The sequence below is a fragment of the Stenotrophomonas chelatiphaga genome, assembly GCF_001431535.1.
In the GTDB taxonomy this organism is placed as follows: Bacteria; Pseudomonadota; Gammaproteobacteria; order Xanthomonadales; family Xanthomonadaceae; genus Stenotrophomonas; species Stenotrophomonas chelatiphaga.
In genome coordinates, this window is record NZ_LDJK01000005.1 from 1 (window position 1) to 57,671 (window position 57,671).

At 67.2% G+C, this 57,671-nt stretch carries 45 protein-coding genes (1 of these 45 running past the window's edge); 19 read left to right on the forward strand and 26 right to left on the reverse strand.

What is annotated here, in order from left to right; all coding sequences use genetic code 11:
* The 7 genes from ABB28_RS17870 to aspS form a co-directional block, all read right to left on the reverse strand.
* On the reverse strand, positions 1-157 hold a 157-nt coding region (locus ABB28_RS17870; protein ID WP_152983344.1), incomplete at its 3' end, for a KUP/HAK/KT family potassium transporter.
* 40 nt (positions 158-197) lie between these two features.
* Positions 198-791 (reverse strand): Holliday junction branch migration protein RuvA, encoded by a 594-nt coding sequence (gene ruvA / locus ABB28_RS01160; RefSeq protein ID WP_042613465.1) that lies wholly within the window; start codon positions 789-791, stop codon positions 198-200.
* 13 nt (positions 792-804) lie between these two features.
* A complete protein-coding gene (ruvC, locus tag ABB28_RS01165; protein ID WP_057506871.1) occupies positions 805-1,326 on the reverse strand; it encodes a crossover junction endodeoxyribonuclease RuvC in 522 nt (173 codons plus the stop codon).
* Positions 1,327-1,334: 8 nt separating this feature from the next.
* Complete coding sequence (locus tag ABB28_RS01170) at positions 1,335-2,060, reverse strand: YebC/PmpR family DNA-binding transcriptional regulator (protein ID WP_057506872.1); 726 nt, start codon at positions 2,058-2,060, stop codon at positions 1,335-1,337.
* Positions 2,061-2,154: 94 nt separating this feature from the next.
* The gene (locus ABB28_RS01175; RefSeq protein ID WP_057507019.1) at positions 2,155-2,787 is read right to left on the reverse strand and encodes an esterase/lipase family protein; all 633 of its coding nucleotides are present in this window, start codon (positions 2,785-2,787) and stop codon (positions 2,155-2,157) included.
* Between the two features lie 90 nt (positions 2,788-2,877).
* Entirely contained in the window at positions 2,878-3,411 is a 534-nt protein-coding gene (locus ABB28_RS01180; RefSeq protein WP_057506873.1) for a GNAT family N-acetyltransferase, read from the reverse strand.
* Positions 3,412-3,492: 81 nt separating this feature from the next.
* Positions 3,493-5,244 (reverse strand): aspartate--tRNA ligase, encoded by a 1,752-nt coding sequence (gene aspS / locus ABB28_RS01185; RefSeq protein ID WP_057506874.1) that lies wholly within the window; start codon positions 5,242-5,244, stop codon positions 3,493-3,495.
* Between the two features lie 159 nt (positions 5,245-5,403).
* Between aspS and ABB28_RS01190 the strand changes: the two genes are divergently transcribed.
* The gene (locus ABB28_RS01190) at positions 5,404-6,159 is read left to right on the forward strand and encodes a DUF3011 domain-containing protein (RefSeq protein ID WP_057506875.1); all 756 of its coding nucleotides are present in this window, start codon (positions 5,404-5,406) and stop codon (positions 6,157-6,159) included.
* Positions 6,160-6,293: 134 nt separating this feature from the next.
* On the opposite strand, the gene ABB28_RS01195 is transcribed toward ABB28_RS01190, so the two are convergent.
* Both ABB28_RS01195 and ABB28_RS01200 read right to left on the reverse strand, forming a co-directional pair.
* Entirely contained in the window at positions 6,294-6,965 is a 672-nt protein-coding gene (locus tag ABB28_RS01195) for a hypothetical protein (RefSeq protein ID WP_057506876.1), read from the reverse strand.
* Between the two features lie 46 nt (positions 6,966-7,011).
* Positions 7,012-7,248 carry an FmdB family zinc ribbon protein gene (locus ABB28_RS01200; RefSeq protein WP_057506877.1) on the reverse strand — a complete coding sequence of 79 codons (237 nt, stop codon included), beginning with the start codon at positions 7,246-7,248 and terminating at the stop codon, positions 7,012-7,014.
* Positions 7,249-7,365: 117 nt separating this feature from the next.
* Here ABB28_RS01200 and ABB28_RS01205 point away from each other — a divergent pair, with 117 nt between their 5' ends.
* Together ABB28_RS01205 and ggpS are read left to right on the forward strand one after the other, a co-directional pair.
* Positions 7,366-8,607 carry an MFS transporter gene (locus tag ABB28_RS01205; protein ID WP_057506878.1) on the forward strand — a complete coding sequence of 414 codons (1,242 nt, stop codon included), beginning with the start codon at positions 7,366-7,368 and terminating at the stop codon, positions 8,605-8,607.
* A gap of 68 nt (positions 8,608-8,675) precedes the next feature.
* Positions 8,676-10,922, forward strand: a complete 2,247-nt coding sequence (ggpS, locus tag ABB28_RS01210; protein ID WP_057507020.1) for a glucosylglycerol-phosphate synthase — start codon at positions 8,676-8,678, stop codon at positions 10,920-10,922.
* Positions 10,923-10,999: 77 nt separating this feature from the next.
* Here ggpS and bla read toward each other — a convergent pair whose 3' ends face one another.
* The gene (gene bla / locus ABB28_RS01215; RefSeq protein WP_057506879.1) at positions 11,000-11,896 is read right to left on the reverse strand and encodes a class A beta-lactamase; all 897 of its coding nucleotides are present in this window, start codon (positions 11,894-11,896) and stop codon (positions 11,000-11,002) included.
* A 178-nt stretch (positions 11,897-12,074) separates the two neighbouring features.
* On the opposite strand from bla, the gene ABB28_RS01220 reads away from it, so the two are divergent.
* Positions 12,075-12,938, forward strand: a complete 864-nt coding sequence (locus tag ABB28_RS01220; RefSeq protein WP_057506880.1) for a LysR family transcriptional regulator — start codon at positions 12,075-12,077, stop codon at positions 12,936-12,938.
* Between the two features lie 45 nt (positions 12,939-12,983).
* Here ABB28_RS01220 and ABB28_RS01225 read toward each other — a convergent pair whose 3' ends face one another.
* On the reverse strand, positions 12,984-14,849 hold the full coding sequence (locus ABB28_RS01225; RefSeq protein WP_057506881.1) for an ABC-F family ATP-binding cassette domain-containing protein: 1,866 nt from the start codon (positions 14,847-14,849) through the stop codon (positions 12,984-12,986).
* A 326-nt stretch (positions 14,850-15,175) separates the two neighbouring features.
* On the opposite strand from ABB28_RS01225, the gene ABB28_RS01230 reads away from it, so the two are divergent.
* From ABB28_RS01230 to ABB28_RS01245, 4 genes are all read left to right on the forward strand, one after another.
* Positions 15,176-17,557, forward strand: coding sequence for a TonB-dependent receptor plug domain-containing protein (locus tag ABB28_RS01230; RefSeq protein WP_057506882.1), 2,382 nt, complete (start codon positions 15,176-15,178; stop codon positions 17,555-17,557).
* A gap of 126 nt (positions 17,558-17,683) precedes the next feature.
* On the forward strand, positions 17,684-19,387 hold the full coding sequence (gene ybaL / locus ABB28_RS01235; protein WP_057506883.1) for a YbaL family putative K(+) efflux transporter: 1,704 nt from the start codon (positions 17,684-17,686) through the stop codon (positions 19,385-19,387).
* Positions 19,388-19,820: 433 nt separating this feature from the next.
* Entirely contained in the window at positions 19,821-21,713 is a 1,893-nt protein-coding gene (locus ABB28_RS01240; RefSeq protein WP_057506884.1) for a M28 family metallopeptidase, read from the forward strand.
* Between the two features lie 9 nt (positions 21,714-21,722).
* Positions 21,723-24,377, forward strand: a complete 2,655-nt coding sequence (locus tag ABB28_RS01245; RefSeq protein ID WP_057506885.1) for a M13 family metallopeptidase — start codon at positions 21,723-21,725, stop codon at positions 24,375-24,377.
* A 40-nt stretch (positions 24,378-24,417) separates the two neighbouring features.
* Here the strand turns inward: ABB28_RS01245 and clpB are convergent, their stop codons facing one another.
* A complete protein-coding gene (clpB, locus tag ABB28_RS01250) occupies positions 24,418-27,003 on the reverse strand; it encodes an ATP-dependent chaperone ClpB (RefSeq protein WP_057506886.1) in 2,586 nt (861 codons plus the stop codon).
* Between the two features lie 185 nt (positions 27,004-27,188).
* Between clpB and ABB28_RS01255 the strand changes: the two genes are divergently transcribed.
* Positions 27,189-27,899, forward strand: coding sequence for a glutathione S-transferase (locus ABB28_RS01255; protein ID WP_057506887.1), 711 nt, complete (start codon positions 27,189-27,191; stop codon positions 27,897-27,899).
* Positions 27,900-27,924: 25 nt separating this feature from the next.
* On the opposite strand, the gene ABB28_RS01260 is transcribed toward ABB28_RS01255, so the two are convergent.
* From ABB28_RS01260 to ABB28_RS01275, 4 genes are all read right to left on the reverse strand, one after another.
* Positions 27,925-29,523: a SulP family inorganic anion transporter gene (locus ABB28_RS01260; protein ID WP_057506888.1), complete on the reverse strand. Its 1,599-nt coding sequence runs from the start codon at positions 29,521-29,523 to the stop codon at positions 27,925-27,927.
* 152 nt (positions 29,524-29,675) lie between these two features.
* Entirely contained in the window at positions 29,676-31,394 is a 1,719-nt protein-coding gene (locus tag ABB28_RS01265) for a thiamine pyrophosphate-dependent enzyme (RefSeq protein ID WP_057506889.1), read from the reverse strand.
* A 66-nt stretch (positions 31,395-31,460) separates the two neighbouring features.
* Positions 31,461-32,330 carry an XAC2610-related protein gene (locus ABB28_RS01270; protein ID WP_057506890.1) on the reverse strand — a complete coding sequence of 290 codons (870 nt, stop codon included), beginning with the start codon at positions 32,328-32,330 and terminating at the stop codon, positions 31,461-31,463.
* Positions 32,331-32,335: 5 nt separating this feature from the next.
* On the reverse strand, positions 32,336-32,812 hold the full coding sequence (locus ABB28_RS01275; RefSeq protein ID WP_057506891.1) for a DUF3574 domain-containing protein: 477 nt from the start codon (positions 32,810-32,812) through the stop codon (positions 32,336-32,338).
* Between the two features lie 249 nt (positions 32,813-33,061).
* Between ABB28_RS01275 and ABB28_RS01280 the strand changes: the two genes are divergently transcribed.
* From ABB28_RS01280 to otsA, 4 genes are all read left to right on the forward strand, one after another.
* Positions 33,062-35,491, forward strand: a complete 2,430-nt coding sequence (locus ABB28_RS01280; RefSeq protein WP_057506892.1) for a TonB-dependent receptor plug domain-containing protein — start codon at positions 33,062-33,064, stop codon at positions 35,489-35,491.
* Between the two features lie 345 nt (positions 35,492-35,836).
* Positions 35,837-36,595: a trehalose-phosphatase gene (gene otsB, locus ABB28_RS01285; protein ID WP_057506893.1), complete on the forward strand. Its 759-nt coding sequence runs from the start codon at positions 35,837-35,839 to the stop codon at positions 36,593-36,595.
* A gap of 36 nt (positions 36,596-36,631) precedes the next feature.
* Positions 36,632-38,413 (forward strand): glycoside hydrolase family 15 protein, encoded by a 1,782-nt coding sequence (locus tag ABB28_RS01290; RefSeq protein WP_057506894.1) that lies wholly within the window; start codon positions 36,632-36,634, stop codon positions 38,411-38,413.
* Positions 38,410-39,774: an alpha,alpha-trehalose-phosphate synthase (UDP-forming) gene (gene otsA / locus ABB28_RS01295; RefSeq protein WP_057506895.1), complete on the forward strand. Its 1,365-nt coding sequence runs from the start codon at positions 38,410-38,412 to the stop codon at positions 39,772-39,774. The genes ABB28_RS01290 and otsA overlap by 4 nt, the downstream gene beginning before the upstream one ends.
* Positions 39,775-39,855: 81 nt before the next feature.
* Here the strand turns inward: otsA and pgeF are convergent, their stop codons facing one another.
* A complete protein-coding gene (gene pgeF / locus ABB28_RS01300; protein ID WP_057506896.1) occupies positions 39,856-40,623 on the reverse strand; it encodes a peptidoglycan editing factor PgeF in 768 nt (255 codons plus the stop codon).
* Positions 40,623-41,618: a 23S rRNA pseudouridine(1911/1915/1917) synthase RluD gene (gene rluD, locus ABB28_RS01305; protein WP_057506897.1), complete on the reverse strand. Its 996-nt coding sequence runs from the start codon at positions 41,616-41,618 to the stop codon at positions 40,623-40,625. The genes pgeF and rluD overlap by 1 nt, the downstream gene beginning before the upstream one ends.
* A gap of 114 nt (positions 41,619-41,732) precedes the next feature.
* On the opposite strand from rluD, the gene ABB28_RS01310 reads away from it, so the two are divergent.
* Positions 41,733-42,617, forward strand: coding sequence for an outer membrane protein assembly factor BamD (locus ABB28_RS01310; RefSeq protein ID WP_057506898.1), 885 nt, complete (start codon positions 41,733-41,735; stop codon positions 42,615-42,617).
* 80 nt (positions 42,618-42,697) lie between these two features.
* On the opposite strand, the gene ABB28_RS01315 is transcribed toward ABB28_RS01310, so the two are convergent.
* From ABB28_RS01315 to sucC, 5 genes are all read right to left on the reverse strand, one after another.
* Positions 42,698-43,444 (reverse strand): hypothetical protein, encoded by a 747-nt coding sequence (locus ABB28_RS01315; RefSeq protein WP_057506899.1) that lies wholly within the window; start codon positions 43,442-43,444, stop codon positions 42,698-42,700.
* 473 nt (positions 43,445-43,917) lie between these two features.
* Positions 43,918-44,871, reverse strand: coding sequence for a hypothetical protein (locus ABB28_RS01320; protein WP_057506900.1), 954 nt, complete (start codon positions 44,869-44,871; stop codon positions 43,918-43,920).
* Between the two features lie 184 nt (positions 44,872-45,055).
* A complete protein-coding gene (locus ABB28_RS01325; RefSeq protein ID WP_057506901.1) occupies positions 45,056-46,690 on the reverse strand; it encodes an NAD+ synthase in 1,635 nt (544 codons plus the stop codon).
* 124 nt (positions 46,691-46,814) lie between these two features.
* The gene (gene sucD, locus ABB28_RS01330) at positions 46,815-47,690 is read right to left on the reverse strand and encodes a succinate--CoA ligase subunit alpha (RefSeq protein ID WP_057506902.1); all 876 of its coding nucleotides are present in this window, start codon (positions 47,688-47,690) and stop codon (positions 46,815-46,817) included.
* A gap of 21 nt (positions 47,691-47,711) precedes the next feature.
* Positions 47,712-48,881, reverse strand: coding sequence for an ADP-forming succinate--CoA ligase subunit beta (gene sucC / locus ABB28_RS01335; RefSeq protein WP_057506903.1), 1,170 nt, complete (start codon positions 48,879-48,881; stop codon positions 47,712-47,714).
* Positions 48,882-49,177: 296 nt separating this feature from the next.
* On the opposite strand from sucC, the gene ABB28_RS01340 reads away from it, so the two are divergent.
* The gene (locus ABB28_RS01340) at positions 49,178-50,794 is read left to right on the forward strand and encodes a sensor histidine kinase (RefSeq protein ID WP_083491858.1); all 1,617 of its coding nucleotides are present in this window, start codon (positions 49,178-49,180) and stop codon (positions 50,792-50,794) included.
* Positions 50,795-50,854: 60 nt separating this feature from the next.
* Positions 50,855-52,234, forward strand: a complete 1,380-nt coding sequence (locus ABB28_RS01345; protein ID WP_057506905.1) for a sigma-54-dependent transcriptional regulator — start codon at positions 50,855-50,857, stop codon at positions 52,232-52,234.
* 181 nt (positions 52,235-52,415) lie between these two features.
* Here the strand turns inward: ABB28_RS01345 and ABB28_RS01350 are convergent, their stop codons facing one another.
* Both ABB28_RS01350 and ABB28_RS01355 read right to left on the reverse strand, forming a co-directional pair.
* Complete coding sequence (locus tag ABB28_RS01350) at positions 52,416-53,561, reverse strand: PilT/PilU family type 4a pilus ATPase (RefSeq protein WP_080335115.1); 1,146 nt, start codon at positions 53,559-53,561, stop codon at positions 52,416-52,418.
* 87 nt (positions 53,562-53,648) lie between these two features.
* Positions 53,649-54,686 carry a type IV pilus twitching motility protein PilT gene (locus ABB28_RS01355; RefSeq protein WP_042613426.1) on the reverse strand — a complete coding sequence of 346 codons (1,038 nt, stop codon included), beginning with the start codon at positions 54,684-54,686 and terminating at the stop codon, positions 53,649-53,651.
* 87 nt (positions 54,687-54,773) lie between these two features.
* On the opposite strand from ABB28_RS01355, the gene ABB28_RS01360 reads away from it, so the two are divergent.
* Both ABB28_RS01360 and proC read left to right on the forward strand, forming a co-directional pair.
* A complete protein-coding gene (locus ABB28_RS01360; RefSeq protein ID WP_057506906.1) occupies positions 54,774-55,451 on the forward strand; it encodes a YggS family pyridoxal phosphate-dependent enzyme in 678 nt (225 codons plus the stop codon).
* Positions 55,452-55,469: 18 nt separating this feature from the next.
* Entirely contained in the window at positions 55,470-56,291 is an 822-nt protein-coding gene (proC, locus tag ABB28_RS01365) for a pyrroline-5-carboxylate reductase (protein ID WP_057506907.1), read from the forward strand.
* Positions 56,292-56,356: 65 nt separating this feature from the next.
* On the opposite strand, the gene ABB28_RS01370 is transcribed toward proC, so the two are convergent.
* A complete protein-coding gene (locus ABB28_RS01370; RefSeq protein ID WP_057506908.1) occupies positions 56,357-57,262 on the reverse strand; it encodes a LysR family transcriptional regulator in 906 nt (301 codons plus the stop codon).
* A 94-nt stretch (positions 57,263-57,356) separates the two neighbouring features.
* Between ABB28_RS01370 and ABB28_RS01375 the strand changes: the two genes are divergently transcribed.
* Positions 57,357-57,671: the 5' portion of a short chain dehydrogenase gene (locus ABB28_RS01375; protein ID WP_057506909.1), read on the forward strand. It continues 288 nt past the right edge of the window; only the first 315 of its 603 coding nucleotides appear in the window; the start codon lies at positions 57,357-57,359; its stop codon lies beyond the right edge, outside the window.

The window sequence follows — 57,671 nt, forward strand, 5'->3', positions numbered from 1 at the left end:
GCCCGTAATGGCCCGAGAACGCTTCCTTCAGGGTGTACAGCGGGCTGGTGCCGATGTCACCGAACACCACGCCGATCGCACCGACCACCAGGGCCATGCTGCTCCCGGTGGGTGCATGGCCGTGGCTGCCATCTTGCGGGTTGCTGGGGGTGGACATGGCGGGGCCAGGTGGGGGTATCGAAAGGTAAGGGGCGGCTTCAGCGCAGGGCCGACTGCAGCGCCTTGCGGATGACCATGGCGACGTCGTCGCCCTCGGCATTGGCGTCGCGTGCCATGCGCGCCGCTTCGGCCGGCTTGTAACCCAGCTGCTGCAGCGCCACGGTGGCTTCGGACACCGGATCGGCCGCGGCCGGCCCGCTGCTGGACGGCAGTGCGCCGCCTGCGCCCAGCTGCGCGGCACGGTCGCGAAGTTCCAGCACCATGCGCTCAGCGGTCTTCTTGCCGATGCCCGGGATGCGGGTCAGCGCGGTGACGTCACCAGACTGCACCATCCGCACGAACTCTTCCACGCTGGCTGCCGACAGCACCGCCAGCGCGATCTTCGCGCCGATCCCGCTGACCTTCTGCACGTCGCGGAACAGGCGGCGCTCGCCGTCGCGCAGGAAGCCGTACAGCGAAACGCTGTCTTCCTTCTGCGCGTAATGCGTGTACAGGATCACCTCGCGGCCGATGTCGGGCAGGTCGTAGAACGTGCTCATCGGGGCTTCCAGCTCGTAGCCGACCCCGTTGACGTCCACCACCAGCCACGGCGGCGCCTTGTAGGCGACGATTCCACGCAGGCGACCGATCATGCAGCAGTGCTCCTCATTTCCGGCCCCACGCCTGGCGGGCGCTGAGCCCCAGGCGGTTGGCCGTGGCCCGTACGTGGGCATGGGTGATGGCCACGGCCAACGCATCAGCGGCGTCGGCCTGCAGCTTCGTCTTCAGGCCGAGCATGAGCCCGACCATGTGTTGGACCTGTTGTTTTTCCGCCCCGCCGCGTCCGACCACCGCCAGCTTGATCTCGCTGGCCGCGTATTCGCTGACCGGCAGGTCGCGCAGCACCACCGCCGAAATCGCCGCGCCGCGGGCCTGGCCCAGCTTCAGCGCCGAATCCGGGTTGCGCGCCATGAACACCTTTTCGATGGCCACTTCATCGGGCTGGTAGGTCACGATCAGCTCGGCCAGTCCCAGCACCAGGATCTTCATCCGCTGCGGGAAATCATCCGCACCCAGCAGCACCAGCGGCTGGTGGTGGACGTGCGTGACCCGGCCGGCCGCATCGACGTCGATGATGCCGACCCCGGTACGTTGCGAACCGGGGTCGATGCCGAGGATGCGGGTCATTGACAGGCTTAGGCGTGCGCGCCGAGATCGGCGTTGGAGTAGACATCCTGCACGTCGTCGAGGTCTTCCAGCATGTCCAGCAGCTTCTTCACCTGCAGGGCCGTGTCGCCCTCCACCGCAATGTCGTTGTCGGCGCGGAAGGTGATTTCGGCATGATCACCGGCCAGGCCGGCGGCGGCCATCGCATCGCGCACGGCGTGGAAGGCGTCCGGCGCGGTGACCACGTCGATGGAGGCGTCATCGGGGTACACCACGATGTCGTCCGCACCGGCCTCGATCGCCGCTTCGGTGATGCGGTCTTCGTCGGCGCCGGACGCGTAGCTGATCACGCCCAGGCGCTTGAACATGAACGCCACCGAGCCTTCGGTGCCCATGTTGCCGCCGCACTTGCTGAACGCATGGCGGACATCGGCGACGGTGCGCACCTTGTTGTCGGTCAGGCAGTCGACGATCACGGCCACGCCACCGGGCGCATAGCCCTCGTAGCGGATCTCTTCGTACTCGACGCCTTCCAGCTCACCGGTGGCCTTCTTGATCGCCCGCTCGATCACGTCCTTGGACATGTTCGATGACAACGCCTTGTCCATGGCCACGCGCAGGCGCGGGTTGTTGTTGGGGTCGCCTCCGCCACCACGCGCGGCAACGCCGATCTCGCGGATGATCTTGGTGAAAATCTTGCCGCGCTTCGCGTCAGACGCGTTTTTGCGGCCTTCAATCGAGGGACCTCTACCCATGGGGGCTTCCGTTTGGCAGCTTCAGGAACAGGGCGCGGATTCTACCTGATCGGGCGCCACTACCGTGTCCACCCCGCCGCACGGCCCGCTGCGGTCAGGCCGCAGCCGACGCCTGCCCGGGATGGAAGCGCCCATGGCGCAGGAACTGCGCGGTCTGCCGCGCCGCGTCCAGCGAAAACACCAGCCCACTGTGGCTGCAGCGCACGACACAGTGGTCAGCCAGTCCCGGCAGCCGGGTTTCCGCCAGCGCCACGGTGCCGTCGGAGTCGCCTTCCAGCGCCCCCAGCAGGCTGCCGAGCCCGTGCGGCACGCAGCCGGCGATCAAGCCCACCTTGGCCGCGCCCTGCCAGTCCGGCAGGCCATCCAGCAGCAGTTCGCTGCTGCGCCCGAGCGCGGCGGCCCAGCCGTGTTCGGCGAGGATGCGGGCCGTGCCGCTGCCGCGCAGCGGGGATCCCAGGCAGACCACCCGCTCTACCTGCAGGCCGGGGTCCTGGCGCAGCGCTTCCAGCGCCACCAGACCGCCCAGGCTGTGGCCGACCAGAGACACCGGACCGCGCTGCTGCAGGCGCTCCAGCAGTTGCGGCACGGCCACGTCGGGGCCGCCGAGCACGCTGGAATAGCCGAAGGTTTCGACCTGGAAGCCACGCGCGCGCAGGCGCCAGGCGAGCGGGCCGACCCAGGCGCGGGCGTTCCAGATTCCATGCAGGAGCAGGACCGAAGCAGTCATCGATGTGGGCTGGCTGTGTGGCGTGGCATGCAGGGGCATGGTGCCACGATTGAGCGCCAGCACGCAGAAAGCGTCAGTGAACGAATGCCCTCAGCCGGACGACGGTTCACGCCGCAGGATGAACTCCAGGTCGTTGGTGTCACCGACCGGGAACAGGTACTCGCCCACTTTATGGAAGCCATAGCGGGCGTAGAAGCGCTGCGCGCCAAAGTTTTCCGACCAGACCCCCAGCCACAGCGGACGCGGGCCGTCGCGTTCCAGCCAGGCCAGCGCGGTCTCCAGCAGCCGGCTGCCCCAGCCGCTGCTCTGCTCGGTCTTGACCAGGTACAGCCGCTTCAGTTCGCCATCGCCAGGACTCACATCCGGATGCGGCAGGCCGCATGGGCCGGCCGCCGCGTGACCGATCGCCACGCCGTCGTGCTCCAGCAGCCACACCGCGTAATCCGGGTGCGCCAGGATGATCCGCTGGCGGTCCACGGCGTAGTTTTCGTCGAGAAAATCCCGCAGGTGCCGAGGCGGGTACAGGTGGCCGAAGGTTTCGGTGAAGGTACGCGCCGCGAGCACTGACAAGGTCGCTGCGTCGTCGACAGTGGCACGGCGGATGCGGTAGGAACCCTGGACCATGTGCTTGCCCTTGTAGTGTCGAGCAGGCGCGACGGCGCTGCCGGAAGGCTGCCGGCGGGTGTCCGGCAGCCGTTGAATGCCTCAGGCCTTCTTCGGACGCACCTGGATGTGCACTTCGGCCAGCTGTGCATCGGCGATCGGCGACGGCGCATCGGTCATCAGGCACTGCGCGCCGGTGGTCTTCGGGAACGGGATGACGTCGCGGATCGACTCGGTACCGGCCATCAGCGCGGCGATGCGGTCGATGCCGAAGGCGATGCCACCGTGCGGCGGCGCGCCGTAGTTCAGCGCATCCAGCAGGAAGCCGAACTTGGCGCGGGCTTCTTCGGCATCGATGCCGAGCAGCTCGAACACCGCGCTCTGCATGTCCGGACGGTGGATACGGATCGAACCACCGCCGATCTCGTTGCCGTTGAGCACCATGTCATAGCCGCGCGACACCGCGGTCTTGGCGTGCGTGCGCAGGTCGGCGATGTCATCCACCGCCGGTGCGGTGAAGGGATGGTGCAGGGCGACGTAGCGCTGTGCTTCCTCGTCCCATTCGAACATCGGGAAGTCGGTGACCCACAGCGGTGCCCAGCCATCGGCGACCAGGCCGAAGTCCTTGCCGGCCTTCAACCGCAGCGCGCCCATGAAATCGGACACCTTGTTGTAGCCACCCGCGCCGAAGAACACGATGTCCCCCTTGCCGGCGCCGACGTGGGCCAGCAGCGCGGCGAAGCCGTCTTCACTGAAGAATTTCTGGATCGGGGAGCTGATTTCACCGTTCTCGCCCACCTTGATGTAGGCCAGGCCCTTGGCGCCGTACTTGGCGGCGTGGGCGGCGTATTCGTCGATCTGCTTGCGCGACAGCGTGGCGCCGCCGGGGATGCGCAGCGCCGCCACGCGGCCGTCGGCATCGTTGGCAGCGGCGGTGAACACCGGGAACTCACTGGACTTGACCAGCTCGGCCACGTCCACCAGTTCCAGCGCGATGCGCAGGTCCGGCTTGTCCGAGCCATAGCGACGCATCGCCTCGGCCCAGGTCATGCGCGGGAAGCGGGCGTCCAGCTCCACGTCGACCACTTCCTTGAAGATGCCGCGGATCATGTCCTCCACGAAATCCTGGACGTCCTGCTCGCGCACGAAGGCGAACTCCATGTCCAGCTGGGTGAACTCCAGCTGGCGGTCGGCACGCAGGGCCTCGTCGCGGAAGCAGCGCGCGATCTGGTAGTAGCGGTCGAAGCCGGCCACCATCAGGATCTGCTTGAACAGCTGCGGGCTCTGCGGCAGGGCGTAGAACTCGCCCGGATGCATGCGCGCCGGCACCAGGAAATCGCGCGCGCCTTCCGGGGTAGCCTTGGTCAGGATCGGGGTTTCGATGTCCTGGAAGCCACGCTCGTCCAGGTGGCGGCGCAGCGCCTGCACCAGCTTGATGCGGGTGCGCTGCATGCGCTGCATTTCCGGGCGGCGCAGGTCCAGGTAACGGTACTTCAGGCGGGTTTCTTCGCCCGGGTTCTCGTGTGCATGGAACGGCAGCGGCGCGGCCTTGTTGAGCACGGTGATGGCCGTGGCGATCACTTCCACCTTGCCGGTGGCCATCTTGTCGTTGACCGCGTGGCGGGCACGCACCACGCCTTCCACCTGCAGCACGTCCTCGTAACCGAGCGAGGCGGCCACGGCGAACACTTCGGCGTTGTCGACCTCCACCGTCACCTGCACGATGCCCTCATGATCGCGAAGATCGATGAAGCAGACGCCGCCCTGGTTACGGGCCACGTCGGTCCAGCCGGCGAGGGTGACAGTCTGGCCAATCAGGGTCTCGTCGACCAGGCCGCAGAAGTGGGTACGCATGGGGGAAAGCTCCGCTGTTGTACGCCGGCGCCAGGAAGGACCGGAAAGCCCGTTATTCTGGGGCCGAGCCCCCACCGGGGGCAAATCCTTGGCAGTCACGCCGATTTAATCCGGTCCATCCCTATATTCGCCCACCATCGACCGCTCGGGGATGTCGCCATGAACCGCTGGACCCTGGCCTGCCTGGCCACCGCGCTTGCCTGCTCTACCCCGCTGTTTCCCGCCCATGCCCAGATCGGCACCCGCGCCTACGCGCCGGAAAACCTGTCCCAGCTTTCCGGCAATGATCGCAGCCGGGTGATCGCCCAGGAGTATGCCGACCAGTCCAATGGGCGCCGCATCCCGGACGACCAGCTGCAGTTCTATCTGGCCCAGGTCAACTCCGGCTGGGGCTTTTCGCGCATCAAACAGGACATCGCCACGTCACTGCGCGGAGGCGGAGGCGGAGGCGGCGGCGGCCACGGCGGCAACTGGGGCGGCGGGGGCGGCCAGGACAGTGGCAGCATCCGCTGCGAGAGCCAGAACAACCGCGAGCGGGTGTGCAACACGGGCTGGCGCAACGCGCGACTGGTCCGGCAGATCTCCGGCACGGCCTGCGTGGAAGGCCGCACCTGGGGCACCCGCGATGGCGCGGTCTGGGTCAACGGTGGTTGTCGCGGCGAGTTCGCCGAAGCCCGCGGCTCCAGCGGGGGCAACTGGGGCGGCGGCTGGGGCGGGGCCAACAACAATTACAGCGTCACCTGCAGCAGCAACGACAAGCGTCGTTCCAGCTGCGCATGGGAAGCACGGCGCGGCCGGCCGGTGTTGATCGAACAGCTGTCCGGCAGCGCCTGCAGGGAGAACCAGACCTGGGGGTACAGCAACGGAAGTCTGTGGGTCAGCAACGGCTGCCGCGCACGCTTCGGCGTGCGCTGACCACCCGTCGGTAGCGACGGCCGCTGGGCGTCAGCTTTGGTGGGTGACGACCGTTGGTCGTTACGTCCCTGCCGCTGCGCTCGCCGAGCACGGCTCGGCGCTACCCTGCTTCCGTTAGTGACGGCCGCTGGCCGTCAGCCTCCTGCCCTGGTGGGTGACGACCGTTGGTCGTCACGCTGTTTGTCCGCGCCCCACGGCGGCGGCGGCAATGCCACCGGCCGGGCCAGGTCGAACACCACGCGGAAGCGTCGCCCATCGGGCCGGGTCAGTTCGTAGACGAACTGCCGGTCCGGGTCGATCTCCATCGCCCAGGTGTTGTGCGTGGAGGCCAGCATGTCGGCCTTGCGGAACATCGCCACCGAATCGGTATCGACCGGGAACTCCTGGCGCTGGGCCGTGCCCGGGCGCTTGCTGTCGCCGCCATACAGCGTGATCGCATCCGGGCTGCCGTCGGCATGCCGGTGGTCGTGCTTCAGGCGCAACCCGGTCTCGGTGCGGCTGAGTACCCAGGTGCGCGAATGGTCATCGCCGACATGGAACGGGATCCGCAGCTCGTGGGCCGGGTCCTCGCAGCCACGCACGTGCATCACCAGCGGTTTTCCCGCGAACGGGTCCGGGCCGGTGCTGGCCGGATTGTCTTCCACCACCTGGCCGGCAAAGGCCTTGCCGCAGTAAGCGGCCACGCTGGCAAGGAAGGCATCGGCCGGCGCGTTGGCCACCTCGTGCGCCACCGGGTCAGGGGAAGGGTTGCTGCAGCCTGCAAGGGCCAACAGCGCAGTGAGACAGGACGTCCGGAGCAGGTTCATCGCTCCACCCTACCCAGCCACGTCGCAGGGCGCAAACCCTGCCGGCTTATTCGCTCTTGGCAGACGCTGCCGCTGCCGGTTTCTCCGCCAGGTTCTTCTTGTTGGAACCGAAGTCGGTCTCATACCAGCCACCGCCGGCCAGTCGGAACGAAGGCGCGGTGATCTGCCGCTTCACCGTCTCCTTGCCACAGGAAGGGCACTGCGTCGGGTCTGCATCGGCAATTTTCTGCAGGCGGTCAAAGGCGTGGCCGCAGTCGGCGCAGGCGAATCCGTAGATCGGCATGGTAGTGGTCAGATAGGAATCAGGCGCGCATGTTAAGGCATTGCAGGCAGCCCGGCAGACCCCCTGTGTTAAGGTCGGTGACGTGTTTGCCCAACCTTCCCCACGAAGGTCGCACCCATGTTGCGGCTGACTTCACTGCTGCTTGGCGTGGCTTTGCTGCTTACCGGCGGCGGCCTGCTGGGCACCCTGCTGGCCGTGCGCGGCGGGCAGGAAGGCTTCAGCGCCAACGCGCTGGGTTGGGTGATGTCCGGCTATTTCGCCGGCTTCTTCGTCGGCACCTTCACCGCCCCGCCGCTGATCCGGCGCATGGGCCACAGCCGCGCCTTCGCCTTCCACGCCGCGCTCGCCACCATGGCGGTGCTGCTGCATCCGCTGTGGCTGGATCCTTGGGGCTGGGGCCTGCTGCGGGTAGTCACCGGCATCGCGCTGGTCGGCCTGTATACCGTCATCGAAAGCTGGCTCAACGCCGAACCCGACCCGCAGCGGCGCAGCCGGGTGTTTTCGCTGTACATGATGATCAACCTGTCCGCACTGGCACTGGGCCAGGTGCTGCTGATGCTCGGTGACGCCGGCGCGGCGGCGATGTTCACGGTCACCGCGCTGCTGGTCTGCGCGGCCATGCTGCCGGTCACCGCCACCCGCCTGCAGCAGCCGGACGTGCCCAACGTGCCGCGCCTGAAACTCGGCAACCTGTACTCCCTGGCGCCGGTGGCGACCGTCGCCGCCGGTCTGTCCGGGCTGGCCATGGGACCGTTCTGGGGCCTGCTGCCGGTATTTGCCGGGGACATCGGCCTGAGCGGCGATGGCGTGCCCTTGTTCATGCTGGCGGCCATCGCCGGCGGCGCCCTGCTGCAATGGCCACTCGGCCGCATCAGCGATGGTCACGACCGGCGCATCGGCCTGATGGCGGTCAGCCTGGCCGCCGCCGGGCTGGCGGTCCTGGCGGCCATGCCGCTGATCCAGCAGCAACTGCACGTGATGTTCCTGCTGGTGTTCTGCTACGGCGGGCTGGTGTTCGCGCTGTACCCGTTCGCGGTGGCGCACATGCTCGATTACCTGGCCAGCGAAGACCTGCTGTCCGGCTGCAGCAGCCTGCTGCTGGTGCATGGCGTCGGCGCTGCGGTCGGCCCGGCCATCGCCGGCGCGCTGATGAGCCGCTTCGGCGCCCCCGCGCTGCCGCTGTACTTTGCGGCCGTGTTGATCTGCCTGGCCGCCTTCACCGGCATGCGGCTGCTCTCGCACGCGCGCCTGCGCACCCATCCGGCACCGTTCCGCGCGATGTTGCGCACCACGCCATCGGCGCTGGAACTGATGCCCGAAACCGAAACTCCCCTCCACCCTGAAAAGGAAACGCATTGACTGTTGGAAGCCCTCCCTCTGCTACCGAACCCGTAATCCCCGTTGTCGAAAGCGCAGCACCGCCGCAACTGATATTGGCCACCGACCTGGATGGCACCTTCCTGGCAGGCAGCGCCGAACAGCGCCACCGCCTGTACCGGGTGATCGACCAGCATCCCGGGATCCAGCTCATCTTCATCACCGGCCGCGGCCTGGAAGCGGTGATGCCCCTGCTGTCCGATCCCTCGATCCCGCGCCCGGACTACATCGTCTGCGATGTCGGCGCGACCGTGGTCGACGGCCACACCCTGCAACCCCTGCAGCCGCTGCAGTCGATGATCGAAGCGCACTGGCCCGGCGAGCACGTGGTGGCCGCCGCGATGCGCCCCTACACCGCGCTGCAGCGCCAGGACGTGCCACAGGAACGCCGCTGCTCGTACTTCTGCGATCCGGAGACGCTCGCACCGCTGCGCGCGCAGATCGAACAGACCGCACGCGCGCTGGGCTGCGACGTGCTGTATTCGGCCGACCGCTACCTCGACATCCTGCCGCCGGGCACCGACAAGGGCCGCACGCTGGCCGCCCTGGCGCGCACCCTGGGCCTGCCGGTCGAACGCATCCTGGTCGCCGGTGACACCCTCAACGATCTTTCCATGTACGTCGCCGGTTTCCGCGGCGTGTGTGTCGGCCAGTCCGAACCGGCGCTGCTGGAGGCCACCGCGGGCCAGCAGCGCACCCTGCATGCGCAGGCGCCCGGCTGCGGTGGCATCCTGGAAGCGATCACCCATTTCAACCTGCTCGACGCCCGCGATCCCCACCTGGCCGCACCCGCGCCGGTGTCGCACGAAGGCGCCCAGCTGCTGATGGTCTACCACCGCCTGCCGTTCGATGAAGCGATCGAGGACGGCAAGCTGGTGCAGCGTCCGCCGCGTTCGCCGAACGGCATCATTCCTTCGCTGCTGAGCTTCTTCAAGGGCGGGCAGAAGGGCAGCTGGATCGCCTGGGGCATCGATGACCCCAAGCACCGGCCGTTCCAGCGCCACGTGCAGGTGGACCAAACCCAGTACCCCACCCTGCGCGCCACCCGCGTGCCGCTGAGCCGGCAGGAAGTGGACATCTTCTACAAGCGCTTTTCCAAGGAAGCGTTCTGGCCGATGCTGCACGTGTTCTGGGAACGCGCGCGCTTCCGCGAAGACGACTGGCAGGTATTCCTGAAGGTCAACCGCAAGTTCGCCGAAGCCACCGCGGCCGAAGCGGCGCACGGGGCGACCGTGTGGATCCATGATTACAACCTGTGGATGGTGCCGGCCTACCTGCGCGAGCTGCGCCCGGACGTGAAGATCGCCTTCTTCCACCACACCTATTTTCCCTCGGCCGATGTGTTCAACGTGGTGCCGTGGCGACGCGAGATCATCGGCAGCCTGTTGTCGTGCGATTACATCGGCTTCCATATCCCGCGCCAGGTGGAGAACTTCGTCGACGTGGTGCGCGGGGCCGCGCCGGTGGAACGCCTGGCCTGGGAAAACTGCGCGCCGCGCTTCCTCACCTACGGCTGCGCGGTGGGGCTGGATACCATGACCACCCGTCTGCGCGTGGGCGATCGCGAAGTGGCACTCGGCGCACACCCGGTCGGCACCGACCTGCGCCGCATCCACGACACCCTGGCACGCAGCGACGTGCGCAACGACATCTTCAAGCTGCGCCGCGAGATCGGAGCACGCAAGCTGGTGCTGTCGGTGGAACGGCTGGACTACACCAAGGGCACGCTGGCCAAGCTGGAAGCCTTTGAACGGGTGCTGGAGCAGCATCCGGAGCAGTGCGGCAAGGTCACCCTGCTGATGGTCTGCGTGCCGGCAGCACGCGAAATGACCGTGTACCGCACCCTGCAGAACCAGATTGAACAGGCCGTGGGGCGCATCAACGGCCGCTTCGCGCGGCTGGACTGGACGCCGGTGCGCTTCTTCGCCAAGGCGTTGCCGTTCGAACAGGTGGTGGCGCACTACGCAGCCGCGCAGGTGATGTGGATCACCCCGCTGCGCGATGGCCTGAACCTGGTGGCCAAGGAGTTCATCGCCACCCACGGCATCGAAGGCAGCAACGGGGTGCTGGTGCTGAGTGAGTTCGCCGGTGCGGCCGCGGAGCTGAAAGGCGCGGTGCTGACCAATCCGCATGACCCTGCCGACCTGGCCGCCGGCCTGATGCAGGCGCTGCTGATGCCCGAAGAAGAAGCCGAAGCGCGCCAGCGCCAGCTGCACGGCATCGTCGAGTACTACGACGTGGACCGCTGGGGACGCGAGTTCCTTGAAGCGGTGGAAGGCAGCGGCAAGGCCGCCTAGCCTGCGGTGCCGGGCACGGGCGGCACTCCCCGGCTGCCCGGCAACCTGCGTGGCGGGCGAGCCTGCTCGCCCCTACGTCAGCCGATCATTCCCTCCGCCAGCGCGGCGACCCGGGCCAGCACCGCATCGCGCTGGCCACTGTCCACGCTGGCACCCTGCAGGTAAGCGGTGAGCACCCATGCGCTGCCGCCGCCCAGCGGCCACAGCACGCCGATGTCGTTGCGCGTGTCCTTGCCGTTGCTGCCGGTCTTGTCACCCACCCGCCATCGCGTGCCCAGGCCCGCACGCAACGTGGCGTCGCCGGTTTCATTGTCGATCAGCCAGTCCGCCAGCTGCTGCCGCGATGCCGGCTGCAGCGCATCGCCGAGCACGAACCGCTGCAGGCTCGCTGCACTGGCGGCCGGACTGGTGGTGTCGCGCGGGTCGCCCGGGATGAACCGGTTGAGCTCCGGCTCGTAGCGGTCACTGCGGGTCACCGCGTCATCGTGGGAACGCATGAACGCGGTCAGTGCCGGTGGTCCACCCAGGCGGCGCAGCAGCAGGTTCGCCGCCGGGTTGTCGCTGGTCACCATGGTCGTGCGGCACAGGTCGCGCACGCTCAGGTCCTTGCCCACGTGGCGGCGGGTCGTCGGCGCATGCTCGATCAGGTCCTCCGAGCGCATCGGCAGGCGCTCATCCAGGAACCCCGGCTGGCCCTCTGCGCGATGCAGCGCTGCCGCGGCGATCATCCATTTGATCGTGCTGCACATCGGAAAGCGCTCGTCCTGCCGGTGCCCCGTCCGCTTGCCGGTGCGGGTGTCCAGCAGGGTCACCCCAAGCCGCCCGCCGCTGGCCTTTTCCAGCGCGGCGAAGTCCGCAGCGGTGGCGATGCGGCCTGGTACCGCGGCGGGTGCGCCGCCTGCCAGGGCCGGAACGGCGAGTGAAGAGGCCAGCGCGACGGCACTGGACTGCAGGAAATGGCGGCGCGACAGCATGGGCGTTCTCCAGTCGAGGTAGGCCCATGGTGGGGGCCCGGCGGGCAACCGACCAGCGCGACGTACTGGGGACAGCCCCTCGAAAAGCTCATGACGGAATGAGCGAAATCCGCCACCCGCGACGGTATCAAGGTGGCGCGCTACCATCCGCCATCAATCCAGCTCAGCACGGCCTGCCATGTTGTCGCCTTCGCTTCCGCTCAACGCCCTGCGTGCCTTCGAAGCCGCCGCGCGCCACCAGAACCTGACCCGCGCCGCGCTGGAGCTGTGCGTCAGCCAGGCGGCGCTCAGTCATCAGATCCGCGGCCTGGAAGACCGGTTGGGCGTTCGCCTGTTCCATCGGCTGCCGCGCGGCGTGGCGCTGACCGATGAGGGCGCGGCGCTGTATCCGGTGATGAACGAAGCCTTCCACCGGATCAGCCTGGCCTTGGCACGCTTCACCGGCAGTGGCGAAAAGGAGGTGCTGACGCTGGGGGTGGTGGGCACCTTCGCCACCGGCTGGCTGCTGCCGCGGCTTGCCGACTTCGACGCTGCCCATCCGGATATCGAGCTGCGCCTGCAGACCCACAACAACCGCATCGACCTGGCCGGCGAAGGCCTGGACCTGGCCATCCGCTTCGGCGACGGCGACTGGCAGGGACAGGTCTGCACGCGCGTGCTGGCCGCGCCATTTTCGCCATTGTGCGCGCCGGGCCTGGCACGCCGGCTGCGCGTGCCGGGCGATCTGGCCGGCCTGCCGCTGCTGCGTTCGTATCGCAGTGACGAATGGCCGCGCTGGCTGCAGGCCGCGGGCATCAGCGGGGTGGAAGCGCGCGGGCCGGTTTTCGACTCCTCGTTGACCCTGGCCGCCGCCGCGACCAGCGGCGCCGGCATCGCGCTGCTGCCGCTGTGCATGTTCGAACAGGAACTGGCCGAGGGCCGGTTGCAGCAACCGTTCGCGCAGACGGTCGAACTGGGCAGTTACTGGCTGACACGGCTGCGTTCGCGCACTGAACGCGAACCTGCGCGGCGTTTCGCCGCGTGGTTGCAGGGCGCCGCCTGACCCACGGATGCAGGTGCGGACCGTGGTCCGCACGCGCAACGGCAGTCAGCCTTCCAGCAGCGCCATCCAGGCCGCTTCGGCCTTTTCCAGCTGCGCTGCCGTCGCTTCGCGATCGCGTCCCAGTACCGCCATGCGCGTGGCATCGGCGTAGTTGGACGGATCGGCCAGCTGCCGGTCCAGTTCGGCCAGGCTGGCTTCCAGTTCGGCCACCTTGCCCTCCGCGGCCGCCAGCTTGTGCGGGTTCGGTGCCTTCTTCTGCACCACCTGGACCACCGGCTCGGTCTTCACCGCCACCGGGGCCACGGTTTCGGCCAGCTTGGCCTTGGTGCCCTGTGCCTGCGGACGGGTACGCAGCCACGCCGCGTACTCGTCCAGGTCGCCGTCGAACGGCTCCACCACACCATCGGCCACGCGCCAGAACGTATCGCAGACCAGGCCGATCAGATGCCGGTCATGCGACACCATCACGATGGCGCCCTCGAAATCGCTCAGCGCCTCGGCCAATGCCTCGCGCATTTCCAGGTCAAGGTGGTTGGTCGGCTCATCGAGCAGCAGCACGTTCGGCTGCTGGTAGGCGATCAACGCCAGCGCCAGCCGTGCGCGCTCGCCACCGGAGAACCCATCCACCGACTCGAACGCGCGGTCGCCGGCGAAGTTCCACTTGCCGAGGAAATCGCGGAACGACTGGTTCGGCGCGTCCGGGGCGATATCGCGGAAATGCTCCATCGGCGACTGCCCTTCGTGCAGCGATTCCACCGTGTGCTGGGCGAAGTAGCCGATCTTCAGGTCCGGGTGTGCCGCGCGGTCACCGCTGATCGGATCGAGCTCGCCGACCAGGGTCTTCACCAGGGTCGTCTTACCAGCGCCGTTCGGACCGAGCAGGCCGATGCGCTGGCCCGCTTCCAGACCGAAGCCGACGTTGTGCAGGATCACCGAATCGGCGCCGTAACCGGCCTCGACATGGTTCAGCCGGATCAGCGAGAACGGCAGCTTGGCCGGCGGTGCGAACTCGATGCGGAACTCGCGTTCGGCACGCACCGCTTCGGTGCCGGCCATCTTGGCCAGGCGCTTCATGCGGCTCTGCGCCTGTGCCGCCTTCGAGGCGGTGGCCTTGAAGCGGTCGATGAAGCTCTGCAGGTGGGCGCGCTCGTTCTGTTCCTTCTCGTGCGCGATCTGCTGCTGGCGCAACTGCTCCGAACGCTGGCGCTCGAAGTCGGTGTAGCCGCCGGTGTACAGCTTGGCGCCGCCGTTATGCAGGTGCAGCGTGTGGGTCGCCACGTTGTCCAGGAACTCGCGGTCATGCGAGATCAGCAGCAGCGTGCCGGGATACTTCAGCAGCCACTGCTCCAGCCAGTACACCGCGTCCAGGTCCAGGTGGTTGGTCGGCTCATCGAGCAGCAGCAGGTCGCTGGGCATCATCAGCGCGCGTGCCAGGTTCAGGCGCACGCGCCAGCCGCCAGAGAACGAGGACACCGCACGGTGGTGCGTATCGGCCGGGAAGCCCAGGCCGTGCAGCAGCTTGCCGGCACGCGCTTCGGCGTCGTAGGCACCGACTTCGGCCATCTTCGTATGCGCTTCGGCCACCGCTTCCCAGTCCTCGCGGGCGGTCGCAGCGGCTTCTTCGGCGAGCACCGCTGCCACCACCACGTCGCCGCCCAGCACGAAGCTCAGCGCCGGATCCGGCAGGGAAGGCGTTTCCTGGGCCACGCTGGCGATACGCACCTTGCCGGGCAGGTCGACATCGCCCTTGTCAGCTTCCAGTTCGCCCTGCACGGCGGCAAACAGACTGGACTTGCCGGCACCGTTGCGGCCGACCACACCCACCCGATAACCGGCATGCAGGGTCAGGTCGACGTTGGACAACAGCAGCCGCTCGCCGCGGCGCAAGGCGAAATTACGGAGGGAGATCATCGGGGGGGTCCATATAACGGAATGGAATGTGCTGGTGAGCACCTTTCCTGCGACGCAATTCTAACGTTAACGAATACTTGACGTATCCCGGGGGCGCGCCAGGGTCGTTCCTCTCTCTCCCACGGAGGTCGGCCAGCGCCTCCCGGGCTCCTCCCCCAAGACCCCGTCATTGCGGCTAAATGGTTGCTTCTGCAATGGTTTTTGACGTTACCGTCATTTGACAGGGGATTAAATTGTCGTTAATTGCCGTATTGCGCACCGCAACAACGCCGTCCCGCTCCCCGAGATGTCGCCCCGGTGCCTCCCCCAACCGGAGCCACGTCCTGATGACCCGCAAGACCAGCCAACTCGCCGCCGCCGTCGCCCTGGTGCTCGGCGCGTCCGCCTTCTCCGCCGCCGCGCAGACCGCCAACACGCTCGACACGGTGATCGTCACCGGCACCCGCGTGGCCGACCGTACGGTCGCCGAATCGCAGTCGCCCATCGACATCATCACCCCCGAGGCGCTGCAGTCCACCGGCACGTCCGAACTGGCCACCGCGCTGTCGCGCGCCCTGCCCTCGCTGAACTTCCCGCGCCCGGCGCTGACCGACGGCACCAGCGGCATCCGCCCGGCGCAGCTGCGCGGCCTGTCCCCGGACCAGGTGCTGGTGCTGGTGGACGGCAAGCGCCGCCACACCTCGGCGATGATCAACGTCAACGGCAGCATCGGCCGTGGCTCCTCGGCGGTGGACATCAATGCCATCCCGATCGGCGCCATCGAACGCGTGGAAGTGCTGCGTGACGGTGCCTCGGCCCAGTACGGTTCGGACGCCATCGCCGGTGTCATCAACATCGTGCTGAAGGGCAGTGGCAGCGGCGGCAGCCTGGCCATCGACCATGGCCAGTACGCCGCCGGCGACGGCAACAAGAACCAGCTTTCCGGCGATGCCGGCTTCACCTTCGGCGATGGCCGCGGCCAGGTCCACCTGGCGGGTCAGTACAGCCAGCAGGACGAAAGCAACCGCGCCGGGCCGTACCAGGGCACCACCCCGAACACCAGCAACTTCCCCGACATCGGCGAGAAGACCTTCGTGGTCGGCGATCCGCAGGTCGATGCCTCGGCAGTCTCTGCCAACGCCAGCTTCGCCTTCAGCGACAACGTCACCGGCTATGCCAACGCGATGCTCAGCAACCGCGACATCACCTCGTTCGCGTTCTACCGTTCGCCCAACCACCTGTCACAGACCGCCCTGCTGGCCCAGGTGTATCCGGACGGCTACGTGCCGCAGATCAACCAGTACTCCAAGGACCGTTCGGTGGTGGCCGGCGTCAAGGGCAGCACGGAAAGTGGCTGGACCTGGGACCTGAGCGCCAACCACGGCGAGAACACGCTCGATTTCCACACCCGCAACAGCATCAACTACAGCCTCGGTGCGACCAGCCCGAGTTCCTTCTACGACGGCACGCTCAAGTACACCCAGGACATCTTCAACGCCGACGTCACCAAGTCGCTGGACTGGGGCCTGGCCTATCCGGTCACCCTGTCCTTCGGTGGCGAGTACCGTCGTGAGACCTGGGAACAGCGTCCGGGCGAACTGAACTCCTACACCGGCAGCGGTGCGCAGGGCTTCGGCGGCTTCACCCCGATCAATGCCGTCGACGAAGACCGCGACAACTACGCCGTCTATGCGGGGCTGGAAGCCGACCTGACCGACAAGTTCTCCGCCGGCGTGACCGGTCGCTACGAAGATTACTCGGACTTCGGCGACAAGTTCTCCGGCAAGCTCTCGGCGCGCTATGCGTTCACCGACAAAGTTGCCCTGCGCGCCACCGCCTCCAGCGGCTTCCGCGCCCCGTCGCTGGCCCAGCAGAGCTACCAGGCCGTCACCAGCACCATCGTCAACGGCAGCTTCGTCGAGCGCGGCACCTTCCCGGCCGCCAGCGCGGCCGCGCAGGCCCTGGGTTCGGCACCGCTGAAGGCGGAAACCTCCACCTCCTACAGCGTCGGGCTGGTGCTGCAGCCGGTCGACCGCCTGTACCTGACCGTGGATGCGTACCAGATCGAGATCGACGACCGCATCGCGCTGTCGTCCAACATCACCACCACCGGCAACACCGCCGTGGCCGACCTGCTGACCGGCCTGGGCCTGCCGCAGGTCACCGCGTTCTCGTACTTCACCAACGGCCTGGATACCCGCACCCGCGGCGTCGATGCCGTGGCCAGCTATACCGTGCCGTTCAGTGCCAGCAGCCTGGAACTGACCGCCGCCTACAGCTACAACGACACCGAAGTGAAGAAGTTCGACGCCTCGCCGGCTGCCTTCCAGGCCCTCGGCATCACCCAGGCGCTGATCGGTCGTGATGAGATCGGCCGCATCGAAGACAGCTTCCCGCGCGACAAGGCCATCGTCAGCGGCACGTGGCGTTCGGATCACTGGGAACTGGGCTTGGCCGCCACCCGCTACGGCAGCTTCACCGTGCGCAACTCGGCCACCGCCACCCGCGACCAGACCTACGATGCGAAATGGGTGCTGGATGCATCGGCCAGCTACAAGCCCAGCGAGAACTGGACCCTCACCCTGGGTGCGGACAACCTGCTGGACGAGTACCCGGACCGCACGGTGGACCTGCAGAACTCCACCTGGGGCATGCTGCCGTACAGCAACTACTCGCCGTTCGGCTTCAACGGCGCCTACGTCTACGGCCGCATCCGCTACACCTGGTAACGGCGGCCGGGCCTGGCTCGGCACCCTCGCAAGCAACGACAACAGACGCCGGGCACTGCCCGGCGTTTGCTGTATCCGGGCCCATCGGTGAAAATCGGGACATCCCCCGATTTACTGCGAGACCTGATGCACCATGACACCGACCTGATCAACATCGTCGCCGTTGGCCTCGGGCTCGCCTTCATCTTCGGCGCGCTGGCCAACAAGCTGCGTTTGTCTCCGTTGGTCGGGTATCTGGTCGCTGGCATCTGCGTAGGTCCGTTCACTCCCGGCTTCGTCGCCGACCAGGCCCTGGCCAACCAGCTGGCCGAACTGGGCGTGATGCTGCTGATGTTCGGTGTCGGCCTGCACTTCTCGCTGAAGGACCTGATGGCGGTGAAGGCCATCGCCATCCCCGGGGCCATCGGCCAGATCCTGGTGGCCACCCTGCTCGGCTGGGGCGTGGCCAGCCTGATGGGCTGGCCGGTCATCCACGGCATCGTGTTCGGTTTCTCGCTGGCCACCGCCAGTACCGTGGTGCTGCTGCGCGCGATGGAAGAACGCCGCCTGCTGGAAACCCTGCGCGGCAAGATCGCCGTCGGCTGGCTGATCGTCGAAGACCTGGCCTGCGTGCTCGCCCTGGTGATGATGCCGGTGCTGGCCGGCGTGTTCGGTCCCGATGCCGCCAAGGAAAACCACAGCATCGGCAGCGTATTGGCCGACATCGGCTGGACCTTCGTGCAGCTCGGCCTGTTCGTGGCGGTGATGCTGGTGGTCGGCCGCCGGGTCATTCCCTGGATCCTGGAACGCATCGCCGGCACCGGATCGCGCGAACTGTTCACCCTCGCCGTGCTGGCGATCGCCCTCGGCGTGGCCTTCGGCTCGGCGATGCTGTTCGGCGTGTCCTTCGCGCTGGGCGCCTTCTTCGCCGGCATGCTGCTCAACGAATCCGAACTCAGCCACAAGGCGGCCACCGATTCGCTGCCGCTGCGCGATGCGTTCGCCGTGCTGTTCTTCGTCTCGGTCGGCATGCTGTTCAACCCGATGATCATCGTCGAACACCCGTGGCAGGTGCTCGCCACGGTGCTGATCATCATGTTCGGCAAATCGGCCGCTGCGTTCTTCATCGTGCGGGCGTTCGGCCACCCGACCAGCACCGCGCTGACCATCTCGGCCAGCCTGGCGCAGATCGGCGAGTTCGCCTTCATCATCGCCGGGCTCGGCGTGGCCCTGCAGATCCTGCCGCCTACCGGGCAGTCACTGGTGCTGGCCGGTGCGCTGGTGTCGATCATGCTCAACCCGCTGGTGTTCGGCCTGCTGGATCGCTGGCAGGCCCGCCAGCTTGCGCTGCAGCCGGCCGAACCGGAGCCGGAAGAAGCCGACGGTCCCTCGCGTGACCTGCATGACCATGCCATCGTCATCGGTTATGGCCGGGTCGGCAGCGAACTTGCCCAGGTACTGCGCGACAAAGGCGTGCCGGTGCTGGTCATCGACGACAACAAGGAACACGTGGAAAGCGCGCACGCAGCAGGCATCGCGGCGATCCGCGGCAGTGCCGCGGCCGACCGGGTACTGGCCGAAGCGCATCCGGAGCGCGCCAAGATCGCGGTGCTGGCCATCCCGCAGCCGCTGGAAGCCGGCGAGGCGCTGGCCAAGCTGCGCGCGATCAATCCCGGCCTGACCCTGCTGGCCCGGGCACACAGCGATGCCGAGGTGCGCCACCTGCTGGAACATGGTGCCGACGGCACGGTGATGGCCGAACGCGAACTGGCGTATTCGCTGGCAGAGATGATCATGTCCACCCCGCCCTATCGCACGATGGGCCAGCAGCACAGCATTCCGGTGGTGTGAGCCCTGGCCGCCACTGGCGGCCGCCGATTCGGAGAATGTCCCCGGCCGACCCGCATCGGCCGGGGACTGCCTTGCCACGCCCTTGGAGAGGCAGGCCCACCGTAACCCAGACAATGCGCCGTGGTGATGATGCTGCGCCATGACGACCAAGCCGGACGCCATCAGGCGCACGCGGAGCAGTGCACCCGGCGACAGCGAAGCGCTTGGCAGATAACGGGCATCTGCCTGCAGGGGACGCATCTGGCCCTTTCCGCGACGGCACGCGCGAGGCCACGCTGTAGGCCTACCGCAGACCGGAGAAGGCCTCATGCAGATGGACCCGGCAACTACCGCAAGGCAGCGTAACGGAACGTTCCTCAACACGCTGCGGGGCGCTGCGCCGCCGTCGCGAGCCGCCCGCCAGCATGCACGATGGGGCAGCGGAACGATCCCGTTGCGGCTGCACAACAGCCCGGCCAACCTGGTCACCGGCGTGCTGTTGCTTACCAGCCTCGCGCCCGGCCCCTCGCTGCCAGGACCGGTGGCCGCGGGCGGCCGCGCGCCCCAGCGGATGCAGGACCCATCCTCTCCCGTGGTGGCCTTGTTGCCCTCCGCGCAGGCCAACGCGCCTTACAGGGCGCTGCCTGTCGACCTCCCTCTTACCGGCGCATGCAGCCCCAGCGCGGTCAGCAATGGCGTCATTACCGCCTGCATCACCCACCCGCGCCGCTGCGCGGCCGCGCTTACCGCCGGTACCCTGGCAGCCGTCGGGGGTGCGGCGTATGCCGGCATGGTCGCGGCGACAACCGCCCTGGCCCATGCCCCGGTGCCGCCGCCCTATCTGGCCGGCGATGCGCCTGCGCCGCACGATGAGGTGCAGGCTGCCGTCCACCAGGCCAGCGTGCTGGAAGGCGATGGCGCCGTGGCCTCGCTGGAAGATGCGTTGCTGCAGATCGCGCGCGAGTGCCGGGATGACCGCAGCTGCCGCGCCCGTGCCATCAACGAGCTGCTGCAGCACGTGCCTTCGTCCACGCTGGCGCAGTTGCAGCAGATCGTCGCGCGCACCGCAGTGCCGGCGCAGGAAGGCCTGCAGAACGCCTGGCCGTTGCCCGGCACGGCTGCGGTGCCGTTCAGCGCCGTGTCCCAACTGCACGAACTGGCCAGCACCCTGGCGGACCTGTACACACCGGCGGTGGCCGCGTTCCAGGACGACATGGAGACGATTGTCGGCGGCACGCGGCGCGCACGCGCTGGCCGCGATGGAAGCCCCGACCAGATCCAGCAGCGCTGGATCGCTGCCAATGCCTACCGACAGCAGGCCATTGCCGGATTGCTGGCGCGTGATGTCGGCCAGGTCGCGCACCTGCCGTACACGCTCCATGGGCTTGCGCACCTGTTCATCGCAGACGGCACCGAAGCGTTCAACCTGCACGTCACCGTGCCCGCAGCCGGCACCACACCGCCCACGCGGCGCGTGCTGCTGGTCGCCCACAGCGACATGATCGGCCGCGCGTTGGGCTCGGAGGGCGCATATGACAATGCGTCCGGCGTAGCCACGCTGCTGCATATCGCCCGCCAATGGCAGCGTGCTCCGTCCAACAACGGCACCCAGCTGGAGCTGCTGGTCACCTCGCATGAGGAACTCGGCTTCCTTGGGGCACGCGCTTACGTGGCCGACTGCCTGCAGCAGGGCAACTGCCCCGACTTCGTGGTCAACGTGGACATGGTCGGCCGGGGTGGCCATGCCTATGCGATATCCGGCACCGAACAGCTGGCTGGATCGCCGCACCTGGGCCAGCCATCGATGTACCTGCAGGCACCGCCGGTCAGCCCCATCGAACAGCGCGCGCGCGTGCAACTGGAACAGCGCCTTGCCGCACGGGGCTTCACCCATCCACCGGCGGAGGACGCACCGTGGATGACCTCGGACAACATCGCGTTCCAGAATGCCTCCATCCCCTGCGTAGGCCTCAGTCAGGTCAGTGGCGCCGACGCGCGGCAGTGGAAACAGTGGGAAGACGCCCGCAAGACGTGGCAACGGCTGGACGCCGCAGTGGACTGGGAGCGCTGGGAGGCTCGGCAGAAGGGCGCGCAGCTGCCGCCAGAAGAGGCGCGGGTGCTGGACGAGCGTTACCAGGCCGCGGCCGCGGCATACGCCGTTTACCGGCGCCTGCGCGAACAGCATGCGAACGCGCCGCCGAATCTGATCCATGGACCGCGTGACCGCCTGCATCGCGTCAATCCCGCAATGGGTGTGGACTTCGCCGATGCGCTGCTGGATGGCCTGCGCCACCTGCAGTGGGACGCCGAGTCGCCAGCCGCTGATTCTGCATCCCTGCACCACTGAGATCATCCGATGCCCATCTCCGCAACCCAGGCCCGTACCCAGGCGGGCCAGCACCAGCACCGCCTCCAGCGTGCCAACGCAACCTCGCTCCGGACCACCCGGCGGCAGCGATCCGGCGTGCCGACCACGCCGCTGCACCTGCGCGAGGTCAGCAACCAGCGTGCCGTCGAGCTTGGGGCGGCCATCCGGCAGCGATTGGATGCGCAGCGCGTGGCGCGGGACATTGGCGAGCTCACCGATGAGCTTGCTGTCGCGCTTCAGGCACGCAACCGGCAACCCACCGGCGCGCCGTCCATGGCGATGAACGTCCACGGCGTCTGCAACCAGATCACCTTCGCGCTGATGCTGACCACAGTGCTGCCGCCGAACACGGTGCGACCGGCAAGCAACCCGTTTCCTGCGATGCGCGCCACCGATCACACCTTCCCGCCGCCAGATGCGATCGTCCCCGCCTGGCCTCCGGGGGCTCGTGCCATGCAGCCCGATATGGAAATGGCCGTGCGCACGGACGATCCGCTGCTGGGGGACGTGCCGGCCGTCGTCCACGCCGCATCGGATGCGGCGCTGGCCACCTGCCTGCACAGTCCGCGATGGTGTGGGACCGCGTTGTGGACCGGTGCCGGCGTCACGGCGTTCTGGGCAGCGGCCGCCACTGCCGGATACCTGCTGAGCCGTGACACGGCACGCCAATACACACTTGATACCGCCCGGCTGCTGCCGCCGCTGCATTTCAACGCCAGCGAACTGGACCCCACCCAGCCTGCCTGCACGTCGCTGGGCGCGCACGTCAACCGCCTCTGGGAGAAGGACAGTGCATTGCAGCGCAGTCGCACGCAGCTGGGTACCCTGGACCACCTGCGCAGTAACGCGCTGCTGGTCTGCCAGCAACTGGCCGAGCAGATGGCCAGCGAAACGGATCCGGATACGCCCGCGCGGGTGATCGGTGACCTCTGGAGTACCGGCATGGATGAAGCCGGCATTGAAGTCGCCGGACGCGCGCCGCTGCAGCCGACCCTCGACGCCATCGCCGCGCTCACCGACCGGCCGGCGCTGACCGCCTGGCTGTTCGATGCATCGGCGCGCGGCGCGAACCCGTTGTTCGACTTCAGCGTGCTGCCTGACCAGCTGCACCCGGACACCAACATTGCCTACCTGGCGCAATCCGGGCTCGGACTGCCTGACAGCGCGTGGTACGGCGCCCAGGACAAACAGGAACTGCTGGCGGGGTACGAGCAGCATGTCGCGCGCACCCTGGTGCTGTCCGGTGCCGACGCCGATGCGGCTACGCGTCTGGCCGCGGACATCGTGACGCTTGAGCGCGCACTGGCCGCTGCGTCCGAGCCGTTCGCGGTGCTGGCCATCGACGACTCCCGCTTTTACAACCCGGTTTCGCCCGCACAGGCGCAGCACCACACCCCGCACCTGTCGTGGGACGCGTTCTTCAAGGCCCAGGGACTTGCCACGCCGGAGCGCTTCTCGCTCGGCATGCCCGGGTTCTTCGAACGCCTCGATGCATTGCTGGCCAGCACACCGCTGGACACCTGGAAGGCCTACCTGCAGTTCCATGCCACTGACTCGGCGGCGCCCTGCCTTTCCAGTACCTTCGTCGATACCCACGATGCCTTCCATGGTGGCCTGCTCAAGGGGCGGCAGGCAGCGGTGCCGCGCTTCGCTCGCGTCATGGGCATCATCCAGCAGGAAGCCGGGGATGCCCTGGGGCCGGCCTACGCGCAGGTCGCCTTCTCACCGCAGAACGAGCGCCACGTGAAGGCGATAACGCGCCAGCTCACCGCTGCGCTCGGCAACCGGCTGCAGCAATGTGACTGGATGGACGACCCCAGCCGCAGCCAGGCGCTGCAGAAGATGGACGCGATGCGGATCGACATCGGGCGGCCTCCGACATGGCCACGCTGGGGGTACGTAGGCACCAGCCGCGACAGCTTCCTGGGCAACGTGCAAGCTGTGCGCGCCCATGCCCAACGGCGCAACACCGCCCTGCTGGGCACGCCGGTGGAGACCGGGCACTGGAAGCTGACCCCGCAGACCGTGGATGCCTACCAGGATTCCGCACTGAACCGGATCGTGATTCCAGCGGCGCTGTTGCAGCCTCCGCTGTTCGATCCCAGCGCAGACGAGGCACTGAACTACGGTGGCATCGGTGCGATCATCGGCCACGAGATGGCCCATGGTTTCGACAGAATCGGCACCTTCGCCGATGCGCACGGCAACGAAATGGACTGGTTGTCACCGTACAGCCGCCAGCAGTTTGAAGCACGCGCAGCGCAGTTGCGGGACCAGATCACACAGTATGGGGATGCGGGCGGCGCGGTCGACAGCGACCTGACACTGGACGAAAACCTGTCCGACCTGGGCGGGCTCGCCATCGCGCTGCAGGCCATGCGCCAGGCAACTGCAGGTACGCCGGATCCGATGATCGACGGAATGACGCGCGAACAGCGCTTCTTCGCCAACAATGCGCTGATCTGGCGCATGATCAGCACGCCGGAACGCGCAGAGCTGGAGCGGGCGACCAACAACCATGCCCCGGGCAGCGTGCGCGCCGACGTGGCCGCGTCGAACCTGCCCGCGTTCGCCCGCGCCTTCAACTGCACGCCGGGGACGCCGATGGCACGGCTGCCCGCCGACCAGGTGCGCTTCCTCTGATCGCCGCCGCCGGGGCGGCCCGGCGGCGTCAGGCGGTCACTCAGCCCTTGTGGAACTGCAGCTGCCCGCCTGCTGCGTCCACGGCGATGGTATCGCCACTGGCAAATTGGCCGGCCAGGATCTTCTGTGCCAGCGGGTTTTCCAGCTGCGCCTGGATGGCCCGCTTGAGCGGCCGCGCGCCGTAGATCGGATCGAAGCCCACGTTGCCCAGCATCTCGAACGCGCCATCGCTGACCTGCAGCCGCAGGCCGCGTTCGGCCAGCCGCGATTCCAGCCCGCGCATCTGGATCCGCGCGATCTGCTTGATCTGCGGCTTGTCCAGCGGGTGGAACACCACGATGTCGTCGAGGCGGTTGATGAACTCCGGACGGAAGTGGGCCTGGACCACGCCCATCACCGCGGCCTTCATCTGGGTGTAGGCCTCCGGGGAATCGTCACCGCTCATGTCCTGGATCTGGTGCGAGCCCAGGTTGGAGGTCATCACGATCACCGTGTTGCGGAAGTCCACGGTGCGTCCCTGGCCATCGGTCAGGCGCCCATCATCCAGCACCTGCAGCAGGATGTTGAACACGTCCGGGTGGGCTTTTTCGACCTCGTCCAGCAGGATGATCGAATACGGGCGACGACGTACCGCTTCGGTCAGGTAACCGCCTTCTTCGTAGCCGACGTAACCCGGGGGCGCACCGACCAGCCGGGCCACGCTGTGCTTCTCCATGAACTCGCTCATGTCGATGCGGATCATCGCGTCGGTGCTGTCGAACAGGAACTCGGCCAGCGCCTTGCACAGTTCGGTCTTGCCGACGCCGGTCGGCCCAAGGAACAGGAACGAGCCACTGGGACGATCCGGATCGGACAGACCCGCGCGCGAGCGGCGCACCGCATCGGACACCACCTTGATGGCCTCTTCCTGGCCCACCACGCGGCGGTGCAGTTCGTCTTCCATGCGCAGCAGTTTTTCGCGCTCGCCTTCCAGCATGCGGTTGACCGGGATACCGGTCCAGCGCGAGACCACCTCGGCGATCTCTTCGGCGGTCACCCGGTCCTGCACCAGCTTGAACTCGGTGTTCTCCGCCTCCTGCGCGGCGGCCAGCTGCTTTTCCAGCTGCGGCAGCTGGCCGTACTGGATTTCGCTCATGCGGCCGAAATCCTGCCGGCGCTGGGCCGATTCCAGCTCCAGCTTCACCTGCTCGATCTGCTCCTTGATCTTCGTTGCGCCCTGCAGCGCCGCCTTCTCCGATTTCCAGATCTCGTTGAGGTCGGAGAAGTCGCGCTCCAGCGCATCAATGTCGTTTTCCAGGTCGGCCAGGCGCTGGCGAGACGCCTCGTCCTTCTCCTTCTTCAGCATCTCGCGCTGGATCTTCAACTGGATCAGCCGTCGCTCCAGGCGGTCCAGTTCCTCCGGCTTGGAATCGATCTCCATGCGGATGCGCGAGGCCGCCTCGTCCATCAGGTCGATGGCCTTGTCCGGCAGCTGGCGGTCGCTGATGTAACGATGCGACAGCGTCGCCGCCGCCACGATCGCCGGATCGGTGATCTCCACCCCGTGGTGCACGGCGTACTTTTCCTTCAACCCGCGCAGGATCGCGATGGTGTCTTCCACCGTCGGCTCGCCGACCAGCACCTTCTGGAAGCGCCGCTCCAGCGCGGCATCTTTTTCAATGTATTTGCGGTATTCGTCCAGCGTGGTAGCACCGACGCAATGCAGTTCACCGCGCGCCAGGGCCGGCTTGAGCATGTTGCCGGCATCCATCGCACCGTCTGCCTTGCCCGCGCCGACCATGGTGTGCAGTTCGTCGATGAACAGGATCACCTGCCCCTCGCTCTTGGCCAGGTCGTTGAGCACGCCCTTCAGGCGCTCTTCGAACTCGCCGCGGAACTTCGCACCGGCGATCAGCGCGCCCATGTCCAGTGACAGCACGCGTTTGCCACGCAGGCCTTCGGGCACTTCGTCGTTGATGATGCGCTGGGCCAGGCCTTCGACGATCGCCGTCTTGCCCACGCCCGGTTCGCCGATCAGCACCGGGTTGTTCTTGGTGCGCCGCTGCAGCACCTGGATGGTGCGGCGGATCTCTTCGTCGCGCCCGATCACCGGATCCAGCTTGCCGCTCTCGGCGCGCGCGGTCAGGTCGATGGTGTACTTCTCCAGCGCCTGGCGCTGTTCTTCGGCGCTTTCGGACTGCACTTTCTCGCCCCCGCGCAGCTTGTCGATGGCCACCTGCAGGCGTGCCTTGTCGGCACCGGCCGCGCGCAGCGCCATGCCCAGGCTGCCGCCGTCTTCCAGCGCCGCCAGCACGAACCACTCGCTGGCGATGAAGGCATCGCCCTGCTGCTGGGCCAGCTTGTCGGTATGGTTGAGCAGGCGGTTCAGGTCATTGCCGATGGACAGGTTGCCGGCCTGGCCGGACACCTTCGGCAACGCGGCAAGCGCCTCGTCCAGCCGCTCGCGCAGCACGGTCACGTTCACCCCGGCCTGCGAAAGCAGCGGCCGCGTGCTGCCGCCGGGTTGGTCGAACAGCGCACTGAACACGTGCACCGGTTCAACGATGGAATTGTCGCGGCCCACGGCCAGCGACTGCGCGTCGGCCAGCGCCTGCTGGAAACGCGAGGTGAGCTTGTCCATCCGCATGTCGAATCCTCGATCAGAGAAGCCGGCCACGCCGGCACTACCCATCAGATGCGGCTGCTGCCGCGGGTTTCAAGGGTGCTTGAGATCATGGTTCATGCGAAAGAAACACCGTGTGCAGGCCATGATCACCGGGTCCTGCCATCGGCCACGCGATACTGCGGTGGCCTTCACCACACGGGACCGACATGCATTACGAGCTCTATTACTGGACCGGCATCCAAGGGCGCGGCGAGTTCGTGCGCCTGGCGCTGGAAGACGCTGGTGCCGACTACACCGACATGGCACGGGTCCACGGCGATGCGGTGATGGATGCGTTCCTGGCCGGCAAGGCCGAGGGCGGCCGGCCGTTCGCCCCGCCGTTCCTGAAGGCCGGCCGCCAGGTCGTGGGCCAGGTGGCCGCCATCCTGGACTTCCTCGGCCCGACCCTGGACCTGGTGCCGCATGCGGCCTCACGCCGCGTGCAGGCGATCCAGCTGCAGCTGACCATTGCCGACCTGGTGGCCGAAGTGCACGACACCCACCACCCGATCGCCGCCTCGCAGTATTACGAAGACCAGAAGCGCGAAGCCATCGCACGGGCCGCGTCGATGCGCAGCGAACGCATGCCGAAGTTCCTCGGCTACTTCGAGGACATGGTCAAGGACAATGGCGGGCGCCACCCGCTGCGCGAGCACTCCTACGTCGACCTTTCCCTGTTCCAGCTGCTGGCCGGGCTGGACTACATGTTCCCGCAGCGGATGCGCGCCCTGTGGCCGTCGCTGCCGTTGCTTGCCGCACTGAAGGAGCGCGTGGAAAAACGCCCCGGCATCGCCGCCTACCTGGCGTCCGAACGCCGGCTGGCGTTCAACACCAACGGCATTTTCCGCCATTACCCGGAGCTGGACGGCCCCAGGTGACCCCGGTAGTGACGGCCGCTGGCCGTCATGCCTCCCGCGGGGGCACCGGCTGCTTCTGCAACGACAACAGCCCCAGCAGCACCGCAAGCGCCACATACGCACCTGCGAACTGCCAGCTGATGATCCGCGCCAGGCCCTGCAGGTCCCATGGCAGGTAGATGCCACCGCGCGGGTCCACCGAGTGGATCAGCCCGAACACCGTCAGTCCGGCAGCCACCAGCAGGAAGCCACAGGCGCGGCGCAGGCGCCCGTCCACCATCGCCGCCACCGTGGCGATCCACAGCATCGAGGTGATGATGAAGCCATTGCCCAGCGCGAAGATCACCGCCAGCTCCGGCAGCCCATGGCCGTCCACCTTGGTCAGCATGGCGACCATCTGCTCCGGCGCGATCCAGCCCGGCGCCTTGATCGCCAGCAGGTAGGCGGCCGACGGCAGGAAGCCCAGCACCATCGCGCCGGCGTGCTGCTTCGGCGTGGCCTGGAAGGCCTGGGTGGTGATGTCGATGCCCACGTACACGATGATCGGCGCCAGCACCGCCAGCGGCAGCCACTGCACCAGTCCGGAGACGATGCCGAGCATGCCGCCGATGCCGATGAACAGACCCGTCAGCAGCGTGTAACCGCTGCGTGCGCCCATGTGCTTGTACGCCGGCTGGCCGATGTACGGCGTGGTCTGCGCCACGCCGCCGCAGACACCGGCCACCAGCGTGGCGATCGCCTCCACCAGCAGGATGTCGCGGGTGCGGTAGTCATCGCCGGCCGCGCGTGCGCTTTCGGAAACGTTGATGCCGCCGACCACCATCAGCAGGCCGAACGGCAGCAGCAGCGGCAGGTAGGTCATCGCCGTCGGCAGGCCCTCCAGGAAGCCCAGCGAAGGCAACGGCAGCACGATCTGCGGCGCATTCCACGCCGGCACCGCAAAGCCCGGCGCGCCCAGCCCGGCCAGGCCCAGCCCGTAATACAGCACGGTGCCGAACACGAAGGCCAGCAGCACTGCCGGACCCCGCACCGGCAGCTTGCCCTTGGCGATCAGCACGTACAGCAGCAGGCCCAGGGTCACGAAGCCGACCAGCGGCGAACGCAGCGTTTCCAGCAGGGGCAGCAGGCCCATCAGCACCAGCGCGATGCCGGCGATGGACCCCAGCAGCGCCGCCCGCGGCAGCGCGCGGGTCACCGCTTCGCCGAAGAAGGACAGCACCAGCTTCAGCAGGCCCATGATCACGAGCGAGGCCATGCCGAGCTGCCAGGTGGCGATGGCCGCCGCATTCGGGTCCAGGCCCTGCGCCTTGAAGGCCACGAAGGCCGGGCCGAGCACCAGCAGCGCCATGCCGATGCTGGTCGGCGCGTCCAGGCCCAGCGGCATCGCGGTCACGTCGTCGCGGCCGGTGCGGGCGGCCAGGCGCCGCGCCATCACCGTGTACAGCAGGTTGCCGACCAGCACGCCGAAGGCGGTGCCGGGGAACATGCGGGTGAATACCACCTCGGCCGGGAACTGGAACATTCCCACCAGCGCCATGGCGATGAAACCGAGGATGGACAGGTTGTCGACCACCAGGCCGAAGAAACCGTTGAGATCGCCGGCGACGAACCAGCGCCGCGGAGCGGCAGGAGCAGGAACGGACATGAGGGGGCAGGAAGGGGTGTGGGGACCGCCGATGGTAGGCCCCGCAGGGTCCGCATGCCAATGATGATTGGTTGGGGTCAGAGTCAGGGGTCGAATTCCTTTTCCGCGCGGAAGGAATCCGACCCCTGACTCTGACCCCCGCTGCGGGGACCTCAGCGCTTGAGGAAGTTGTCCGCCAGCAGCTCCTTGACCTCGCCGATGCGCCCGGCCAGCACCGCCTTGGCCATGTAACGCGCGGTCCCGATCACCTGCCCCGCCTCCACCTGCGGCGGCATCACCAGTTCGGTCGGGGCGGTGTGCACGTCCAGCAACGCCGGCCCCGGCTGGGCCAGCAGGTCCTGCACGGCCAGCGCCAGATCCTGGCTGCGGGTCACCGTGCGGCCGTGGAAGCCGATCACTTCGGCCAGCTTGCCGAAGTCCGGATTCTTCAGTTCGGTGTAGTAGTCCAGCAGCCCTTCGACCTTCTGTTCCAGCTCCACGAAGTTCAGCGAGCCGTTGTTGTACACCACGATCTTGATCGGCAGGTTTTCCTGCACGGCGGTCAGCAGGTCGCCCATCAGCATGCTCAGCCCGCCATCGCCGCACAGCGCGACCACCTGGCGGCCAGGGAAGGCTTTCTGCAGGCCCAGCGCCTGCGGCATCGCATTGGCCATCGTGCCGTGCAGCAGGCTGGTCAACGTGCGCCGGCGGCCGTTGACGCGGATATGCCGCAGCACCCATACCATCGGCGAACCGCAGTCGGCGGTGAACAGCGCATCGTCTGCGGCGTGCTGGTCCAGCAGCGCGGTGAGGTACTGCGGGTGGATCAGTTCGCCCTCGCCGGGCGCCTCTTCTTCGGCACGCTTGGCCAGCGCCTTTTCGCGGTGCCCGATGCACTCGTCCAGGAAGTCGGTGTCTTCGCGCGGCGGCAGCATCGGCAGCAGCGCCTCCAGCGTCGGGCCGATATCACCGACCACGCCCAGGGTCACCGGGTGGCGCCTGCCCAGGTGGCTGCCATCGTGGTCGACCTGGATGATGGTGGCCTTGTCCGGGTAGTACTGGCCCCAGGCGAAGTCGGCCCCGAGCAGCAGCAGGGTGTCGCACTCCATCACCGCATGGAATCCCGACTCAATGCCGAAGATGCCGGTCATGCCCATGTTGAAGGGGTTGTCCGGCTCGACGAAATCCTTCGCCCGCGAGGTATGGGCGATCGGCGCCTGCAGCCTGCGTGCCAGTTCCAGCAGCGGCGCATGGGCGCCCTGGCAGCCGGCACCGGCGTAGATGCCGATCCGCTTGCCCTGCCCCAGCAGTTCGGCGATGCGCAGCAGCTCGTCATCGCCCGGCCGCAGCACCGGCTGGGTGTAATGCACCGCGAACGGCGGATCATGCTTGACCACCTGCTCGCTGATGTCCGACGGCAGGATCACCACCGCCACGCCGCGCCGGCTGATCGCTGCCTGGCAGGCCAGCGTGACCACACGGCGCGCCTGTTCGGCGCTGTACACCTGTTCGCAGAACACGCTGCAGCTGGAGTAGACCGCCTTGAAGTCCACTTCCTGCGGGAACTCCATGCCCAGCTCGCTGGTGACCACCTGGCTGGCGATCAGCACCATCGGCGCTTTATTGCGGTTGTTCTCGAACACGCCGTTGATGAAGTGCAGGCTGCCCGGCCCACACGAACCGGCGCAGGCCGTCAGCTGGCCGCTGATCAGCGAATCGGCGCCGGCCGCGAACGCGGCGACTTCTTCATGGCGCACGTGCACCCAGTCGATGTCACTGCCGTGGATGGCGGTGGTCACATGGTTGAGGGTGTCACCGACAATGCCGTAACAACGCCGCACGCCGGCCTGCTGCAAAGTCTCGACGACGATATCGGCAACGCGCTTGCTCATGGCCTGGGCTTCCTGGAACGGGGGAAGCCTGAGCATGGACCGGGGCCGGTGATACCGCCGTGGGGATCACCCCTGTTCCGGCAAAGCGACCTGTACCCAGCCGATCACCGGCCCGCGCGTGGGATTGCGGTAGCGCACCTGCAGCCAGCCATCGCGCGCATCCAGCAGCTCCGCGCGGTCACCGGCAATCAGGTAACGGCGAGTGTCGGCATCGCCAACGGCGCGGTACAGCGCAAGGCGCGCCGGCACCACGCGTGCGTCCACGCCGCGCAACGGCACCCCGCTGGCAGGCGGGGCGAGGCCATCGCCGATGGCATGCTCCAGCGCGCGGCCGGCTGCGTCGTAAGTCGTCCACACTGCCAACGGTCCGGCGTCGGCGCCGGCCTTGTCGACCGCCAGCACCGCGGCCAGCGCCTGCGTATCGAGCATCAGCAGCTGCTCGGCGCGGTACAGATAGAGTTTTTCGCCCTGGTACCGGTAGAAATCGGTGTACCACATCGGACCGCCGCGGCAGGTGCTGACCAGGGTGCGGGTGGGCGCATCCACGCGCAGCGACCACAGCCCGTCGCAGTTGGCCGGGGTACCGCTGGGCGCCGCCAACGGCTGCAGCCGCGCCGTCCGGGCATCGTAGCGGTACACCGCCACGGCTTCGTTGACCTGGCCGACGCTGGCGCGCACCACCAGGTCCTGCAAGCCGTTGAAATCGACGTCCTCATGGTCCAGCCGCGAGCGGCCTTCTTCGTCGGCCACCCCGTCCAGCTGCTGCAGCACGGCGTCCTTGCCGATGCGAACGTCCACGCCGCCGCCGTCCCGCACGCGCGCCCGTACCGGCACGCCGGGCGCGGCGTCGAACGCCACGCCCCCGGCATCCTGCGCCTGCGCGGGCATCGCCATGCCGGCACTGCACAGCGCCATCAACAACAGGCGAGCGCGCATCCGGTTCAGAAGGACACGTCCACCGGCTGCCGCGACCACAGCACGGACTGGTGCTTGGTGGCGGTTTTCCAGGCCAGGCGGATGGCCTCGATGTCGGCCCGGCGCTGCGGGCTGTCTTCGTGCAGCACCACCAGCACCTTGGTGCGCAGGCGGTTGGGTTCGGGATCGCCGCGGAACAGCCACTGGCCGTAGGCGTCGAACACGGTCAGCCCGTCCGGGAAGCGTGGGGTCACTTCCTTGTCCAGGAAGGCGCGCCACTGCGCATCGCTGATGGTGTTGGCCTGCTCGCGTTCACCGGCACCGCGCTCTTCGCCCACCCCGAAGTACAGCTCGCTGCGCACCCAGCCTGCGGCCTGCGCCGGCCGCGCCGCATCGCCCTGCATCGTGGCCGTCGTTGCTGGCGTTCCCGGCCCGCTGGCAGCCAGGCTGGCGCAACCGCTGGTGGCCAGCAACACGGCGAAAACAAGGGACAAACGCTTCATATCGATCACTCTCCAAAAGACAGGTGCCCATCGCGCCGTGCACGACAGGCAAAACAGCGCAGCAGCGTACACGGCCCAGCCAGTTGCATCTGCAACCACCTTCATGCCGTCCGGTCATCTGCTGATGCCAATGAAAACGGGACTTGCGTCCCACAAGCCATCACGCCAAGATAATATATCGCTATATCCGGATGGATGTAATTGAAACCATCCCCTCCCCTTCCCCACGTTGTCGCTCCCGGAGTCCGCATGTCCCCCCGCCTGTCCGCGTCGCCGCTTGGCCTCGCCATCGCGCTCGCGCTTTCCCCGTTCGTCGCTTCGGCGCAGGACGCCACCAACCTGGACACGGTGATCGTCACCGGTACCCGCGCCTCCGACCGCACCGTGCTGGAATCGACATCGCCGGTGGACGTGCTGACCGCCGAAGACATCCGCAAGGCCGGCGTCATCAACGGTGAGCTGGGCAGCGCGCTGCAGTCGCTGCTGCCCTCGTTCAATTTCCCGCGCCAGTCCAACTCCGGCGGCGCCGACCACGTGCGCGCCGCACAGCTGCGCGGCCTCTCGCCGGACCAGGTGCTGGTGCTGGTGAACGGCAAGCGCCGCCACCACAGCGCGCTGGTCAGCACCGGCAGCAAGATCGGCCGCGGTACCACGCCGGTGGACTTCAATGCCATCCCGGTCAGCGCCATCAAGCGCATCGAAGTGCTGCGCGATGGCGCCGGTGCGCTGTACGGTTCGGACGCGGTGGCTGGCGTGATCAACGTCATCCTGGACAACACCCCGGAAGGCGGCGCCATTGAAGCCAGTTTCGGGGCCCACCACACCGATCTCAAGCCGATCGGCCGCACCCTCACCGACGGCCAGACCGGAAATTTCAGCGCCAACGTCGGTACCGCGCTGAGCGATGACGGCGGTTTCCTGCGCGTCGGCGTGGAATACAAGAACCGCGAAGCCACCAACCGCGCCGGCTTCGACCAGATCCCGCCGTGGGACCAGACCGATGCCAACCTGGCCCTGCAGGGACAGCGCAACTACGTGCTCGGCGACGGCGCCAGCAAGGACCTCAACGCCTGGTTGAACACCGAAATTCCGTTTGGCGAAACCAGCACGTTCTACGCGTTCGGTACCTACAACCAGCGTGACAGCGAAGGCGCGAACTACTTCCGCTACCCGGACGGCGAAGCCAACTGGAAGGAGATCTATCCCAACGGTTACCGCCCGATCTCCGAAGGCGAGAACCGCGATGTGCAGGCCGTGGCCGGTGCGCGTGGCCAGTGGGGCGAATGGACCTACGACGCCAGCCTGGACTTCGGCCAGAACGACTTCACCTACCGCATGCGCAACACCTTGAACGCATCGCTCGGCCCGACCAGCCCGACGCGCTTCAAGACCGCCGATTACCAGTACGCGCAGTCAGTGGCGAACCTCGACCTGGGCCGGGTGTTCGAACAGAGCGAGACCATCACCCACACCCTGGGCCTGGGCGCGGAAGCCCGCCATGAGCGCTATGAAACCCGCCCCGGCGATCCGGACAGCTACGCTGCCGGTCCGTTCACCGACCGTCCCACCGGTTCGCAGGCCGGCGGCGGCCTGACCCCGCAGGATGCGGCGGACCTGGCGCGCGACGTAGCCAGTGTGTATGCCAGCGTGTCCAGCCAGATCGGCGATCACTTCTCCAGCGATATCGCCGCGCGCTACGAGCACCATGATGACTTCGGTGGCGAACTGACCGGCAAGCTGGGCCTGCGCTATGAGTTCACCCCGGCCTTCGCGCTGCGTGGCTCGGTGTCCAACAACTACCGCGCGCCGTCGCTGGCGCAGATCGGCTACGAATCCACCTCCACCGGCTACAACGCGGCCGGCCAGCTGGTGCAGGGCCGGCTGCTGTCGGTGAACAATCCGATTGCCCGCGGGCTCGGTGCCACTGACCTGAAGCCGGAGAAGTCGCTCAACACCAGCCTGGGCTTCACCAGCCGCATCGGCGACAACTTCGACGTGTCGCTGGACCTGTTCCAGATCGACATCGATGACCGCATCGCGCTGTCCGAAGCGATCACCGGCGATGCGCTGACCGATTTCGTGCAGCAGCAGTACGGCATCAGCGGCCTGGAAAGCGCCAGCTTCTTCGTCAATGCCGCCGACACCCGCACCCGCGGTGCCGAACTGGTGGCCAACTGGCGCCACGCGCTGGGCGATGGCCAGCTGCAGCTGACCGGTACCTGGGCGTATGCCAAGACCGAACTGAAGAACGTGCTGCCCACCCCGGCCGCGCTGCAGGCCCTGGACCCGGCCTATGTGCTGTTCGGCGTGGAAGAGAGCAACACGCTGACCGACGCCACCCCGCGGACCCGCGCGCAGTTCTCTGCTTCGTGGAGCAACGACCGCTGGTCGCTGACCAGCCGCGTCAGCCGCCACGGCAGCGCCACGCGCGTGTTCAACTTCGGCGGCGGCTTCGAACCGACCCAGACCTACCAGGCCGAGTGGCAGCTGGATGCGGAAGCCGAATACCGCATCACCCCGCAGTGGAGCGTGGCGATCGGCGGCCAGAACCTGACCGACAACTACCCGGACCTGTCCAACGAAGACATCTACTACTACGGCAACCTGCCGTACGACGTGTTGTCGCCGATCGGCAGCAACGGCGCGTACTTCTACGGCCGCGTGCGCTACACCTTCTGACCGCCGGCGGACGACCCGGTAGTGACGGCCGCTGGCCGTCACATCCTGCAAGCGGTGACGAGCTGGTGGGTGACGACCGTTGGTCGTCACATCCCAGAAGCGGTGACGAACTGGTGGGTGACGACCGCTGGTCGTCACATCCCGCAAGCGGTGACGAGCTGGTGGGTGACGACCGTTGGTCGTCACATCCCGCAAGCGGTGACGACCAACGGTCGTCACCCACCACCAATGTCGTCACCCACCACCAACGGTCGTCACCCACCACCGGCGTCGTCCCCCACCGCCACCGGCCGGGCCCCGTTGCGATGACCCCATGCTCACGCCTGCGCTGGCATCGTGCCGGGCATGGCAAACGACCTCCCCCTTCGTCCGCCACCGCCGTTGCTTGACGATGCCTGCGCATTGTTCCTCGACGTGGATGGCACCCTCATCGAGTTCGCCGACCGCCCTGACGCGGTGACCCTGCTGCCGGAAGTGCGTGAGGCCATCGGCCGCATCAGCGACCGCTTGGAAGGCGCCGTGGCGCTGGTCAGTGGCCGCCCGCTGGAACAGCTCGACGCGCTGTTCGCGCCGTTGCACCTGCCTGCCGCCGGCCTGCACGGCCACCAGCTGCGTGACGCGGGCGGCACCGTGCACGACAGTGCCGAGGATGAAAGCACCACCGAATGGCTGCATGCCCTGCATCAGCAGGCGATGCGCTTCGCCCACGGCCACCCTGGCGTGCTGGTCGAGGACAAAGGCCCCAGCATGGCCCTGCACTGGCGCGGTGCGCCGCACGCCGCCAACGACGTCCGCGCTTTCGCCGACCGCCACATCCGCGGCAATACCGGCTATCGGCTGCAGCCGGGCGACCACGTGGTCGAATTCGTCCCGGTCGGCAGCGACAAGGGGCGCGCGGTGCGTCGGATGATGCAGTACCTGCCCTTCCGCGGTCGCCTGCCGGTGTTCATCGGCGATGACCTGACCGACGAACACGGCTTTGAAGCGTCCAACGGGCTGCATGGCTGGAGCGTGCTGGTTGGTGAACGCGAGCCCAGCGTGGCGGTGTTCCAGCTGCAGGACATACGCAGCGTGCACGGGTGGTTGCGTGAGAATGCGTGGTAGGCCGGCCCCCACGGCCGCAGACGAGAAGCTTTGCCCATGTCCCAACCTGATCTGAACCTCGGTGTCGTCGGCAACGGCAGTTTCGGCGCGTTGATCGACCGCCAGGCACGCGTCGTATGGAGCTGCCTGCCCACCTTCGACGGCGACCCCACCTTCTGCGCGCTGCTCAGTCCCAACCAGCAGGAAGGCGGCGATTTCGCCATCGAACTGGAAGACCTGGCCAGCACCGAACAGGAATACCTCAGCAACACCGCGATCCTGCGCACCGTGCTGCGCGACAGCCACGGTGGTGCGCTGGAGATCATCGATTTCGCCCCGCGCTGGCGCCAGAACGACCGCTTCTACCGCCCGGTCAGCCTGATCCGGCAGGTGCGCCCGATCGCCGGCAGCCCGCGCATCCGCGTACTGGCGCGCCCACTGGCCGACTGGGGCCAGCGCGTGCCCGACTCCACCTGGGGCAGCAACCACGTGCGCTGGGTCCTGCCCGACCACGTACTGCGACTGACCACCGACGTGCCGATCCGCTTCGTGCGCGACAGCCTGCCCTTCGTGCTCAACCATCCCGTGCACCTGGTGCTGGGCGTGGATGAATCCCTCAACCGCTCGCTCAGCGGCTACGTGCAGGAATCCTTCCAGCGCACGCGCGATTACTGGCGCGAGTGGGTGCGTTACCTGTCCATCCCGCTGGAATGGCAGGAGGCGGTGATCCGCAGCGCGATCACGCTCAAACTGTGCCAATACGAAGACAGCGGCGCGATCATCGCCGCGATGACCACCTCCATCCCCGAGGCGCCGGGCAGCATCCGCAACTGGGATTACCGTTACTGCTGGCTGCGCGATGCCGCCTTCGTGGTGCGCTCGCTGAACCGCCTGGGTGCCACCCGCACCATGGAACAGTTCCTGGGCTACATCTTCAACCTGGCCACCGCCGACGGCACCCTGCAGCCGCTGTACGGCATCGGCTTCGAAGCCACGCTGGACGAGCACGAAGTGCCTTCGCTGTCCGGCTACCGCGGCATGGGCCCGGTGCGCCGCGGCAACCTGGCCTGGGTGCAGCGCCAGCACGATGTCTACGGCAGCGTGGTGCTCGCCTCCACCCAGCTGTTCTTCGACCGTCGCCTGCAGGATCCCGGCGACGAGCACGCATTCGCGCGGCTGGAACCGCTGGGCGAACAGGCCTACCTGCTGCACGATGTCCCGGATGCCGGCCTGTGGGAATTCCGCGGCCGCACCGAAGTGCACACCTACACCGCGGCGATGTGCTGGGCTGCCTGTGACCGACTGTGCAAGATCGCGGTGCGCCTGAAGCTGGATGACCGCGCGTTCCATTGGCGCGAGCGTGCCGACACGATCCACCGCCGCATCATGAAGGAAGCGTGGAGCGAGGACCTGGGCCACTTCACCGATGCCTTCGGCGGCCACCGCCTGGATGCCTCGCTGCTGCTGCTGGCCGACATCGGCTTCATCGAAGCCAAGGACGCCCGTTTCATTGCCACCGTGGAAGCGATCGGTCGCGACCTCAAGCATGGCGACGCGCTGTACCGCTACGTCGCCCCGGATGATTTCGGCGCGCCGGAAACCAGCTTCACCATCTGCACGTTCTGGTACATCGATGCCCTGGCCGCGATCGGCCGGCTGGACGAAGCGCGCGACATGTTCGAAGTGCTGCTGTCGCGGCGCAACCACCTGGGCCTGTTGTCCGAAGATCTCTCCTTCGAAACCGGCGAGGCCTGGGGCAACTTCCCGCAGACCTATTCGCACGTCGGCCTGATCACCGCCGCGATGCGCCTGTCGCGCTCCTGGCAGGAGGCCTCGTGAGCCGCCTGGTCGTTGTCTCCAATCGCGTGGCCATTCCCGGCGATACCCGCCCGGGTGGCCTGGCGGTGGGCCTGCTGGCCGCGCTGAAAGAGCGCGGCGGACTGTGGTTCGGCTGGAGCGGCAAGTCGGTCAAGGACACCAGCGGCGCGCTGCACGAGCAGGTGGATGGCGATATCCGCTACGTCACCATGGACCTCAACAAGCGCGACGTGGACGGGTACTACAACGGCTTCGCCAACCGCACGTTGTGGCCGCTGCTGCACTTCCGCCTGGACCTGGTGGACTACGACCGCGGTACCCGCGAGACCTACCACCGGGTCAACGAACTGTTCGCCAGCAAGCTCGCTCCCCTGCTGCGCGAAGACGATATCGTCTGGATCCATGACTACCACCTGATCCCGCTGGCGGCGATGCTGCGCGAACGCGGCATCGGCTGCCGGATCGGCTTCTTCCTGCACGTGCCGCTGCCCTCGGCGGACCTGCTGCAGGCTATGCCCGACCACCTGCGGCTGTTCTCGGCGCTGTACGCCTGCGACCTGGTCGGCTTCCAGACCCAGCGCGATGCGGACCGCTTCCAGACCTACCTGCGGCTGTTCGGCGGTGGCCGCGTGCTCGGCGACGGCAAGCTGGAAGCACCGGACGGGCGCACCTTCCGCGCGGCCGCCTTCCCGATCGGCATCGACACCGAACGCATCGCCCAGCAGGCCAAGGCGGCGGCCAACAAGCCGGCGGTGAAGGACCTGCGCAACAGCCTGCGTGACCGCCAGCTGGCGATCGGCGTGGACCGGCTGGACTATTCCAAGGGCCTGCCGGAGCGCTTCAAGGGCTTCGAGCGCTACCTGGAACGGCACGCCGACCAGCACGGCAGCCTGACGTACCTGCAGATCGCCCCGGTGTCACGTGGCGATGTCACCGAATACCGTGACCTGCGCAGCCAGCTGGAGCAGATAGCCGGCCATATCAACGGCGGCCACGCCGCCCCGGACTGGACCCCGCTGCGCTACGTCAACCAGAACTTCACCCATTCCACCCTGACCGGCTTCTACCGCGCCGCTGCGGTGGGACTGGTGACGCCGCTGCGCGATGGCATGAACCTGGTGGCCAAGGAGTACGTGGCCTCGCAGGATCCGGACAATCCCGGCGTGCTGGTGCTGTCACTGCTGGCCGGTGCGGCCGATGAGATGAAGCAGGCGCTGCTGGTCAATCCGCATGACCTGGACGGTGTCGCCGATGCCATCGCCACCGCGGCCACCATGCCGCTCAAGCGGCGCCAGGAGCGCTGGAACGCGATGATGGACCACCTGCGCCGCTACGACATCAACCACTGGCGGCAGACCTTCCTGCAGGCCCTGGAGGCCTGAGGAGGCAACGGTAGCGCCGACCCATGGTCGGCGAGCGCAGCGGGCCGCTGCCGGACACATGCCGCCGGGCACCGCCCGGCGCTATTCGATCCAGGCCAGTGTCGCCATGCGCCCGGTACGCCGGTCGCGGCGGTGCGAAAACAGGTCGGGGTCGGCCATGGTCGACAGGGTGCCGCCATGGATGTCGGCCGGCTGCATGCCCGCGGCAACCAGGCGCGTCCGCGCCAGCGCATACAGGTCCACCTTCCAGTGGCCCGGGCGCGTCGCCACGAAGGCAGCCGCTGCGGCAGGGTCATGGCCGACGAAGGCATGGTGGACCTCTTCGCCGATTTCATAATCGGCCGGCCCGGCCGCCGGCCCCAGCCAGGCCAGCAGCCCGGACGGCGGTGTCTGCATCGCCGCCACGGTCGCTTCCAGCATGCCATCGGCCAGCCCGCGCCAGCCTGCGTGCGCGGCCCCCACCTCGCTGCCATCGCGTGCAGCCAGCACCACCGGCAGGCAGTCCGCGGTCAGGATGGCCAGCACCACACCAGGCACCGACGTCACTGCCGCATCGGCCACCGGTTCGCATGCGCCGGCCACCGGCGCCGCGTCGAACCGCAACACCGTGGTGCCATGCACCTGGCGCAGCCAGTGCGCCGGCGAAGGCAATGCCAGGCCGGCGTGCAGCAGGGCGCGGTTGCGCTCCACGTGGGCCGGCTGGTCGCCATCGGCGGCATGCCGGTTGCCCAGGTTGAACTGGTCGAACGGCGGCAACGACACCCCCGCCCCATGCCGACGCGTGGTCAGCGCGCGCACGCCGGCCGGGGCAGGCCACTGCGGCATCAGCAGGGGCAGCGCGCCGTCCATCAGCGGCGGTCGCGGCCGCGCTCGCGCTCGGCGAACAGCTCGCTGTCCTCGCGCAGGGCTTTCAACAGCTGCAGCATGTCCTCCGGCGCCGGTGCGGTGTTGCGCACCGTCTCGCCGGTGATCGGGTGCACGAACTCCAGCGTTTCGGCATGCAGGGCCTGGCGCTTGAAACCGCGCAGCGCGGCGACCAGCTCGTCGCTGGCGCCCTTTGGCAGTTTCAGCGCCCCACCGTACAACTGGTCACCGACGATGGCGTGGCGCAGGTGCGCCATGTGCACGCGGATCTGGTGGGTACGGCCGGTTTCCAGGCGGCATTCCAGCGCGGTGTGCGCGCGGAAGCGCTCGCGCAGGCGGTAATGGGTGATCGCTTCCTTGCCATCTTCGCGTACCCCCATCTTCAGCCGGTCGCGCGGATGCCGGTCGATCGGTGCATCGGCGGTACCACCGGCCACCAGCGCCCCGACCACCACGGCCAGGTACTGGCGATGCACCTGGCGTGCGGACAGCTGTTCCACCAGCGCGGTCTGCGCCTGGAGGGTACGCGCGATCACCATGACGCCACTGGTGTCCTTGTCCAGCCGGTGCACGATGCCCGCACGCGGCAGCGCCGCCACCGACGGATCGCGGAACAGCAGCGCGTTGACCAGGGTGCCGCTGGAGTTGCCGGCACCCGGATGCACCACCAGACCCACCGGCTTGTTGATCACCAGCAGGTGTTCGTCTTCGAACAGCACGTCCAGCGCGATGTCCTCCGGCTCGGCGTGGGTCTGGGTTTCCAGCACCGCGTTGAGCGTGGCGACCTCACCGCCGCGCACCGGGTCACGGCCGCGCACGGTCACCCCGTCCAGCAGCACGTCGCCGGATTTGATCCACTCGGTCAGTTTGGAACGGGAGTATTCGGGGAACAGTTCGGCCAGCACCGCGTCGAAACGACGGCCGGCGGCGGTATCGGGGACAACGGCCTGGCGGGCCTGTTCAGCAGCAGATTCGGACATGGCGGCAACTTTTGGAGACGAAATTGGGGGTCCCGTGGACAGGTTTCAGTCGCGGGACAGGACACTAGGCTATCATCGACCCTTCGTATTCCAGCCGCGTCCCGCCTTGACACCATGATCCGACGCTCTTCCCCGCTCTTTGCGCCCGTCCGCCTGACCGCCCTGCTGCTGGTCCTGGTGATCGCCGCCACTGGTTGCAACCGTGGCACCAAGGGGGACAACCCCGATGAAGGCCAGCCGGTCGAGACGTTGTACCAGAAGGCCCACGGCCTGATGGAAGGCGGCAACTGGAGCGGCGCGGAAACCAGTTTCCGCCGCCTGGTGGCCCAGTACCCGTACGGCCCGTACACCGAACAGGCGATGATCGAAACCGCCTACGCCCAGTTCAAGGCCGGCAAGCACGACGATGCGGTGTCCAGCATCGACCGCTTCATCCGGACCTATCCGACCCATCGGAACGTGGCGTACATGTATTACCTGCGCGGCCTGTCCAACAGCAACCGCGATACGGTTTTCCTGCGCCGCGTATGGTCGCTGGACGCCAGCCGCCGCGATCTGTCCACCCCGCGCCAGGCCTATGCCGATTTCAACATCGTCATCGACCGCTATCCGAACAGCCGCTATGCCGAAGACGCGCGCCGCCGCATGACCGAGCTGCGCAACGTGTTCGCCCAGCATGAGCTGGACAATGCGCTGTACTACCTGCGCCGCGAAGCGTGGCTGTCGGCCGCCGGCCGTGCCAACTACCTGCTGGAGACCTACCCGCAGAGTGCCTACCAGTACGACGCAGTCGCGGTACTGGCCGAGGCCTACACGCGCGCCGGCAATGAAACGCTGGCCGGCGATGCACGCCGTGTGCTGGAACTCAACGCCCCGGACCACCCGTGGCTGCAGAACGACTGGCCGAACTACCCGTGGATGATCCGCAAGCTCAACCCGTTCGCGGGTGAGAAGTCGGCGACCACCGGCATGCGCAACGCGACGATGAATCGCAAGTAATCCGGCGCATCTGTCGTTGAAAACCAGAAAGCCCCGCAGTCGCACTGCGGGGCTTTTCTGTTCCGGGAACCGGTCGCCGCTCAGCCGGCTGTGTCGAGGTCGCCGGTAGTGCCGGCGGCGATGCGGGCGTTGATCCCCTCCAGCATCAGGCCAACCAGGTGCCGGCGCTGGTGCGCGGTGATCGGCTCGGCGGCGTCACTGGCGAAGTTCCGTTGCACCCACTGCGACAGTTCTTCGCCAAGTGACTCCCGATAATGCTCCGGCCTGGCGTTGATCACTTCCCGACCGATCGATTCCAGCAGGTCCCCGAGTTGCAGTCCGGTCGCCCGGGCCGCCCAGTCGAAGCGTTCCATGCTGCTGGCACCGACCCGCTCGCCCCTTCCGCTGCCACTGTCGCTGTCACGCAGCAGCTGCAGCACGTTGCCCACCGTCAGCGGCGCGCGCTGTGCCTGCAGGTCCAGGCCGGTGAGGTCACCGAACTCGATCTCCATGCGTTGCATCGCATCCTGGAACACCGTCCTGCTGCGGAATTCGGCATGGATGTCCCTGCGCAGCTGGTCCAGCGAACGGTAGGTTGCCAGCGGCGGCGGCCCCGGTTCGAGCTTCGCCGCAAACTGCTCCCGTGCCCGTGGAATCACGTCGGTCGCGCTACGCAGCAGCGCATCGATGCACCACGGATCATCGCCGCCAGCGCAGGTGTCGGCCGCCACTTCCATCAGGCACAGCGCCGCGCTGCGCGCTTCCGGCAGGCTGCGGGACGCTATCCGGTGGAGGCAACTTTCGAAGCGCGGCTCGGCCTCCGCAAACCTGGCGGGCGCGTCACTCATATGAAGATCAGGGTCGATCGGCGCCATCCAGTGCCCACCCTGGTTGCAGATGTCGGCTATCGGCAGATCCACCAGTCGTTGGCTGCGGACGGGATTGCTTGCGCGCTGGCGCGTGGCATGGCCATGGGTAGCGTGCTGTAGTCCGGCCAAAGCGCCCAGGCCGGCGACGACTATCTCGGCGATTCGCATTGTTCTGGTGCTCCCTACTGTGGTGAGACTCCACGATAGGTCGCGCCTTGGTGACCGTTGCGATGGGCGTCACAGCCTTGGCCGCTGTCCCGTCAGGATGATCCAAATCTGCCACGCGTGCAGAACCAGGCTCCCCTCAACGGGCGGCTGCGCGTGCGCGCTGGTTGAGATCTCTGGCCAGTTCCCCGATCAGGTGTCGTATCCGGTCGCCGTCGAGCGGCGCATCCTTCTCTCGGTAATGCTGAATACCACGGGTCACCGCACGCCAGGCCCGTGGATAGGCCTCAGACTCTGATGACGTCGATGACCTCGCGTACAACCCTGTTTTCATAGTTCGCGTCTGCGGGTACATACGCTTCGCCCTTATGGATCCGATACTGCCCCGTCCGAAAGGCCTGCTCATCCTTCACGCGCGTAGTCTGATGGAACTGCGCGGCATTTGCCTGGCGGACTTCACGCTCGCTCGGTGGCCGGAGTACCCCATCGCTGCATGCCTCGCTGTGTACGGCATCCACCACGTCGTCCGTTGTGAACAAACCGGGCTCGCCCAGGTTGTCATTGTCCACCCGCTCTCGCATGTTGCAGCTCGCCGCGAGCGTGCGCGCGTCCTCATTGATCCTGTCTCGAACGTTCGGCAGCGCCAGGACGAGCGTGGCAGCGCTGTCAATATTGTCCTGCACCGTATCCGGGTCCGGTAACGTGACCGGCATGTGCATGCCACGCTGGGCCAACGCTACATACTGCCCGGCAGGTGAACCGAGATCAGGTGTCACGCGGGCCATTTCGCGGATTTCATCCGGACTGGAATGCCGGTTCATCGCATGGTCGATGACTACCTGCCCCATGCAGTGCGCTTCGGTAAGACGTGGCTCAAGGCCGTCGATGTGACGGCTGCGCATGCAATCGCCCACCTCCTTCCCGATGGCCTGGGCCCGCAGCGCCCACGGGTCGTCGGCCGCAGTGACTGGCATGGCGCTGCCGTGCTCCCCCAGGGCCACAACGCGTCCGCGCAAAGGGGCAGCGGCGCCCGAACGCACGCCGGCCAGCACCGACAGTCCGATGACCACGGTCTTCCCGGGCTCACGCAGCACATATTTCACGCCCCGCATCGTGGCGTTGGCTACCTGGATCAAGCCGCTGGACAACCAGCCTGAGGATGTTGCGTGGGTACCGTGGACCGGCTTTCCCTCCGTGCTTGCCACTGAACGCGTGACAGTCCCAGCGATCATCATGCCCATGCGGCGCTCTCCTTCTGGTTGGGTGCCCCATGGTCTCGACGTCACCGCAGCCCGCATCCAGATTGCGCTCAGATCTGGAAAAGGTCCGCGCCGATCAACGCCATGGGTCGGCCCACAGCGGATCTTCGTGACTCGGATGAGCGACCGAGCACCTGCATATCCTATGGAGTTGCCCTGGCCCCCATCAGCCCTGGTAGCCATTACTGATCGGGTAGCGCCGCTCACGCCCGAACGCGCGGCGGGACACCTTCGGTCCCGGCGCGGCCTGGTGGCGCTTCCATTCGCTGATGCGCACCAGCCGCAGCACGCGGTCCACCACCTCGGGGGCATAGCCGGCCGCGACGATCTCCTCGCGCGACTGCTCCTGGTCGACGAAGCGGTACAGGATGCCGTCCAGCACGTCATAGGCCGGCAGCGAATCCTGGTCGGTCTGGTTCTCGCGCAGTTCGGCAGAGGGCGGGCGGCTGATCACCGCCGGCGGGATGACCGGCGCGCCGCCCACGGTGTTGCGCCACTTCGCCAGTCCGAACACCTCGGTCTTGTACAGATCCTTCAGCGGTGCATAGCCGCCGCACATGTCACCGTAGATGGTCGCGTAACCGACGGCGTACTCGCTCTTGTTGCCGGTGGTCAGCAGCAGGCCACCGAATTTGTTGGCCAGCGCCATCAGGATCACGCCACGGCTGCGACTCTGCAGGTTCTCTTCGGTGATGTCCGGCGTAGTGCCTTCGAACATCGGCCCCAGTGCTTCCATCAGGCCCTTGAACGCCGGCTCGATGTTCACTTCCTCCAGCTTCACCCCGAGTGCCTGGCACTGTTCGCTGGCCAGGTCGTTGGACAGCCCGGCGGTGTAGCGCGACGGCAGGCGCACCGCCGTGACATTCTCCGCGCCGAGGGCATCGACCGCCATCGCCAGCACCAGCGCCGAATCGATGCCGCCGGACAATCCCAGCCAGACCTTCGTAAACCCGTTCTTGCCGCAGTAATCCTGCAGGCCGCGGGTGACCGCGCGCCAGGCCAGCGCGTCCATGCTCTCATCGCCGTCGTCCATCCACAGCAGCGGCATGAAGCGGCGCGCCTCACTTTCATACTCCACCACCAGCCACTGTTCGGCGAACGCCGCCGCCGCCGGGTGTACGGTGCCATCGCCGTCGGCCACCACCGACGCGCCATCGAACACCAGCGCGTCCTGGCCACCGACCACGTTGAGGTAGGCAATCGCCGCGCCGGTCTCGCGCGTGCGCGCGGCCAGCACCGCATCACGCTGGGCGTGCTTGCCGCGCTCGTAGGGCGATGCATTGGGAACCACCACCAGCTGCGCGCCACTGCGCACGGTGTCGGCCAGCGGCTCGGCGAACCACAGGTCTTCGCAGATCAGCACGCCTACCGGCACGCCGTTGACCTCGAACACGCAGCTCGGGCCGTCCGGGTCGATATCGAAATAACGCCGCTCGTCGAACACCGCATAGTTGGGCAGCTCGCGCTTGCGGTAGGTCTTTTCCACGATGCCATCGCGCAGCACGCTGGCCGCGTTGTAGACAACCGCACCGGCCGGCTCGGGCCAGCCGACCACCGCTGTGATACCGGTGCAGGCCTGGGCGATGCGCTGCATTGCCTGCTCGCAGTGCTGCAGGAACCCCGGACGCAGCAGCAGGTCTTCCGGCGGGTAGCCACTGATGGCCAGTTCCGGGAACACCACCAGGTCGGCACCGTGGTCATCGCGCGCCTGCTCGATCATCTCGATGATCCGGTCGGTGTTGGCGGCGACCGCGCCGACCGGGAAATCAAACTGCGCCATCGCGATGCGGATCGAAGCCATTAGAGGTTCCAGCCTGTGGTTGCCATGCCGCCATTGTAGCGCCGCGCCCAAACGCAGAAAGCCGCCCGAAGGCGGCTTTCTGTTTACTTCTTTACAGACACGTAGCCGCTACACGGCTGCGGTGTTACTTCACCAGCTTGGCGATGGCAGCGCCCAGGTCGCCCGGCGAACGCACGGTGACGACACCGGCCGCTTCCATGGCGGCGAACTTGCCTTCCGCGGTGCCCTTGCCGCCCGATGCGATCGCACCGGCGTGGCCCATGCGCTTGCCGGCCGGAGCCGAAGCACCTGCGATGAAACCGACGACCGGCTTCTTCACGTGGTTCTTGATGTACTCGGCGCCGGCTTCTTCCGCGTCGCCGCCGATTTCACCGACCATGATGATGCCTTCGGTCTGCGGATCTTCGTTGAACAGCTTCAGGCAGTCGACGAAGTTCAGGCCGTTGATCGGGTCACCACCGATGCCGATGCAGGTCGACTGGCCCAGGCCCACTTCGGTGGTCTGCTTGACCGCTTCATAGGTCAGCGTGCCCGAACGGGACACGATGCCGATCTTGCCCGGCTTGTGGATGTGGCCCGGCATGATGCCGATCTTGCACTCACCCGGAGTGATGACGCCCGGGCAGTTCGGCCCGATCAACACGGTGTCCGCATGGGCGCGGGTCAGCACGTTCTTGACGCGCAGCATGTCCAGCACCGGGATGCCCTCGGTGATGCACACGATGACCTTGATGCCGGCAGCCGCGGCTTCCAGGATCGCATCAGCCGCGTACGGCGGCGGCACGTAGATGACCGAAGCGTCAGCGCCGGTGGCCTGCACGGCATCGGCCACGGTGTTGAAGACCGGCAGGTCGATGTGGGTGGTGCCGCCCTTGCCGGGGGTCACGCCGCCAACGACCTGGGTGCCGTACTCGATCATCTGAGTGGCGTGGAAGGTGCCCTGCTGGCCGGTGAAGCCCTGCACGATCACCTTGGTGTTCTTGTTGATCAAAACTGACATTGGATTTCCTTCGGTGTCGGATCAGGCGGCGTTCTTGACAGCTTCAACGACCTTCTTGGCGCCGTCGTTGATGTTGTCAGCCGGGATGATGGCCATGCCGCTGTCACGCAGCAGCTGCTTGCCTTCTTCCACGTTGGTGCCTTCCAGGCGCACCACGACCGGAACCTTGACGCCCACTTCCTTGACCGCGGCGATGATGCCTTCGGCGATCATGTCGCAGCGGACGATGCCGCCGAAGATGTTGACGAAGATGCCTTCGACCTTGTCCGAGGACAGGATCAGCTTGAACGCTTCGATGACGCGCTGCTTGTTCGCACCGCCGCCCACGTCCAGGAAGTTCGCCGGCTCGCCGCCGTTGAGCTTGATGACGTCCATGGTGGCCATGGCCAGACCGGCGCCGTTGACCATGCAGCCGATGTTGCCGTCCATGGTGACGTAGTTGATGTCCAGCTCCGAAGCGGTCACTTCGGTTTCGTCTTCCTGGGTCTTGTCGCGCATGGCGACCAGGGCCTTCTGACGGAACGCGGCGTTGTCGTCGCTGTCGAACTTGCCGTCCAACGCGTACAGGTTGCCGTCGTCCAGGATCGCCAGCGGGTTGATTTCAACCAGCGCCAGGTCCTTTTCGTTGAAGAGCTTGTACAGGTTCACCATGATGCTGGCGAACTGGCCGGCCTGCTTGGCGGTCAGGCCGAGCTTGAAGCCGAAATCACGGCCGTGGTAACCCTGCACGCCTTCGACGAAGTCGACGTTCAGCGAGTGGATCAGCTCCGGGGTTTCCGCCGCGACCTGCTCGATTTCCACGCCGCCTTCCGAAGAAGCGATGTAGGTGATGGTCTTGGTGCCGCGGTCGACCAGGACCGACAGGTACAGTTCCTTGACGATCTCACCGGCGGTGGTCACCAGCACCAGGTTGACCGGCAGCTCGACGCCGGCGGTCTGGTAGGTGGCCATCTTGGTGCCGAGCATCTTGGCCGCAGCGGCCTTCACGTCGTCGGTGGTCTTGCAGAACTTGACGCCGCCTGCCTTGCCGCGACCGCCAGCATGGATCTGCGCCTTGACCATCCAGGGGCCCTGGCCCAGCGAGGTCGCTGCTGCGACTGCTTCGTCCGGGGTAGCCGCGACCTTGCCGGCCGGGACGGGAATGCCGTACTCGGCAAGCAGCTGTTTTGACTGGTATTCGTGGAAATTCATGCGTCACCGTGGGAATAGGAACGACCGCACGCATCTCCTCCAAGGCTCCCTCACGGGCACCGGCACGGACCGCGGCGGGCCCGCTATTGTGGCTGACCCCGGCGCGTGGCGCAAAGACAGCGGGATGACACACCGTGCGGCGCCGGATTTTTCTGGTTTTTCAGTTATTTGTGGCTGCCCCCCGGGATCGGCCGGCGCGCCTGGCGCGGGATGGCGCGCAGCCGGCGCGCGGCAACCGGCCGGCCGGGACCCCATCCATGCCTATACTGCACGCAAGCCAGAAGGGGAGTTTTGGCGTGGCACCGACCGCATCACTGATCGACCGCATCGAGTCCATTCCTCGACGCGAACTGTATTTCTTTGCCCTGTACCGGCTGCTGATCGCCACCGCGATCGCCGGGCTGATGTTCAGCCCGATGGCCGACCTGCTGGGGCAGGCGAACCACCCCGAACTGGCCACTTACGTGTCCGGCGGCTACTGGCTGTTCTCGGTGCTGATGCTGCTGCTGGGGCGCAGCGAGCGCTGGCTGCAGCAGTTCGTGCTGGTCGGCGTCAGCCTGGACATCGTCGTCGCTTCGCTGCTGGCCCATGCCCTGCCCGGGGCCAGCGCTGGCATCTCGATGTCGCTGCTGTTCAACATCGCCGCCGCCGCGACCATGCTGCCGTTCCCGATGGCGCTGGGGCTGGCGGTGGGGGCCAGCGTCGCCACCGTGGCCGAGTATCTGTGGAAGCTGCTGGAAGGTGGTGCCCCCACCCGTACGCTGGCCGAACTGGCGATGTTCACCACCAGCTATCTGGCGTTGGCATTCATCAGCTCACAGGTCGCCAACCGCGCCCGCCACAGCCAGCAACTGGCCAACCAGCGCGGCGACGAAGTGGCCAACCTGTACCAGATCAACGAACTCATCATCCGTCGCATGCGCACCGGGGTGATGGTGGTGGACGGCCAGAACCGCATCACCCTGGTCAACGAAGCCGCATCGGCGCTGCTCGGCGACCACGACGTCGGCAGCGGCGGTGAGCGGCCGGGCCTGACCCGCACAGCACCGGAACTGGCGCGCCGGCTGCATCGCTGGCGCACCGGCGGCAACCAGGAAGAGACGCCGCTGATGCTGTCCCCGGACCAGCCCGAAGTGCAGCCGCGATTCGCCCGCCTGTGGGCCGGCAGTGACCTCACCCTGGTGTTCCTGGATGACTCCAGCGTGGTGTCCAAGCGGGCCGAATCACTGACGCTGTCCGCGCTCGGCCGTTTCTCGGCCAGCCTGGCGCATGAAATCCGCAATCCGCTGGCGGCGATCAATTACGCGGTGCAGCTGCTGGAAGAAGAAGACGGCAACTTCAGCGAAGGCGACCGTCGCCTGCTGCAGATCATCCACCAGCAGTGCCAGCGCACCAACGGCATCGTGGAAAGCGTGCTGGGCCTTGCCCGCCGCGAGCGCGCCAACCCGGAAAACGTGGACCTGGTCGCGCTGGTCCGCCGCTTCGTGCTGGAGTACAAACAGGGCCTGTCGCTGGAAACGGACAGCGTGGAATCGATCATTTCGGAAACCTCGGTCGCCGCGATGGTCGATCCGCGCCACCTGCACCAGGTGCTGACCGCGCTGGTCCACAACGCGCTGAAGTATGGCCGCATCGGCGAACAGCCGGCGCGCGTACGCTTGCGTCTGGGGCGGCTGGAGGGCAGCCCGGTGATCGATGTGATGGACCGCGGCCCCGGCATTCCCGACGCCGTCGCCGCGCAGTTGTTCAATCCCTTCTTCACCACGTCCGAGCATGGCACCGGGCTGGGCCTGTACATCGCCCGCGAACTGTGTCGTGCCAACCAGTCGCGGCTGGAGTACGTGCCCGTGCCCGCGGGCGGCGCCTGTTTCCGCATCATCCTGCCCGCCCCGCACACCTTTTCGTCAGGATGACGGCCCCCGCCGTGCGTCAATGATTTGTCGGCATCGCCCCCCTCCGCTATCTTCTTCCCCATGAACGAAACCCGTAGCGCACTGGTCGTCGACGACGAGCGCGACATCCGCGAACTGCTGGTGCTGACCCTGGGCCGGATGGGCCTGCGCATCAACACCGCCGCCAATCTCGCCGAAGCACGCGAGCTGCTGGCCAGCAATCCGTACGACCTGTGCATCACCGACATGCGGCTGCCCGATGGCAACGGCATCGAACTGGTCACCGAAATCGCGCAGCACTACCCCCGTACGCCGGTAGCGATGATCACCGCCTTCGGCAGCATGGACCTTGCCGTGGAAGCACTGAAGGCCGGCGCGTTCGATTTCGTCAGCAAGCCGGTGGACATCGCGGTGCTGCGCGGGCTGGTCAAGCACGCACTGGAACTCAACAACACCGAACGCCCGCCGGTGGCCGCCCCGGCCGAACAACAAGGCCGCCTGCTCGGCGGCTCACCGGCGATGGACACCCTGCGCAGCACGCTGGGCAAGGTCGCGCGCAGCCAGGCACCGGTCTACATCCTGGGCGAATCCGGGGTGGGCAAGGAACTGGTCGCGCGCACCATCCACGAACAGGGCGCGCGCGCGGCCGGTCCGTTCATCCCGGTCAACTGCGGTGCCATCCCATCGGAGCTGATGGAAAGCGAGTTCTTCGGCCACAAGAAGGGCAGCTTCACCGGCGCCCACGCCGACAAACCCGGCCTGTTCCAGGCAGCACACGGCGGCACCCTGTTCCTGGATGAAGTGGCCGAACTGCCGCTGCAGATGCAGGTCAAGCTGCTGCGTGCCATCCAGGAAAAGTCGGTGCGCCCGGTCGGCGCGTCAGCGGAAATCGCGGTGGACGTACGCATCCTGTCGGCCACCCACAAGGACCTGTCCGAGCTGGTTGACGAAGGCCGCTTCCGGCATGACCTTTACTACCGCATCAACGTGATCGAACTGCGCGTGCCGCCGCTGCGCGAGCGCCACCAGGACCTGCCCGAACTGGCCGGTGCGATCCTGGCCCGGTTGGCGCGTACCCACGGCTGTGCGGTGCCGCTGCTGGCACCGTCGGCGCTGGATGCGCTCACGGTGTACAGCTTCCCCGGCAACGTGCGCGAACTGGAAAACATCCTGGAGCGCGCACTGGCGCTGGCCGAGGGAGACACCATCGGCGCGGCCGACCTGCGCCTGCCACAGCCGAATGGCCGCTCCGGTGGCAATGCCGCCGCGCCGCCCGTGGAAGCGGTGGTCGACCTGCCGGCCGGCAATGCCGCCCTGCCCTCGTACATCGAACAGATGGAGCGCACCGCGATCCAGCGCGCGCTGGAAGAAAACCGCTGGAACAAGACCCGCACCGCCGCGCAGCTGGGCATCACCTTCCGCGCCCTGCGCTACAAGCTGAAGAAGCTCGGCATGGAATGAGGATAGTGACGACCGCTGGTCGTCACCCATGCGAAATGACGGCCAACGGCCGTCACTACCGCGAGGTCCGACGCCTTGGTAGCGCCGAGCCGTGCTCGGCGAGCGCGATGCGCGGCATCTCGGTTGACGGCCAGCGGCCGTCACTACCCGATTTCCGATGCCCTGGCAGCGCGCGGCGGGCTCAGCGGACTTCGGAGATTTCCACGCCGTCCAGACCCTGTGCCAGCGTGCGGGCGTCGCCGCCCTGGCTCAGCTTGATCTTCAGACGCACTTCGTTCTGCGAATCCGCATAGCGCAGCGCATCTTCGTAGCTGATTTCGCCGGCCTGGTACAGCTCGAACAGGCTCTGGTCGAAGGTCTTCATGCCCAGCTGGGTGGACTCCTTCATCACCTCCTTGAGCTTGTGGATCTCACCTTCGCGGATGTAATCCTGCACCAGCGGGGTACCGAGCATGATTTCCATCGCCACCTTGCGCGAACGGCCGTCCGGCGAAGGAATCAGCTGCTGCGCGACCACGCCCTTGATGTTCAGCGACAGATCCATCAGCAGCTGGTTGCGACGGTCTTCCGGGAAGAAGTTGATGATGCGGTCCATCGCCTGGTTGGCGTTGTTCGCGTGCAGCGTGCACAGCACCAGGTGACCGGTTTCGGCGAAAGCGATGGCATGGTCCATGCCTTCGCGGGTACGCACCTCGCCGATCATGATCACGTCCGGCGCCTGGCGCAGGGTGTTCTTCAGCGCCGCTTCCCAGCTGTCGGTATCGATGCCGACTTCGCGCTGGGTGATGATGCAGCCCTCGTGGCGGTGCACGAACTCGATCGGATCTTCGATGGTGATGATGTGGCCGGTCGAGTTGTGGTTGCGGTAGCCGATCATCGCCGCGAGCGAGGTCGACTTGCCGGTACCGGTCGCGCCGACGAACAGGATGATGCCGCGCTTGGTCATCGCCAGCGTCTTGATGATCGGCGGGAGCGCCAGCTCATCCACGGTGGGAATGCGCGTTTCGATCCGGCGCAGCACCATGCCCACCTGGTTGCGCTGGTAGAAGCAGCTGACGCGGAAGCGACCGACCCCGGACAGGCCGATGGCGAAGTTGCACTCGTGGGTCTTTTCGAATTCCTCGCGCTGCGCCGGCGTCATCACGTTCAGCACCAGGTCGCGGCTCTGCTGCGGCGTCAGCGGGGTCTGGGTGATCGGCGAGATCTTGCCGTTGACCTTGATCGCCGGCGGCATGCCCGCGGTGATGAACAGGTCCGAGGCGCGCTGGTGCGCCATCAGCTTGAGGAAAGAAGTGAAATCGATGGTATTGGTGGCGGCACTGTTCACGGCAGACTCCAGGAAACGGGACGGGGGCTCGGCACGGCGGCCCGCGGTGCGCGCCGAGCCGACGCGCGCCGCCCGCCGTCGCCTGCCTTACTCGAACAGGCGCTTGTCCTTGGCGTACTCTTTGGCCTGGTTGCGCGTGATCAGGCTGCGCTTGACCAGGTCCTGCAGGTGCTGGTCCAGGGTCATCATGCCGTGCTGCTGGCCGGTCTGGATGGCCGAATACATCTGCGCCACCTTGTCCTCGCGGATCAGGTTGCGGATGGCCGGGGTGCCGACCATGATTTCCCACGCTGCAGTACGACCGCCGCCCACTTTCTTCAACAGGGCCTGCGAAATCACCGCGCGCAGCGACTCGGACAGCATCGAGCGCACCATCGGCTTTTCGCCGGCCGGGAACACGTCGATGATGCGGTCGATGGTCTTGGCCGCCGAACTGGTATGCAGCGTGCCGAACACCAGGTGGCCGGTTTCCGCCGCGGTCAGCGCCAGGCGGATGGTTTCCAGGTCGCGAAGTTCGCCGACCAGGATGATGTCCGGATCTTCACGCAGGGCCGAACGCAGCGCTTCGTTGAAGCCGTGGGTATCGCGGTGCACTTCGCGCTGGTTGATCAGGCACTTCTGCGAGGTATGCACGAATTCGATCGGATCCTCGACGGTGAGGATGTGCCCGTACTCGTTCTTGTTGATGTAATCGATCATCGCCGCCAGCGTGGTCGACTTGCCCGAACCGGTCGGACCGGTCACCAGGATCAGGCCCTGCGGCTGCTGGATCACCTCGCGGAACAGCGGCGGGCAGGCCAGGTCCTCCAGGGTCAGCACTTCGGACGGAATGGTACGGAACACCGCACCGGCGCCACGGTTCTGGTTGAAGGCGTTGACACGGAAGCGCGCGAGCGACGGAATCTCGAACGAGAAATCGACCTCGAGGAACTCTTCGTAATCGCGACGCTGCTTGTCCGACATGATGTCGTAGACAAGCGCATGCACCTGCTTGTGGTCCAGCGCCGGGATATTGATGCGACGGACGTCGCCATCCACGCGGATCATCGGCGGCAGGCCTGCGGACAGGTGCAGGTCGGATGCTTTGTTTTTTACGGAAAACGCCAACAGCTCGGCGATATCCATGAGCGGCTACTCCCCAATAACGGCTTCGACTGGAAGGATCTTTCCCCGGGCGTCAGTATAGCGTCCTGTCAGACCGGAACGCGTCACGTGCAAAGTCCCCTGCCCGGAATACTGAGCAACCTGCAGAACGCGGCGCAGGCCGCCGGGCGGCCAGTGCCCACCCTGCTGGCCGTGTCCAAGACCCAGCCGACCGCGGCGATTGCCGCATTGGCCGCCGAAGGCCAGCGCGCCTTCGGCGAGAATTACGTACAGGAGGCCCTGGCCAAGATCGAGGCGCTGCAAGGCCTTGGGCTGGAATGGCACCTGATCGGCCATCTGCAGTCGAACAAGGCCGAGCCGGTCGCGCGTCACTTCCAGTGGGTGCAGAGCGTGGACCGGCCCAAGCTGGTGGCCGCGCTCGCGCGCCATCGGCCGGCTGATCTGCCCCCGTTGAACGTGCTGATCCAGGTCAACATCGATGACGAAAGCAGCAAGCATGGCTGCCAGCCCGCGCAGATCGATGCGCTGGCGGCCGCCATCGCCGCCGAGCCCACCCTGCAACTGCGCGGGCTGATGGCCATCCCCGCGCCGTGGCCCGACCCCGCGCGGCGCCACGCCGCCTTCGCCCGCATGCACGCGCTGCAGCAGGCGCTGCACGGCCGGTATCCGCAGGCCGACACGCTGTCCATGGGCATGAGCAGCGACTACGCCGAGGCCGTCGCCGACGGTGCCACCCTGGTCCGCATCGGCACCGCGCTGTTCGGCGCGCGCGTCCATCCGGCTTGAACTGAAAGGAGCATCCGCATGACCGATTCCTCCATCGCCTTCATCGGCGGCGGCAACATGGCCCGCAGCCTGATCGCCGGGCTGGTCCGCCAGGGCACCCCGGCCGCCGACATCCATGTCGCTGAACCCGTGGCGGCGCTGCGCGATGCCCTCGCCGCCGATTTCGGCGTCAGCCCGCACGCCACCGCCAGCGAGGCCGCTGCCCAGGCTGGCGCCTGGCTGCTGGCGGTGAAGCCGCAGGTGCTGCGCGAGGTATGTGCCACGCTGCACGCCTTGGCGACTGCAAAGCGCCCCCTGCTGGTCTCCATCGCCGCCGGCATCACCAGCGCCCAGCTGGACCGCTGGCTGGGCGGCAATATCGCCGTGGTGCGTGCGATGCCCAATACCCCTGCCCTGCTGGGTGCGGGCGTTACCGGCCTGTATGCCACCGCCCAGGTCACCGCTGCACAGCGCGCGCAGGCGGACCGGGTGCTGTCCAGCGCCGGCCGCACCGTATGGGTGGACGATGAAGCGCTGATGGATTCGGTCACTGCCGTGTCCGGCAGCGGGCCGGCCTATGTCTTCCTGCTGGCCGAGGCGATGGAGGCGGCCGGCATCGCGCAGGGGTTGCCGCCCGAGGCGGCGCGCACGCTGGTGCAGCAGACCCTGCTGGGGGCCTCACGCATGCTGGATGAAGCCGGCGAAGCGCCGGCCGAGCTGCGCCGCCGGGTGACCTCGCCGGGCGGCACCACGCACGCGGCGATCGAAGCGTTCCAGGCCGGCGGCTTCGAGCCCCTGGTCGCGAAGGCCCTTGCCGCCGCCCAGGCACGCGGCCGCGAACTGTCCGCCGCCAACGATTGAAGCGCCAAGGGGAGTGACGGCCGCTGGCCGTTCAGCGCGTTGCTTCCCGCTCGCCGCGCGTGGCGCTACGGTGCCGGTTCAGGGACAGGCGGCACCGGAAACCGCTCTAGCATGAACTCTACGAAACACTGCAACCGCGGTCGCGGCCGACGATCAGGCAGGTAGATCAGGTTCATTGGCCGCGGTACTGGCAGATGGTCGGCCAGCAACGTAACCAGCCGCCCCGCGGCGATGTCTTCACCCAGCAGTGACGTGGGTTGCAGCACCAGACCGGCACCGGCCAGCGCCGCCAGCCGCAGCGCCTGCCCATCGTTGCTGCTCAGCCGCGCCTGCCCCTCCCAGTCCACCGGTTCGCCATTGGCCAGCTGCCAGCCATGACCACCCCGCCACGCCAGGTGGCTCAGGCAGTCATGCGCGGCGAGGTCGGACGGCACCTGCGGGGTGCCCCGACGCCGCAGGTACGCCGGTGACGCGCACAGGCTCATCGCGTAGGGCGGCAGCGCGCGTGCCACCAGCGCGCCTGAAGGCAGCGCGCCCACCCGGATCGCCGCATCGAAGCCATCCTCGATCAAGTCCACGGTGCGGTTGCTGAGATCCAGCTCAATGTTCACCAGAGGCTGCGCCTGCAGCAACGATGCCAATGCAGGCGCGAGCACGCAGCTGCCCCAGGTGGTCGGCGCGCTCACCCGGAGCAGCCCGCGCGGCTGCAGTTGCAGGCCAGCCACGCTCGCTTCGGCCTGCTGCACCTGCTCCAGCACCTGGCGGCACCCTGCCAGGTAGGCCACGCCGGCCTCGGTCAGCCGCTGTCGGCGCGTGTTCCGCTGCAGCAGCGCCGTGCCCAGGTGCGCCTCCAATTGCTGGATGTACTTGCCCACCATCACCGCCGATACCTGCAGGTGCACGGCGGCGCGCGAGAAACTGCCATGGTCGGCCACCGCCACGAACGCCCTCATGCAGCGCAGGGTTTCCATTGCGAACTCCTGGTTCTGAATCAGCGAATCTTACACCCCTTACCGAAACCTAAGATGGGGATCACACTGCGCGCATCCCCAACGGAGAAGCAGCATGAAGATCCTGATTGTCGGCGCGTCCGGCACCCTCGGCCAGGCCGTCGCCGCCCACCTGGGCCAGCGGCATGAAATCCTCGGCGCGGGCCGCCACAATGGTCAGTACCAGGTCGACCTCACCGACGACCGCAGCGTGCAGGCACTGTTCGAGGCCACCGGCCCGCTGGACGCGGTGATCGCCACCACCGGCCAGGTCCACTTCGGTCCCCTGCAGGACATGAGCGCCGCCCAGTTCGACAGCGGCCTGCAGGACAAACTGCTCGGCCAGGTACGGCTGGCGCTGGCTGCGCAACACCACCTGCGCGCAGGCGGC

Coding starts and splice junctions, on each gene's coding strand:
- ABB28_RS01225 (WP_057506881.1), bottom strand. CDS start 14,849: ATGATCTCCCTCCGTAATTTCGCCTTGCGCCGCGGCGAGCGGCTGCTG.
- ABB28_RS01230 (WP_057506882.1), top strand. CDS start 15,176: ATGACCCGCAAGACCAGCCAACTCGCCGCCGCCGTCGCCCTGGTGCTC.
- ABB28_RS01265 (WP_057506889.1), bottom strand. CDS start 31,394: ATGAGCAAGCGCGTTGCCGATATCGTCGTCGAGACTTTGCAGCAGGCC.
- ABB28_RS01260 (WP_057506888.1), bottom strand. CDS start 29,523: ATGTCCGTTCCTGCTCCTGCCGCTCCGCGGCGCTGGTTCGTCGCCGGC.
- sucD (WP_057506902.1), bottom strand. CDS start 47,690: ATGTCAGTTTTGATCAACAAGAACACCAAGGTGATCGTGCAGGGCTTC.
- ruvC (WP_057506871.1), bottom strand. CDS start 1,326: ATGACCCGCATCCTCGGCATCGACCCCGGTTCGCAACGTACCGGGGTC.
- ABB28_RS01325 (WP_057506901.1), bottom strand. CDS start 46,690: ATGGCTTCGATCCGCATCGCGATGGCGCAGTTTGATTTCCCGGTCGGC.
- ABB28_RS01370 (WP_057506908.1), bottom strand. CDS start 57,262: ATGGAAACCCTGCGCTGCATGAGGGCGTTCGTGGCGGTGGCCGACCAT.
- sucC (WP_057506903.1), bottom strand. CDS start 48,881: ATGAATTTCCACGAATACCAGTCAAAACAGCTGCTTGCCGAGTACGGC.
- aspS (WP_057506874.1), bottom strand. CDS start 5,244: ATGCGTACCCACTTCTGCGGCCTGGTCGACGAGACCCTGATTGGCCAG.
- ABB28_RS01175 (WP_057507019.1), bottom strand. CDS start 2,787: ATGACTGCTTCGGTCCTGCTCCTGCATGGAATCTGGAACGCCCGCGCC.
- ABB28_RS01220 (WP_057506880.1), top strand. CDS start 12,075: ATGTTGTCGCCTTCGCTTCCGCTCAACGCCCTGCGTGCCTTCGAAGCC.
- ABB28_RS01195 (WP_057506876.1), bottom strand. CDS start 6,965: ATGAACCTGCTCCGGACGTCCTGTCTCACTGCGCTGTTGGCCCTTGCA.
- proC (WP_057506907.1), top strand. CDS start 55,470: ATGACCGATTCCTCCATCGCCTTCATCGGCGGCGGCAACATGGCCCGC.
- ABB28_RS01200 (WP_057506877.1), bottom strand. CDS start 7,248: ATGCCGATCTACGGATTCGCCTGCGCCGACTGCGGCCACGCCTTTGAC.
- ABB28_RS01290 (WP_057506894.1), top strand. CDS start 36,632: ATGTCCCAACCTGATCTGAACCTCGGTGTCGTCGGCAACGGCAGTTTC.
- ABB28_RS01190 (WP_057506875.1), top strand. CDS start 5,404: ATGAACCGCTGGACCCTGGCCTGCCTGGCCACCGCGCTTGCCTGCTCT.
- ABB28_RS01270 (WP_057506890.1), bottom strand. CDS start 32,330: ATGCGCGCTCGCCTGTTGTTGATGGCGCTGTGCAGTGCCGGCATGGCG.
- ybaL (WP_057506883.1), top strand. CDS start 17,684: ATGCACCATGACACCGACCTGATCAACATCGTCGCCGTTGGCCTCGGG.
- rluD (WP_057506897.1), bottom strand. CDS start 41,618: ATGTCCGAATCTGCTGCTGAACAGGCCCGCCAGGCCGTTGTCCCCGAT.
- ABB28_RS01320 (WP_057506900.1), bottom strand. CDS start 44,871: ATGGGCATGATGATCGCTGGGACTGTCACGCGTTCAGTGGCAAGCACG.
- ABB28_RS01205 (WP_057506878.1), top strand. CDS start 7,366: ATGTTGCGGCTGACTTCACTGCTGCTTGGCGTGGCTTTGCTGCTTACC.
- bla (WP_057506879.1), bottom strand. CDS start 11,896: ATGCTGTCGCGCCGCCATTTCCTGCAGTCCAGTGCCGTCGCGCTGGCC.
- ABB28_RS01280 (WP_057506892.1), top strand. CDS start 33,062: ATGTCCCCCCGCCTGTCCGCGTCGCCGCTTGGCCTCGCCATCGCGCTC.
- ABB28_RS01345 (WP_057506905.1), top strand. CDS start 50,855: ATGAACGAAACCCGTAGCGCACTGGTCGTCGACGACGAGCGCGACATC.
- ABB28_RS01170 (WP_057506872.1), bottom strand. CDS start 2,060: ATGGGTAGAGGTCCCTCGATTGAAGGCCGCAAAAACGCGTCTGACGCG.
- ABB28_RS01275 (WP_057506891.1), bottom strand. CDS start 32,812: ATGAAGCGTTTGTCCCTTGTTTTCGCCGTGTTGCTGGCCACCAGCGGT.
- ABB28_RS01315 (WP_057506899.1), bottom strand. CDS start 43,444: ATGAGTGACGCGCCCGCCAGGTTTGCGGAGGCCGAGCCGCGCTTCGAA.
- clpB (WP_057506886.1), bottom strand. CDS start 27,003: ATGCGGATGGACAAGCTCACCTCGCGTTTCCAGCAGGCGCTGGCCGAC.
- ABB28_RS01355 (WP_042613426.1), bottom strand. CDS start 54,686: ATGGATATCGCCGAGCTGTTGGCGTTTTCCGTAAAAAACAAAGCATCC.
- ruvA (WP_042613465.1), bottom strand. CDS start 791: ATGATCGGTCGCCTGCGTGGAATCGTCGCCTACAAGGCGCCGCCGTGG.
- ABB28_RS01255 (WP_057506887.1), top strand. CDS start 27,189: ATGCATTACGAGCTCTATTACTGGACCGGCATCCAAGGGCGCGGCGAG.
- ABB28_RS01180 (WP_057506873.1), bottom strand. CDS start 3,411: ATGGTCCAGGGTTCCTACCGCATCCGCCGTGCCACTGTCGACGACGCA.
- otsB (WP_057506893.1), top strand. CDS start 35,837: ATGGCAAACGACCTCCCCCTTCGTCCGCCACCGCCGTTGCTTGACGAT.
- ABB28_RS01310 (WP_057506898.1), top strand. CDS start 41,733: ATGATCCGACGCTCTTCCCCGCTCTTTGCGCCCGTCCGCCTGACCGCC.
- ABB28_RS01245 (WP_057506885.1), top strand. CDS start 21,723: ATGCCCATCTCCGCAACCCAGGCCCGTACCCAGGCGGGCCAGCACCAG.
- pgeF (WP_057506896.1), bottom strand. CDS start 40,623: ATGGACGGCGCGCTGCCCCTGCTGATGCCGCAGTGGCCTGCCCCGGCC.